Origin of the sequence: Rhodococcus sp. IEGM 1241, from assembly GCF_033142365.1 — a bacterium.
GTDB classification, from domain to species: Bacteria; Actinomycetota; Actinomycetes; order Mycobacteriales; family Mycobacteriaceae; genus Rhodococcus_F; species Rhodococcus_F erythropolis.
Map to the genome: position 1 here is coordinate 1 of NZ_JAWLSE010000001.1, position 57,671 is coordinate 57,671.

At 62.5% G+C, this 57,671-nt stretch carries 51 protein-coding genes (1 of these 51 running past the window's edge); 31 read left to right on the top strand and 20 right to left on the bottom strand.

The annotated features are described in order from the left end of the window. Nucleotides 1–1,574: isopeptide-forming domain-containing fimbrial protein (locus tag R4P70_RS00005; RefSeq protein ID WP_317830155.1), on the top strand; the 1,574-nt coding region annotated here is incomplete at its 5' end. Between the two features lie 79 nt (nucleotides 1,575–1,653). On the opposite strand, the gene R4P70_RS00010 is transcribed toward R4P70_RS00005, so the two are convergent. Then, a complete protein-coding gene (locus R4P70_RS00010; RefSeq protein ID WP_069147418.1) occupies nucleotides 1,654–3,735 on the bottom strand; it encodes a PhoX family protein in 2,082 nt (693 codons plus the stop codon). A gap of 234 nt (nucleotides 3,736–3,969) precedes the next feature. Here R4P70_RS00010 and R4P70_RS00015 point away from each other — a divergent pair, with 234 nt between their 5' ends. The 7 genes from R4P70_RS00015 to R4P70_RS00045 all read left to right on the top strand — a co-directional run bounded on the left by R4P70_RS00015 (nucleotide 3,970) and on the right by R4P70_RS00045 (nucleotide 9,455). After that, nucleotides 3,970–4,206 carry a hypothetical protein gene (locus tag R4P70_RS00015; RefSeq protein ID WP_019746144.1) on the top strand — a complete coding sequence of 79 codons (237 nt, stop codon included), beginning with the start codon at nucleotides 3,970–3,972 and terminating at the stop codon, nucleotides 4,204–4,206. Beyond that, entirely contained in the window at nucleotides 4,203–5,141 is a 939-nt protein-coding gene (locus R4P70_RS00020) for an ABC transporter ATP-binding protein (RefSeq protein WP_019746143.1), read from the top strand. Before R4P70_RS00015 ends, R4P70_RS00020 begins: the two co-directional genes overlap by 4 nt. Beyond that, a complete protein-coding gene (locus R4P70_RS00025) occupies nucleotides 5,138–5,929 on the top strand; it encodes an ABC transporter permease (RefSeq protein WP_070797551.1) in 792 nt (263 codons plus the stop codon). Before R4P70_RS00020 ends, R4P70_RS00025 begins: the two co-directional genes overlap by 4 nt. Before the next feature lie 21 nt (nucleotides 5,930–5,950). Further along, nucleotides 5,951–7,093 (top strand): sensor histidine kinase, encoded by a 1,143-nt coding sequence (locus R4P70_RS00030; protein ID WP_047889971.1) that lies wholly within the window; start codon nucleotides 5,951–5,953, stop codon nucleotides 7,091–7,093. Then, on the top strand, nucleotides 7,090–7,704 hold the full coding sequence (locus tag R4P70_RS00035) for a response regulator transcription factor (protein ID WP_317830156.1): 615 nt from the start codon (nucleotides 7,090–7,092) through the stop codon (nucleotides 7,702–7,704). Before R4P70_RS00030 ends, R4P70_RS00035 begins: the two co-directional genes overlap by 4 nt. Before the next feature lie 153 nt (nucleotides 7,705–7,857). Then, a complete protein-coding gene (locus tag R4P70_RS00040; protein ID WP_021346141.1) occupies nucleotides 7,858–8,265 on the top strand; it encodes a YciI family protein in 408 nt (135 codons plus the stop codon). An 8-nt stretch (nucleotides 8,266–8,273) separates the two neighbouring features. Then, complete coding sequence (locus R4P70_RS00045) at nucleotides 8,274–9,455, top strand: RNA polymerase sigma factor (RefSeq protein WP_317830721.1); 1,182 nt, start codon at nucleotides 8,274–8,276, stop codon at nucleotides 9,453–9,455. On the opposite strand, the gene R4P70_RS00050 is transcribed toward R4P70_RS00045, so the two are convergent. The 4 genes from R4P70_RS00050 to R4P70_RS00070 form a co-directional block, all read right to left on the bottom strand. Beyond that, nucleotides 9,441–10,187 (bottom strand): amino acid ABC transporter ATP-binding protein, encoded by a 747-nt coding sequence (locus tag R4P70_RS00050; RefSeq protein WP_020909781.1) that lies wholly within the window; start codon nucleotides 10,185–10,187, stop codon nucleotides 9,441–9,443. The genes R4P70_RS00045 and R4P70_RS00050 overlap by 15 nt on opposite strands. Before the next feature lie 4 nt (nucleotides 10,188–10,191). Further along, the gene (locus R4P70_RS00055) at nucleotides 10,192–12,009 is read right to left on the bottom strand and encodes an ABC transporter substrate-binding protein/permease (RefSeq protein ID WP_317830157.1); all 1,818 of its coding nucleotides are present in this window, start codon (nucleotides 12,007–12,009) and stop codon (nucleotides 10,192–10,194) included. Between the two features lie 151 nt (nucleotides 12,010–12,160). Next, complete coding sequence (locus R4P70_RS00060; RefSeq protein WP_317830158.1) at nucleotides 12,161–13,075, bottom strand: SMP-30/gluconolactonase/LRE family protein; 915 nt, start codon at nucleotides 13,073–13,075, stop codon at nucleotides 12,161–12,163. 211 nt (nucleotides 13,076–13,286) lie between these two features. After that, entirely contained in the window at nucleotides 13,287–13,937 is a 651-nt protein-coding gene (locus tag R4P70_RS00070; protein ID WP_317830159.1) for a hypothetical protein, read from the bottom strand. Between the two features lie 1,058 nt (nucleotides 13,938–14,995). Between R4P70_RS00070 and R4P70_RS00075 the strand changes: the two genes are divergently transcribed. Genes R4P70_RS00075 through R4P70_RS00085 form a run of 3 tightly spaced genes read left to right on the top strand, consistent with a single transcriptional unit; the run spans nucleotide 14,996 to nucleotide 18,875 of the window. Next, the gene (locus R4P70_RS00075; RefSeq protein WP_007735239.1) at nucleotides 14,996–15,631 is read left to right on the top strand and encodes a TetR/AcrR family transcriptional regulator C-terminal domain-containing protein; all 636 of its coding nucleotides are present in this window, start codon (nucleotides 14,996–14,998) and stop codon (nucleotides 15,629–15,631) included. Between the two features lie 36 nt (nucleotides 15,632–15,667). Further along, a complete protein-coding gene (locus tag R4P70_RS00080; protein ID WP_256065809.1) occupies nucleotides 15,668–17,173 on the top strand; it encodes a class I adenylate-forming enzyme family protein in 1,506 nt (501 codons plus the stop codon). Nucleotides 17,174–17,183: 10 nt separating this feature from the next. Beyond that, the gene (locus R4P70_RS00085) at nucleotides 17,184–18,875 is read left to right on the top strand and encodes an acyl-CoA dehydrogenase family protein (protein WP_256065808.1); all 1,692 of its coding nucleotides are present in this window, start codon (nucleotides 17,184–17,186) and stop codon (nucleotides 18,873–18,875) included. Here R4P70_RS00085 and R4P70_RS00090 read toward each other — a convergent pair. Further along, the gene (locus R4P70_RS00090; RefSeq protein WP_317830160.1) at nucleotides 18,872–19,750 is read right to left on the bottom strand and encodes a LysR family transcriptional regulator; all 879 of its coding nucleotides are present in this window, start codon (nucleotides 19,748–19,750) and stop codon (nucleotides 18,872–18,874) included. The two genes, R4P70_RS00085 and R4P70_RS00090, sit on opposite strands and share 4 nt — an antisense overlap. Nucleotides 19,751–19,896: 146 nt before the next feature. Here R4P70_RS00090 and R4P70_RS00095 point away from each other — a divergent pair, with 146 nt between their 5' ends. Genes R4P70_RS00095 through R4P70_RS00105 form a run of 3 tightly spaced genes read left to right on the top strand, consistent with a single transcriptional unit; the run spans nucleotide 19,897 to nucleotide 24,208 of the window. Then, nucleotides 19,897–21,267: an MFS transporter gene (locus tag R4P70_RS00095; RefSeq protein WP_047889988.1), complete on the top strand. Its 1,371-nt coding sequence runs from the start codon at nucleotides 19,897–19,899 to the stop codon at nucleotides 21,265–21,267. Next, the gene (locus R4P70_RS00100; RefSeq protein WP_317830161.1) at nucleotides 21,267–22,982 is read left to right on the top strand and encodes an acyl-CoA dehydrogenase family protein; all 1,716 of its coding nucleotides are present in this window, start codon (nucleotides 21,267–21,269) and stop codon (nucleotides 22,980–22,982) included. The genes R4P70_RS00095 and R4P70_RS00100 overlap by 1 nt, the downstream gene beginning before the upstream one ends. Next, nucleotides 22,979–24,208 (top strand): CoA transferase, encoded by a 1,230-nt coding sequence (locus R4P70_RS00105; RefSeq protein ID WP_317830162.1) that lies wholly within the window; start codon nucleotides 22,979–22,981, stop codon nucleotides 24,206–24,208. Before R4P70_RS00100 ends, R4P70_RS00105 begins: the two co-directional genes overlap by 4 nt. Here the strand turns inward: R4P70_RS00105 and R4P70_RS00110 are convergent. Beyond that, complete coding sequence (locus R4P70_RS00110; RefSeq protein WP_020971420.1) at nucleotides 24,130–24,924, bottom strand: LLM class F420-dependent oxidoreductase; 795 nt, start codon at nucleotides 24,922–24,924, stop codon at nucleotides 24,130–24,132. The genes R4P70_RS00105 and R4P70_RS00110 overlap by 79 nt on opposite strands. Nucleotides 24,925–25,207: 283 nt before the next feature. Between R4P70_RS00110 and R4P70_RS00115 the strand changes: the two genes are divergently transcribed. Then, entirely contained in the window at nucleotides 25,208–25,816 is a 609-nt protein-coding gene (locus tag R4P70_RS00115; protein WP_020909763.1) for a ClpP family protease, read from the top strand. 4 nt (nucleotides 25,817–25,820) lie between these two features. After that, on the top strand, nucleotides 25,821–26,408 hold the full coding sequence (locus R4P70_RS00120) for an ATP-dependent Clp protease proteolytic subunit (protein WP_003945993.1): 588 nt from the start codon (nucleotides 25,821–25,823) through the stop codon (nucleotides 26,406–26,408). On the opposite strand, the gene R4P70_RS00125 is transcribed toward R4P70_RS00120, so the two are convergent. The 3 genes from R4P70_RS00125 to R4P70_RS00135 are packed head-to-tail and all read right to left on the bottom strand — an operon-like array spanning nucleotide 26,409 to nucleotide 28,154. After that, nucleotides 26,409–26,777: a helix-turn-helix domain-containing protein gene (locus R4P70_RS00125; protein ID WP_003946041.1), complete on the bottom strand. Its 369-nt coding sequence runs from the start codon at nucleotides 26,775–26,777 to the stop codon at nucleotides 26,409–26,411. A 58-nt stretch (nucleotides 26,778–26,835) separates the two neighbouring features. Next, nucleotides 26,836–27,333: a TIGR04338 family metallohydrolase gene (locus R4P70_RS00130; protein WP_019746117.1), complete on the bottom strand. Its 498-nt coding sequence runs from the start codon at nucleotides 27,331–27,333 to the stop codon at nucleotides 26,836–26,838. Beyond that, nucleotides 27,330–28,154 (bottom strand): DUF2786 domain-containing protein, encoded by an 825-nt coding sequence (locus R4P70_RS00135; RefSeq protein WP_021346121.1) that lies wholly within the window; start codon nucleotides 28,152–28,154, stop codon nucleotides 27,330–27,332. Before R4P70_RS00135 ends, R4P70_RS00130 begins: the two co-directional genes overlap by 4 nt. Before the next feature lie 114 nt (nucleotides 28,155–28,268). On the opposite strand from R4P70_RS00135, the gene R4P70_RS00140 reads away from it, so the two are divergent. From R4P70_RS00140 to R4P70_RS00165, 6 genes are all read left to right on the top strand, one after another. Beyond that, nucleotides 28,269–29,342 (top strand): ABC transporter ATP-binding protein, encoded by a 1,074-nt coding sequence (locus tag R4P70_RS00140; protein ID WP_003946073.1) that lies wholly within the window; start codon nucleotides 28,269–28,271, stop codon nucleotides 29,340–29,342. Nucleotides 29,343–29,512: 170 nt separating this feature from the next. Continuing rightward, entirely contained in the window at nucleotides 29,513–30,802 is a 1,290-nt protein-coding gene (locus R4P70_RS00145) for an ABC transporter substrate-binding protein (RefSeq protein ID WP_003946022.1), read from the top strand. A 20-nt stretch (nucleotides 30,803–30,822) separates the two neighbouring features. Further along, nucleotides 30,823–31,998, top strand: a complete 1,176-nt coding sequence (locus tag R4P70_RS00150) for a sugar ABC transporter permease (RefSeq protein WP_317830163.1) — start codon at nucleotides 30,823–30,825, stop codon at nucleotides 31,996–31,998. After that, nucleotides 31,995–32,831: a carbohydrate ABC transporter permease gene (locus tag R4P70_RS00155; RefSeq protein WP_019746113.1), complete on the top strand. Its 837-nt coding sequence runs from the start codon at nucleotides 31,995–31,997 to the stop codon at nucleotides 32,829–32,831. Before R4P70_RS00150 ends, R4P70_RS00155 begins: the two co-directional genes overlap by 4 nt. A 22-nt stretch (nucleotides 32,832–32,853) precedes the next feature. Then, the gene (locus R4P70_RS00160; protein ID WP_019746112.1) at nucleotides 32,854–33,063 is read left to right on the top strand and encodes a hypothetical protein; all 210 of its coding nucleotides are present in this window, start codon (nucleotides 32,854–32,856) and stop codon (nucleotides 33,061–33,063) included. Nucleotides 33,064–33,175: 112 nt separating this feature from the next. Next, the gene (locus R4P70_RS00165; protein WP_317830164.1) at nucleotides 33,176–35,365 is read left to right on the top strand and encodes a transglycosylase domain-containing protein; all 2,190 of its coding nucleotides are present in this window, start codon (nucleotides 33,176–33,178) and stop codon (nucleotides 35,363–35,365) included. Between the two features lie 24 nt (nucleotides 35,366–35,389). Here R4P70_RS00165 and R4P70_RS00170 read toward each other — a convergent pair whose 3' ends face one another. Both R4P70_RS00170 and R4P70_RS00175 read right to left on the bottom strand, forming a co-directional pair. Then, on the bottom strand, nucleotides 35,390–36,688 hold the full coding sequence (locus R4P70_RS00170) for a T3SS (YopN, CesT) and YbjN peptide-binding chaperone 1 (protein ID WP_020909759.1): 1,299 nt from the start codon (nucleotides 36,686–36,688) through the stop codon (nucleotides 35,390–35,392). Nucleotides 36,689–36,883: 195 nt separating this feature from the next. Further along, nucleotides 36,884–37,852: an Lrp/AsnC family transcriptional regulator gene (locus R4P70_RS00175; protein ID WP_070797540.1), complete on the bottom strand. Its 969-nt coding sequence runs from the start codon at nucleotides 37,850–37,852 to the stop codon at nucleotides 36,884–36,886. Nucleotides 37,853–38,086: 234 nt separating this feature from the next. Here R4P70_RS00175 and R4P70_RS00180 point away from each other — a divergent pair, with 234 nt between their 5' ends. The 5 genes from R4P70_RS00180 to R4P70_RS00200 all read left to right on the top strand — a co-directional run bounded on the left by R4P70_RS00180 (nucleotide 38,087) and on the right by R4P70_RS00200 (nucleotide 43,955). Next, nucleotides 38,087–39,406 carry an MFS transporter gene (locus R4P70_RS00180; RefSeq protein ID WP_283307751.1) on the top strand — a complete coding sequence of 440 codons (1,320 nt, stop codon included), beginning with the start codon at nucleotides 38,087–38,089 and terminating at the stop codon, nucleotides 39,404–39,406. Between the two features lie 37 nt (nucleotides 39,407–39,443). Continuing rightward, nucleotides 39,444–40,406, top strand: a complete 963-nt coding sequence (locus R4P70_RS00185; protein WP_317830166.1) for a dihydrodipicolinate synthase family protein — start codon at nucleotides 39,444–39,446, stop codon at nucleotides 40,404–40,406. A gap of 59 nt (nucleotides 40,407–40,465) precedes the next feature. After that, the gene (locus tag R4P70_RS00190; protein ID WP_139148557.1) at nucleotides 40,466–41,935 is read left to right on the top strand and encodes a CoA-acylating methylmalonate-semialdehyde dehydrogenase; all 1,470 of its coding nucleotides are present in this window, start codon (nucleotides 40,466–40,468) and stop codon (nucleotides 41,933–41,935) included. A 70-nt stretch (nucleotides 41,936–42,005) separates the two neighbouring features. Beyond that, a complete protein-coding gene (locus R4P70_RS00195; RefSeq protein ID WP_003946045.1) occupies nucleotides 42,006–42,398 on the top strand; it encodes a tautomerase family protein in 393 nt (130 codons plus the stop codon). Between the two features lie 165 nt (nucleotides 42,399–42,563). Beyond that, on the top strand, nucleotides 42,564–43,955 hold the full coding sequence (locus tag R4P70_RS00200) for an amidase (RefSeq protein WP_317830168.1): 1,392 nt from the start codon (nucleotides 42,564–42,566) through the stop codon (nucleotides 43,953–43,955). Here R4P70_RS00200 and R4P70_RS00205 read toward each other — a convergent pair. Next, on the bottom strand, nucleotides 43,947–44,678 hold the full coding sequence (locus R4P70_RS00205) for an MBL fold metallo-hydrolase (protein ID WP_003946042.1): 732 nt from the start codon (nucleotides 44,676–44,678) through the stop codon (nucleotides 43,947–43,949). The two genes, R4P70_RS00200 and R4P70_RS00205, sit on opposite strands and share 9 nt — an antisense overlap. Nucleotides 44,679–44,775: 97 nt before the next feature. Between R4P70_RS00205 and R4P70_RS00210 the strand changes: the two genes are divergently transcribed. Then, the gene (locus R4P70_RS00210) at nucleotides 44,776–45,321 is read left to right on the top strand and encodes a hypothetical protein (protein ID WP_259117935.1); all 546 of its coding nucleotides are present in this window, start codon (nucleotides 44,776–44,778) and stop codon (nucleotides 45,319–45,321) included. On the opposite strand, the gene R4P70_RS00215 is transcribed toward R4P70_RS00210, so the two are convergent. From R4P70_RS00215 to R4P70_RS00225, 3 genes are read right to left on the bottom strand one after another with little or no spacing between them, the layout of a single operon-like run. After that, entirely contained in the window at nucleotides 45,289–45,948 is a 660-nt protein-coding gene (locus R4P70_RS00215) for an enoyl-CoA hydratase-related protein (RefSeq protein ID WP_046379672.1), read from the bottom strand. The genes R4P70_RS00210 and R4P70_RS00215 overlap by 33 nt on opposite strands. Next, a complete protein-coding gene (locus tag R4P70_RS00220) occupies nucleotides 45,945–46,604 on the bottom strand; it encodes a helix-turn-helix domain-containing protein (RefSeq protein ID WP_259117939.1) in 660 nt (219 codons plus the stop codon). The genes R4P70_RS00215 and R4P70_RS00220 overlap by 4 nt, the downstream gene beginning before the upstream one ends. 43 nt (nucleotides 46,605–46,647) lie before the next feature. Beyond that, a complete protein-coding gene (locus tag R4P70_RS00225) occupies nucleotides 46,648–47,835 on the bottom strand; it encodes a CaiB/BaiF CoA transferase family protein (RefSeq protein WP_020971408.1) in 1,188 nt (395 codons plus the stop codon). Between the two features lie 282 nt (nucleotides 47,836–48,117). Here R4P70_RS00225 and R4P70_RS00230 point away from each other — a divergent pair, with 282 nt between their 5' ends. From R4P70_RS00230 to R4P70_RS00240, 3 genes are all read left to right on the top strand, one after another. Continuing rightward, the gene (locus tag R4P70_RS00230) at nucleotides 48,118–49,233 is read left to right on the top strand and encodes an XdhC family protein (protein ID WP_007735213.1); all 1,116 of its coding nucleotides are present in this window, start codon (nucleotides 48,118–48,120) and stop codon (nucleotides 49,231–49,233) included. Nucleotides 49,234–49,335: 102 nt separating this feature from the next. Further along, nucleotides 49,336–50,979, top strand: coding sequence for a PucR family transcriptional regulator (locus R4P70_RS00235; protein WP_317830170.1), 1,644 nt, complete (start codon nucleotides 49,336–49,338; stop codon nucleotides 50,977–50,979). Between the two features lie 148 nt (nucleotides 50,980–51,127). Next, a complete protein-coding gene (locus R4P70_RS00240) occupies nucleotides 51,128–52,561 on the top strand; it encodes a uracil-xanthine permease family protein (protein WP_020971407.1) in 1,434 nt (477 codons plus the stop codon). A 103-nt stretch (nucleotides 52,562–52,664) separates the two neighbouring features. On the opposite strand, the gene R4P70_RS00245 is transcribed toward R4P70_RS00240, so the two are convergent. The 4 genes from R4P70_RS00245 to upp all read right to left on the bottom strand — a co-directional run. Next, nucleotides 52,665–54,176, bottom strand: coding sequence for a carboxyl transferase domain-containing protein (locus R4P70_RS00245; protein WP_317830171.1), 1,512 nt, complete (start codon nucleotides 54,174–54,176; stop codon nucleotides 52,665–52,667). Then, on the bottom strand, nucleotides 54,173–55,399 hold the full coding sequence (locus tag R4P70_RS00250) for a CaiB/BaiF CoA transferase family protein (RefSeq protein WP_069145274.1): 1,227 nt from the start codon (nucleotides 55,397–55,399) through the stop codon (nucleotides 54,173–54,175). Before R4P70_RS00250 ends, R4P70_RS00245 begins: the two co-directional genes overlap by 4 nt. Nucleotides 55,400–55,688: 289 nt before the next feature. Then, nucleotides 55,689–57,386 (bottom strand): PucR family transcriptional regulator, encoded by a 1,698-nt coding sequence (locus R4P70_RS00255; protein ID WP_003946020.1) that lies wholly within the window; start codon nucleotides 57,384–57,386, stop codon nucleotides 55,689–55,691. A gap of 92 nt (nucleotides 57,387–57,478) precedes the next feature. Continuing rightward, nucleotides 57,479–57,671, bottom strand: partial view of a uracil phosphoribosyltransferase gene (gene upp, locus R4P70_RS00260; protein ID WP_182261712.1) — the end only. It continues 431 nt past the right edge of the window; only the last 193 of its 624 coding nucleotides appear in the window; its start codon lies off the right edge, out of view; its stop codon occupies nucleotides 57,479–57,481.

A 57,671-nucleotide genomic window follows, 5' to 3' on the forward strand; every position in this document is an offset into this window, starting at 1 on the left:
ACAAGGTCACCGGTACTGCGAAGCCGCCGACCGGTCCGGAGATCACTCCTCCGCCGGTGACGACCGAACACCCGGTGAAGGTTCCGGGGTTCACGGTCGCGAAGACTGCGGATCCGGTCTCGGGTACCAATGTTGCTGCTGGTCAGACGATCACGTACACGGTGACCGGTGCGAACACGGGTAACACGACCCTTGATCCGGTGGTGTTGACCGATGATCTGTCGAAGGTTCTCGACAACGCCGCGTTGGTGGACGGTTCGCTCAAGGCAACTGTCGACGGTGTCGACGCGACTGCGCCGACCCTGTCGGGTACGACGTTGAGTTGGACGGGTGCACTCGAAGCTGGTAAGTCGGTTGTTCTGACCTATCAGGTGAAGATCAACGACGGTGTTGCCGGCGGCGTTCTGATCAACAACAAGGTCACCGGTACTGCGAAGCCGCCGACCGGTCCGGAGATCACTCCTCCGCCGGTCACGACCGAACACCCGGTTGATGGCACTCCCGCAATCGAGGTACTGAAGTCCTCTGACCCGTCCACCACGAACCGTGTGGTTGGCGGCCAGGAGATCACGTACACGCTCACGTTCAAGAATGTGGGCACCGCGGATGGTGAGATCAGCTTCTACGACGATCTGACTGATGTTCTCGACGATGCAGTAATGACGAAGAATCCGGCTACTACTTCCACGCTGGTTGTTTCGGGTGTCGTCGACAACGTCTTCACGGTCACCGGAAAGCTGGCCAAGGGTGAGAGCGCGACGGTGACGTACACCGTCAAGGTCAATCCTGAGATCGGAACGTTGTCAGGTCCCGGATTCACTCCGGGCGTCCTGAACAACTACCTGGTGGTTGGTGGCGAGAACCCGCCGGTGGACTGTGTCCCGGGCGACGCTCTCTGCACCGAACACCCGGTGGACCCGCCGGAGACCACCACCACGGTGCCTCCGACGACCACCACCACGACGCCGCCGGTTACGACGGAGCCCTGTGTTCCTCCGACGACGACCACGCGGATGGTTCCGACCACAACGGTTGCGACGACGACGGCTAGCGCGACCACTGCCGGTGACGCTGATGTGACCGGTACGGAGGAATCCACCACCACGGAGGAGACCACCACAGAGGAGACCACGACAGAAGAAGTTGTCGCGGAGGAGATTGTGGATCCGTGTGGCGTGACGACAACGACGCCGCCGACGACAACGCCGCCGGTCACGACAGTTCCGCCGACCACGACGGTTCCGAACACGACGGTGCCGGTTACACCGACGATCATCATTCCCCCGATCGTCGTTGTGCCTCCGATCGTCGTACCGCCGACGGTTCCGGGTCAGCCGGTTCCGAGCACGGTTCCGGGACAGCCGAAGCCGCCGACAGCAAACCCGGGTCAGCCGGGTCAGCCGAAGCCGCCGACGTCTGCTCCTCAGGGTGGAACGATCAACTCGGGTGGTGGCGCTGGTGAGAGTGGCGTGAACACCGGGTTGCTCGCGGCAGGCGGTTTGGTTCTGCTGCTGGCGCTGGGAACGGGTGTTGTTCTCCTGACGCGTAAGCGTCGCGAGGATGGTGACAACTGATTCTCTTGAGAATCTGAGGTAAACGACGTGGGGCAGATCGCAGAGTATGCGATCTGCCCCACAGTCGTTTTCGTGTGTGTTACGAGCCGAGCCGAGATCCGTCCTTCTTCCATGCTGCAACTACCGACGGGCGAGGCTGGGAGGAACCACCGTCGGGCCAATGGGATGCGGGGCTTTCGATGCTGGCGTCGTCGGTCTCGCCGGGGTGCTGGACGCAGACGATGACGCGCTTCTCGTCCACGATGGGGCCGCAGGTTTCGGCGCCGACGGGAACGGTGAGGAACTGCTTTGTCTCACCGCGGTTTTCGCCTTCGAGGACAACGCTGAACAGTCCGTCGTTGGACTTGAGTGCGTTGCCGTCGGTGGAGATCCACAGGTTGCCGTGCGGGTCGAAGGCAAGGTTGTCGGGGCATGAGATTGGGCTGACCTTGCTCTTGTCGAACCCGCCGAAGTAAGTATCGGCTGTGGCCGGATCTCCGCAGACGAGAAGAAGATTCCAGCCGAAGGTAGTGCCGGCGTGGTCGTCGGTGATTTCGAGGACCTGGCCGTTCTTGTTGTTGTTCCTCGGGTTCGCCTCGTCGGCCGCGGCACCACCGTCGACTCCGCGCTTGGTGTTGTTGGTCAGTGCGACGTAAACCTTGCCGCTCTTCGGGTTTGCCTCGAAGTCCTCGGGGCGATCCATCTTCGTTGCCCCGACCTTGTCACCGGCCTGGCGGGTGAAGACGGCGACCTCTTCGGCGCTCATACCGTCTACCAGCGATTCGCCCTTGCCGTCTTCGCCGGTGCGCAGGATGGCTACCCACTCGCCGGTTCCGTCGAACGTGCCGTCCGACGGGAGTTTGCCGGTTCCGTCGATCTCGCCGGCGGAGTTTCCGCTGAGCTTTGCAACGTACAGTGTTCCGGCGTCGAGCAGAGTCATGTTGTGGCGCATGGCTGCCTGACTCTTGCCGTCCTGCATCTTTCGGCTCGAGACGAACTTGTACATGTAGTCGAAGCGCTCGTCGTCACCGCTGTAGGCGACGACGGTGCCGTCCGACGTGATGTAAATGGTGGCGGCTTCGTGCTTGAAACGTCCGAGCGCTGTGTGCTTGATCGGAGTCGACGACGGATCCCAGGGATCGATCTCGACGACGTATCCGAATCGGTTGACCTCGTTGGGTTCTGCGACCAGATCGAACCGCTTGTCGAAGCGTTCCCACTTTCGCTCGGAAGCGGCTCCGGCCAGACCGTAGCGCTTCAGCCGGGCTGCCACCGTGGGATCGGTGACACCCTCGGCGTTCGCGAAGTACTGGTTGAAGTTCTCTTCGCCGGAAAGCACTGTGCCCCAGGGTGTGACGCCGCCAGCGCAATTGTTGAGGGTGCCGAGCACTTTGGTTCCCGTGGGATCGGCACTCGTCTTGAGGAAGTCGCTACCTGCAGCGGGGCCGGTCACGACAAACTCCGTGGTTCCGGTGATGCGGCGGTTGTTCGATCCGATCTCCGGTACCAGCTTGCCGTTGTCGGATTCGCCCTTGACCTGGACGACCGACAGTCCGTGGCTGGCCAGGCCGATCTTGAACTGCTCCTCGGTCGGGTTCTCCGCATCGTAGCCGCGGAACATCGCCGGCTCGGTGGAGTATTCGTGATTGACCACGAGGAGGTAGGTGTTGGGCTGCCCGTCGACCGGGAGCAGTCCGGCGAAGTCGTTGTTGAATCCGAACTGCAGTTCCTGTGCTGCCGCAGTCTGCTTGTCGAAGTCGAATGCCGGGGCTCCGGCGAGAACGGCGTCACCCCAACGGATGACGACGGCCTGATCGTATCCGTCAGGGACCGTGACCTTGTCTTCCTTGTTGGGCGCGACGGCGTCGAAGTTCGTCCCCGCTGGTGTGGTTCCGCCGCTGCTGCCGCTCGTCGAACCGGTTCCCGGTTCCGCACTTGCGGATTCGTCCGAACATGCGACGAGGGCGCTGCCTGCTCCCACCGCGAGGACTGCCATGCCGCTGCCCCGGAGCATGCCGCGACGAGTCAGTGCCGTGCGTGCGATATCGCGGAAGTATTCGCCGCCCGAGGTGTTGGGGACCTCATGAGAGCACGCGTTTCCGCACTTGTACTGGCAGGTGATCGACGCGCGTGCAGACACGCCGTCGTGTTTGACGAACAAGGCCAAAGGCTTGATAGCCACCGTGAACTCCCGAGATTCGATGTACGGACTTCGGGAACCGTAGAAGCTCTAAGCGAGGGTAAAGGAACGTAAAAATGAACGGCAAAACAACGAGGCGACCCTTACCTGCAATTTACGACGCGTCCCCGCGGGGACGTCGCATGACATTTGTCATCGCCGATCCATGACGGTGTCACCGCAGGTGATGACGCTGTGCACTGTTTTCGTCGCGGACTTCCCGCGAGGCTTGGAGGCATGAGAGAACCACATGAGGGAAGCCTCCTGACGGACCTGATGGACATCGGACCCGCACCCACGATGGGCCGCGAACTTGTTGTGATCGTGGTGAACATCGCGATCATCGGAGGAGTGTTCGCGATCATCGGCTCCAATCCGGTGTCCTGGATTCTTGTTGCCGCTCTCGCGGTCTACGCGGGCATTCGATTCACGATCGGACTGCGCAGCTGGAACCGAGAGGAGGCGCAGCGATGAAGGGCGATCCCGTGATCGACGTAGTCGGAATGTCGCGGCGCTACGGCTCCGGCAAGGAGGCGTTCGATGCTGTTCGCAATCTGGATCTGAGTGTTCAGGAAGGTGAGCTGTTCGGCCTCCTCGGAACAAACGGTGCCGGCAAGACATCCACTCTCGAAGTGATTCAGGGCCTTTCACGAGCCAGCGCCGGTACGGTGCGCGTTCTGGGAATGGATCCGGTGCGCAACCGCAAGCAGATTCGACCGTCGCTCGGCATCATGCTCCAGAAGGGTGGGCTTCCCCAAGACCTGACTGCTCGTGAGAGTTTGGCGATGTGGGCCGGAACGTGCTCGAATCCGCTTCCCGTCGACGAGGTGCTCGAGCGCGTGGACATGCGTGACCGTGGCGATACCCGCGTGAAGTTCCTCTCGGGCGGTGAAGCGCGCCGACTGGATTTGGCGTGCGCGATCATCGGCCGGCCACTCGTACTGTTCCTCGACGAACCGACTACTGGTTTGGACCCCGAAAGTCGGCGTAACACTTGGCAATTGATCGCTGACTTGAAAGCGTCGGGCGTCACCATCATGTTGACGACGCACTATCTCGACGAAGCTGAATCCTTGTGCGACCAATTGGCGATCATGCACCGTGGATCGGTCGTGCGCAGCGGAACCGTGGCGGACGTCGTCGCAGATCATCCCGCCCAGATCAAACTGCACCGCCCAGGCCTTCCGCTCCCAGCGCTGGCCGGCGCCGAGGTGCGCGTCGAAAACGATCTGGTGCTGATCACCACTCGCACCGTCCAGGAGACGCTGACGGAACTGCTGCTGTGGGCGCAGCACAATGATGTCTTGCTGACCGGCTTGGATGCCCGAGCGGCGTCCTTGGAGACAGTATTCCTCTCCATTGCAGACCAATTCGATCATCACGCAACTCTCGAAGGAGCGTCGGCATGAACCGCATAGCAACCCTGTCTCGTTCGGAGTTCACGCTCCTGGGACGAAATCGACTGTTGCTCTTCAATGCAATCGTCCTCCCGCTGATCTTTCCCGTGGGAATGCTGTACCTGTCGCGAGACGGCGGGCTGTCGGACAAGTCGGTGTCGGCAGGCCTCGAGGTATTTGCACTGTTCCTTCTGGTCTTCGTGGTCTTCTACAACCTGCTGTCGGTGTACGCGACGCGCCGTGACGAGTTGGTTCTCAAGCGACTACGGACCGGGGAATGCAGCGACGCCGAGATCCTGGCGGGCCCGGCAGTGCCGTCGTGGGTTCTCACCGCACTGTTGACGGTGGTCATCGGAATCGCCGTGATGGTTCTCGGCGGCAGTGCTCCGGTCAATCCGGTGCTGGTCCTGGTCGCGGTGATCGGCGGCGCCGCGCTCTTCACAGCGCTGGCGTTGATCACTTCGGCTGTCACGCGAAATGCAGAGGCGGCGCAGATCACCTGCATGCCGATTCTGATTCTGGCGACGGCAGGTATGTCTTCGATCAGGAATGTCGTGCCGGACAACATTGCTCGCATTCTCGATTTCACTCCGCTGGCCGCAGTAGTCGACCTTCTCAATCTCGGATGGCTGGGGCGGACCACTGGCGAACTGGCTGATCTGGGCGATGCGCCCGGTGCGGCGGCCGGATTTGTCGACACCTTCGGTTCGGCTGGGCAACCGCTGTTGGTCATGCTGGCGTGGATCGTCGGTTCGGTTCTGATCGCGAACGTCCACTTCCGCTGGGAACCGCGTTCGTAGAACTCTGAGAAGGTAGTGGGCATGATCGCGCAGAACTTCGGACGCTGGAATCCGAGACGGACGTGGCGAACCGCGTCGAACGTCGACAAGGTTCGCCTCTACACGCGGCAATCGTTCATCATGGTCGCAGTGGTTTTCGGTGGCTTCGGTGCGGTCACCGAGATCGTTGCGGATCGGTACCTGTCGGGTGTCTTCCTCGGAATCAGTGCCGTTGCGTGCGGCATCGCCGTCTCTCGGATGTCAGATCTGGGCGGAGTCGTGGCCAAGCCCGTCCAGATTCCTCTTGCCGTGATGACGTTGTCCGCGTTCTGCTCGGCGGGAATCGCCTTGGGAAGCAATGGCGAGAACGGCCCGTACTTCTGGCTCGCGGCAATCCTTGTCGTGCCCCTTGCTGGGTTGACGTCGTTGCGCTGGCTGATCGTGGGCTCGGTGGCCGCCGGGGTCGTACTGGGACTGCTTGCGGGTCCGGAAAGCGGCGTGTCCGTCGGAATCGTCGCCGCCTTCATGGGGCTGACCGTTTACATGTCGGTGTGGCTGCTTCGCATGGTCACCGAATTGGACGAGGCTCGCGGAGCTGCCGCTGCCCTGTCCGTCGCCGAGGAGCGGTTGCGATTTTCGCGCGATCTCCATGACGTCGTCGGGCGTGCGCTGTCTGCAATTGCGGTGAAAAGCGAACTTGCAGCCACTCTTTCACGACGCGGCGACGATCGTGCCGCCGCGCAGATGGACGAAGTACGCGAACTTGCGCAAGATTCTCTCGACGAAGCGCGCGAGTTGGTTCGGGGATACCGGTCCATCGCCTTGGCATCGGAGCTGGCCGGTGCGCAGTCTCTGCTCGAGGCCGCCGGAATCTCCACCGCGATACGTGGATCGGCAGATCAACTGCCGGTGGAACTGGCCGAGGCCGCCGCGTGGGTCGTCCGTGAAGGCGTGACCAACATTCTCCGGCACTCCAGTGCCGAGAATTGCAGCATCGAGGTGTCCGCGGACGGCGTCGTGATTGCCAACGACGGCGCACGGATCGCAGAGCCGAACAACGGAACCGGTCTGAACGGATTGCGCGAGCGCGTCGGCGCCGTCGGAGGAACTGTCGAAACCGTCCAGGACGAAGATCGCTTCACCCTCACCGCCCACTTTCCGTCCCGAACGAAGGAGTCTCGGTGACCGAGCCGATCAAGGTACTGCTGGCCGACGACGAGAACCTGATCCGCTCGGCTCTGGCCATGATGTTGTCGCTCGAGGACGACATCGTCGTCGTGGCAGAAGCCGAATCCGGCGAGGATGCCGTGATCGCTGCTGCAAAGCATCAACCTCACGTAACCGTGCTCGACCTTCAGATGGCGGGTATCGACGGCATCGAGACGGCGCAACAGATTGCGCAGACGGTCTCGGGGTGCGTCTCGATCATCGTGACGAGCCACGGGCGTCCTGGGTACTTGAAGAAGGCACTGTCAGCAGGTGTCCGCGGATTTCTACCGAAGACGACGCCTGCGGCGACGCTCGCCGAGGTGGTCCGCAGCGTCCATGCCGGCGGGAGGTACGTCGACCCGTCGTTGGCTGCCGAGGCGATCGGCGCCGGCGACTCACCGCTTACTCCGCGCGAGGCGGACGTACTCGAATACGCGGCCGACGGGGCATCCATCGAGCAGATCGCTTCCCGGGCACACCTGTCTGCGGGTACCACCCGAAACTATTTGTCGTCAGCTGTCACCAAACTAGGTGCAGCCAATCGGCACGAAGCTGCAGTGATCGCTCGTCGGCAGGGGTGGATTTAGGGCCTCCGGCCCCCGTGCGCCTTTCTGGTTGCGGGCACTACCAAAAAGGCGCACAGGGCCGAAAGCCCTGCGATGTCGAGAATCCCCGACTTGCTTCGTCCCTGTAGTGAAGTGCGACCAGAATGGGTGGCACCGACACAGAGGAGATTCACGATGGCCAAGTACTTGCTGCTCAAGCACTACCGCGGTGCTCCGGCTGCAGTCAACGACGTGCCGATGGACCAGTGGACACCGGAAGAGATCACGGCCCACGTGAAGTACATGCAGGACTTCGCGGATCGGCTCGAGAAGGCGGGCGAGTTCGTCGACGGTCAGGCTCTCGCTCCTGAGGGCACCTTTGTCCGGTACGACGGTGAGGGTCGCCCGCCGGTCACCGACGGTCCGTTCGCGGAAACCAAGGACCTCATTGCCGGCTGGATGGTGATCGACGTCGACAACTACGACCGAGCCGTCGAATTGGCCGGGGAGCTCTCGGCCGCGCCCGGCGCAGGCGGGAAGCCGATTCACGAATGGCTCGAACTGCGCCCGTTCCTGACCGAGCCGCCGACCATCACGGACTGACGACTCTCATGGACGACACGCTGCTTCGAAGTCTGACTCCGAGCGTGCTCGGCATCCTCGTCCGCCGCGGAGCAGATTTCGCGTCGGCCGAGGACGCCGTGCAAGACGCTCTGCTCGAGGCGGTGAGGACCTGGCCGGACAACCCGCCGCGGGACCCGAAGGGCTGGCTGGTCACAGTGGCCTGGCGGCGGTTCCTCGACGGGATCCGGTCGGATGCGGCTCGTCGCAAGCGGGAGTTTCTGGTTGACGAGCAGCCAGGCGAGCGGCCGGTCAGCGGGTCGGTGCCGGGCGTGGACGACACACTCCAGCTCTACTTTCTGTGCGCTCACCCGTCGTTGACGCCGTCGTCCGCCGTTGTACTTACGCTGCGCGCTGTCGGCGGGCTGACCACTCGCCAGATTGCGCAGGCCTACTTGGTGCCTGAGGCGACGATGGCTCAGCGCATCAGCCGAGCCAAGCGCACGGTCTCCGGCGTGCGGTTCGAGCAGCCCGGCGATGTCGCCACCGTTCTCCGTGTCCTTTATCTGGTCTTCAACGAGGGGTACTCCGGCGACGTCGACCTGGCTGCCGAGGCCATCAGGCTCACCCGGCAGCTCGCCGCTGCGATCGATCATCCCGAGGTGGCGGGGTTGCTCGCTCTGATGCTGCTTCATCACGCTCGCCGCGCCACGCGCACTGCCGCAGACGGCAGCCTGGTTCCGCTTGCCGAGCAGGACCGCGGACGGTGGGACACCGAGACGATCGCGGAAGGGGTCGTGATCCTTCAGGGAGCCCTCGCTCGCGACCGACTGGGCGAGTTCCAAGCCCAGGCCGCGATTGCCGCACTTCATGCCGACGCTCTCACAGCAGACGAGACCGATTGGGTGCAGATCGTGGAGTGGTACGACGAACTCGCAGCCCTGACCGACAGCCCGATCGTCCGGCTCAACCGAGCGGTGGCCGTCGGCGAGGCGGACGGACCACGCGCCGGCTTGGCAGCTCTTGCAGCGCTGGACGATTCTCTTCCACGCCATGCCGCAGTCGAGGCCTATCTCCGTGAACGCGACGGAGACCTGGAGACGGCGGCGAGGTTGTATGCCGTTGCAGCGCACAAGGCATCCAACCTCGCCGAACGTGACCATCTGATGCTTCAGGCGTCCAGGATCAACGCCCGTCGATCTCTGAAGCGTCCGGGGTCAGAGAACCTGTGACAGGAACGCCTGCAGTCGATCTGTTTCTGGATCGTCGAAAAGCTGTTCCGGAGTACCGGTTTCGACAACGGCGCCGCGGTCCATGAAGAGCACCTTGTCGGAAACGGAACGCGCGAAGCCCATTTCGTGCGTCACGACGACCATGGTCATACCGGACTTCGCGAGATCGGCCATCAACGCCAGAACGCCCTTGACCAGTTCGGGGTCGAGAGCTGACGTCGCCTCGTCGAAGAACATGACCTCGGGCTTCATCGCCAAGGCGCGGGCAATGGCGACGCGCTGCTGCTGACCACCGGAAAGGTTGCCGGGCCGCGAGTCCGCCTTTTCCTTGAGCCCCACCAGATCCAGCTGCTCGAGCGCGAGCGCCCGAGCTTGTTCCTTGGACAACCCCTTGAGCTTGTTCGGCCCGAGCGCGATGTTCTCGGCGACGGTCTTGTGCGGGAACAGGTTGAAGTGCTGGAACACCATGCCGATTCGCTGGCGAAGCTCGTCGGGATTGTCCTTCAAGACGGACTTCCCGTCGAGCAGCACGTCACCCTGCTCAGGCTCGTGCAGACGGTTCAGCACGCGCAGGAGCGTCGACTTGCCCGAACCGGAGGGCCCGATGACGGTGACGGTGTTTCCGGCGTCGACGTGCAGGTTGACGCCGCGAAGCACCTTGTTTGTGCCGAAGGACAGATGCAGGTCCTTGCCGGTGAGCGATACGGACTTCAGTTCAGAGCTGGTGGTCATGTCCTCAGCCCCTTTCCACGACGATGGCCTGCTCGAGCGGATCCAACGTGCCTGAAGTGTCGGCGCGTCCGGTCCGGAGCCGGTTGTCGATGTAGTTGACGAGGTGCGTCAGCGGGATGGTCAGAGCAAGGTAGAACAAGCCTGCCGCAACGAGCGGGGACAGGCTGCCGGTCTGGGCGTTGAGATCACGTCCGACGGCAAAGAGTTCCCGCTGGGTGACGAGGAGACCGAGGAAGTAGATCAGCGACGAGTCCTTGATCAGCGAGATGAACTGGTTCATCAACGCCGGCAAAACGCGTCGTACACCCTGCGGGATGACGACCAGCGACATGGACTTGCGGTAGCTGAAGCCGAGGGCACGGGAAGCCTCGAGCTGCCCGGACTCGACGCTCTGGATACCGGATCTGAAGATCTCACCGATGTACGCCGACGCGAGCAGCGACAGCGCCGCGACACCGAGCCAGTACGGATTGCTGCCGGTGATTCCCTTGACGATCGGTCCGACGCCGAGCCCGATGATCAAGATGATGACGACGGCGGGCAGGCCACGGAAGATGTCGGTGTAGACGCGGGCGGGCCAGCGCAGCCAACGGGTGCCCGAGATACCGGCGACAGCGAGCAGCATGCCGAGGACCGTGCCGATGATGCCAGACGCGAGCGCAAGGATCAGGGTGTTGGGAAGACCGGTCTTGAGGAGATCGGGGAATGCCTTCTTGTACAGATCCCAGTCGAAGAACGTGTCCTTGAGCTGTTCGAGCGTCGACTTCGGTTGGTACGACGCGGTATCGCCACCGTCACCGTTTGCTGCGTTTTCTGCCGCAATGGCTGCGAAGTCGGGCAGTTCCGGAGTGGCCGCGGCCTTGGATCCGGGCTTCCAGCCTTCAGGGAGTTGGCGCGGTACCCAGTCGGCGTACAGCTGAGACCAGGTTCCGTCGTCGATGACTGCGTCGAGGCCGGAGTTGAGGGCGTCGATCAGCGGCTGGTTTTCCTTGTTCACCGCCCAGCCGACGAAGTTGTTGACCGAGAAGGTGTTCTGGATGATCGAGGTCGGGTCACCGGGAGCGATTGCGCCTTCGGCCTGCTGAGACGGAGCTACCCAGGCGTCGATCTGTCCGGATTTGAGGTTCGCGTACGCCGTGGCGTAGTCGGGAAACTTCACGGGATCGAGCTTGAGCGTGTTCACGACGTAGTCGTCCTGCACGGTTCCCTGCACGACGCCGATGCGCTTGGATGCGTCCAGGTCTCCGAAGCCGGTGATCGGGCTGCCGTTAGGCACGACGAGGGAGAAGTATCCGAAGTCGTAGCCGTTGGTGAAGCCGACGGTGTTGCGACGGTCGTCTGTGGTGGTGATGGACGACGAGCCGACGTCGAAGCGTCGACCGGCAACCTGGGCGAGAAGCCCGGCGAACTCGGTGCCGACGAACTCGACCTTCAGGCCCAGCTTGTCCGCGACGGCCTTCAGCAGCTCGTTGTCGTATCCGGTGTACTGATTATCGGAGTTGACGCAGATGCTCGGGGGCGCGTCACCGAGCGTGCCGACCGTGATGACCCCGGGTTTGATCAAGTTCAGCTTCGAGGTGTCGATCCGATCGACCGGGGTGACGGTGGCCGTGGTGTAGCGGTCTTCGGCGCCCGCACCCGCTGCCGCATCCAGATTGGTGGGGGCCGCGGTTGCGGCTCCCACTCCCGGAGGTGCACACAGGTCTGTAGGGGCTGCCGACGAATCCGAGCCACTCGAGCACGATGACAGAGTCAGCGCCAGGAGGGCAGTGAGGAGCAGTGCCACCACCAGGCGGATCTTCGCTGCGACGGAAGAAAACATGCGAGCAGCGTAAACCTAAGGGTAGCCATTTCTCCGTGTAGAACTGTTGACAGTTTTCGGACAAGCGGCCGCTGCGCTGCGGGCATGCCTTCAAATCAGCGTGATTTTAAGTATCGCCAGGTCGGAGAATCCCGTCTCGAAGAGAACGGAGTTACCGAACCGGTGCGAGTTCGACGCCCGCCGGAGGTACCAGGCGGCGCAGTGTCCCGTCGAAGCCGGTGACGTAGAGCGCCCAGCCGTCGCCGTCCCGCCCGATACGCACTGAACTCGGCCCGGTCCACCCACCCGACAGACCCGAAGCGACGACGCAGGACTTCCCGGTCTCGGGATCTACACGATAGATCGCGCCCTCGAGGTGAGCAGCGACGTAGAGCATCCCATCCCGCGACACGGTCAGATCGTCGAGACCGGGTACCGGGCTCGGGACGGTTGCGACAACGGCCCACGCATCAGGGGTATCCACAGGGACTCGAATGATCTGACCTGTGAACAGATCATCGGTGTACACGGCTCGATGATCCGGACTGAGCGCGAGCCCCTCCGAACGTGGCACTGCGGCCCAATTGGGTACGACGGTTCGGGAGTCATGTTGATAGCGCGACACGCCCTTCGACGGGCCGCCCTCCGTTCCGACCCACGTCGTCAGAAGATCGCCGTCGGGAAGTCGGAGCAAGCCGTTGCCCGCGAAGTCGGCGGGTGCGGACAGCTGATCCGTCGTGGTGTCCAGTTGCCACAGCTTGCCGTCCTGTCTGGTGAGGAAGGACAGCCTCGAACCGTCGAGCTGCAAACCGCCAGGAGCAGCAATGCCGTCGAGGACGGTTCGTACCTGTCCTTCGGCGTCGACGTGATAGATCTTCGACTCGCCGGAGAGGTAGAACCCGCCGTTGTCATCGGTCTCGAGGTTTTCGAGCTGTTCCAACCCTTGGGCTACGGTCTCGACCTGCCAATCGCCGCACATCGGCGCGGTTGTCCAGGTGGCCTCCGCCGGTTTCGCCGCGGCAGCGGTCCCGGCTGCGATTGCCGCGACGATCAACAACGCCCGAGTTCGGTTGCGTGATAGCCCCATTGCGCACAACTTACGGCAAATCGGACCAATATCAAACGGTCTGGTCGGTATAGCCGACGCCCAGGGGGTCGCTCCAGGTGGTCCACACGTCTGGCCCGAGTTCGATCTCGGCTGTGGTGAGTAGACACGCGTCGAGTTCTCGGTGCAGTCGAGACGGGTCGATGGATTGGCCGATGAAGGCGAGTTCTTGTCGGCAGTCACCGACAGGCAGTCAGTACCAAGGACCTGGGTAGGCCCCGTTCGGGCTGTGCACCAAGACCGCTCGCTCTTTGCACATATAGAAACCATCCCCGTCGAAGCAATTGACGTACTGATTTGTCACCGGCCCTTTGATTGACAAGATCCAATCCGTGCCGATTAGATCCATCGGTCGCGCGCTCCACCCCTGAGACACTTTGGTGAGCGTTCGAAGGTCGGTGACGGAACTCTCGGTGTCGTTCTTGATGTAAAGATAGTTTCCTGCAACGTAGATTTCGCTGAAGTTCAGACCGGAAACTTCAGAACCAATTTTACGTAGCACGTAGTCATTCTTTTTAATATCGAATATGTTGATAAAGTTGTTCTTATCGACATTGTCCCGACGGTATGTTAATAATAGGTCACCATGTCGCTGCATCCCCTCCGCATAGGGCGATAACGGTCCGATCAACTTCTTCGAAGAAGCGTCGAAGTAGAAGACGTCGTTGTCCGGGTTCTTGTATCCATGCCTCAGGAACCAGCCATAATTGGACTGCCCTTGAAAGTCCTTTCCTTCGGTGGCTCGCTGGAATCCGCTCAGATTCTGAAGCTCCGACCCAGTTGAGGCGTCGTTGATGACTACCTTCAGCCCACTCTCGAAACCTATCTCGCGAACAAAGGCCAACCCGTTGAAGCTCGAGTCGTAGACTGGGCCATCGTTACGCTCCCATGTCGGCTCTAGGGTGTCGAGATCGAAGCCCGTGAAATTGTTACCAACGCGTACGATAAATCCGAAATTGGTCGCAGCAATTTCGTCGATCGAAGTTCCGATCGGTGCTGGCCACGCGTAATTCGCAACTGCACCTGGTGTATCCAGTGCATACGAGACAGTTCTGGTTAGGGGTTTTCGACCTCGGGTCCCGACGCGGGAATGCGGAGGGACAGGATGTAAATGATGCGGAGGCGGTCCGGTGGTCCAGCTACTGTGCAATACGCTTTCACAAGCTCTTCGGACGACGTAACAGATGGTATGGGTAGCGGAAAGAATTTTCCACTCAGAGAGTCGAAGACTACACCGTCCTTGGGTAACTCTTCACTGTTGTTGCACCCCAGGGAGAAGGTTCCAGGACTTCGATTGATCGTGAAAGTGTCATTTGTATGTTCATCTTCTGGAACTTGGACGGATTTTGGGATCGACTTCTCTGGTGGCATCACTGTCGAGGTGCTGTTCTGATTTGAGGAATAGCTGGAAACGGATGGAATCGACGTCGGAGAAGGGTTCGACGCGTCGATGTTGCGAGCTTCGGAGCATCCCGCCGATAACGCCGAAATCAGCAGGAGTGAAAATAGAATCCACGGCTTCGACCGCGCCTGGGACATAGGTTACTCCTCAAAGTCTTACGCAATTGATGCCGGAAGATTGTGTTCAGAAATAGTCTGTGGAGGGTAGCAATCATTTTCAGATAAATGACCGAGGTTGAAGAAATTTCATCTGAACAGACGACAATGGCAGCATTGCTTGGTCAGATGCTGTCGCGTAGCAATCGTCCGGACTCGGTCGACAGTCAGAAGTGTGGAGGAAGGCACCCGTCGTATCGAAGCGCAGCCAGCGCAGTCGAACGTTCCCGATCGCGGGGTTGATGTGAGTGTTTCGCAGCAACTTTGGGTCGTACCGGGAGAAATTGTTTGCCATACAAACAACGCCGAGTTATTGTTTGTCATACAAACAAGTAGGAGTTCGTGATGGTCACCGAGTCAGTTCCCGCAGCGCGCGCGACGCGTGAGTCGGGCAAGCAGACGCGCATGGCACTGTTCAACGCTGCAACCGAGCTCTTCCTCGAACATGGCGACAGCGTGTCCATCGCGCAGATCTGCACCGCCGCCGGCGCCCATCCAAACCAGGTGACCTACTACTACGGCTCAAAAGAGAAGCTCTTCGTCGAGGTGGCGTGTGCAGCCGTTCTGCGCGCAGGCAAGCGTGCCGAGGTCGATGCCGCCGACGCCGACACCGTGGGCGACTACACCGAGAAGCTGGTCGGATCACTCCTCGGCTCGGGCGCTCCCAGTGTCGAACTGTTCGTGGAAGCGATGATGATGACGGGTCGCCGTGGTGAACTCCGCGATCTGATCTCCGAGACGCTTCGCACTCTGCATTCCTCGGGTGAAACAGCCCTCCTCCGTACCTTGATCCGCACCGGCTGGCAGCTGCGCGCGGGCATCGACGTCGAATCCAAGGCCTTCTGGTCTGCGATCTTCGGCCTCGTCATTCAGAAAACTGCCACCGGCGAGAGCTTCGGTTACTCCCTCGAGGAGGCGGTCGCCGTCATCTTCGCCACTCTCCAGATACCCGACGCCGTACTCAACAGCTCGATGGAATGAACTCTCTTCGAGCGTGATTCTCCGACAAGGACTTCGATGAATATCGTTCGCGTATTCGACAGCAACGTCACCAAGACCCCGGACAAACCCTTCCTGATGTTCGACGGTCACGATCACACGTACTCCCAGGTTCAGGACGGAAGTCGACGCGCCGCAGGCTATTTGCAGTCGTTGGGCGTGCAGCCGGGCGACCGCGTCGCGCTGATGTGTTACAACACTCCGGGATTCGTGTACGCGATGCTCGGTGCCTGGCGCTTGGGCGCCGTCGTGGTCCCCATCAACCACAAGATGCAGACTCCGGAAGTTGCCTACGTGCTGGGACATGCGAAGGTGTCGGTGTGCGTCTTCGACGGTGAGTTGGCGCCGGTTGTCGGTCGACTGGAGACAACGGCCAAGCTGATCAGCACGGACTCTGTCGCAGACGGTTTCGACTTCTTCGACGACGCCATCACCCGCCAAGAGGGCGTTGACGGTATCGACATCGACGAGAACGATCCGGCTGAAATCCTCTACACCTCGGGGACTACCGGCTCGCCCAAGGGCTGCGTCCACAGCCACCGCAACGTCGTCGGTGTTGCCGTCACCGCGGCCCTCGCCGTGTCGACGACTCGGGACGAGCGCCTGCTCATGGCCGTCCCGATCTGGCACGCTTCCCCGCTCAACAACTGGTTCATGTCCACGCTCTACATGGGCGGAACCGTCGTGCTGCTGCGCGAGTACCATCCCGTCAAATTCCTGGAAACTGTTCAGGAACAACGTATTACCCTCTGCTTCGGCCCGCCGGTCATCTACACCACTGCACTCAACCTCGTGCCGAACTTTGCCGACTACAACCTCGGTAGCGTTCGTGCGTGGTTGTACGGCGGCGGACCGATCGGCGCGGATGTCGCTCGGCGACTGGTGGAGTCGTACGGCACCACCGAATTCCGGCAGGTCTACGGCATGACCGAGACCGGGCCGGTGGGCACTGTGCTGTACCCCGAGGAGCAGTTGAGCAAGGCGGGCTCGATCGGCCGCGTCGCGCTGGCCGGAGTCGACCTGCGCCTGGTTGCCGATGACGGCACCGACGCGGAGCCCGATCAGATCGGTGAGATCTGGCTGCGTGCCGACACCGTCATGCAGGGGTACCTCGACGACCCCACTGCCACGAAGGCTGCTTTTGCCGACGGAGGTTGGTATCGCACCGGCGATCTGGCGCGCAAGGATGCGGACGGTTACCTCTTCATCGTCGACCGCGCGAAGGACATGATCATCACGGGCGGTGAGAACGTCTACTCCAAGGAGGTCGAGGACGTGATCTCCGGCCACCCGGACGTCGTCGACGTCGCCGTTGTCGGAAAACCCAACGAAGAATGGGGCGAGACCGTCGTCGCGCACGTCGTCTGGCGTGAACCGGATGTCATCAGCGCCGACGACATCAAGGACTACCTCTCGGACAAGTTGGCGCGCTACAAGATTCCGCGTGAAGTGGTGTTCGCGACCATTCTTCCGCGTACACCGACCGGCAAGATCCAGAAGCACCTCATCCGCGCAGCGAGCTGAAAGGCCTGTCATGACTGATATTTCCGAGAAGACCGTCACCCACCCGGCTCCGCATCGCACCCATGCAGTGCTCAACCAGTCGGTACCGCGCACGGACGTCAACGAGTTCCTGCTCGATACGGTCCTGGCCGAAGGGGTCGCGCGCCACGACGCCGATTGGGCCACAAGCGAACTCACCGACGTCGGTGAACTGGTTGGCAGTGCTGGATTCCAGCACGACGCCGAGCTGGCCAACACGGTGATCCCCGAATTGAAGACCTTCGATCGCTGGGGAAACCGCATCGACGAGGTCGAATACCATCCGTCGTATCACCGGATCATCTCTGCCGCCGTAGCGCACGGTGCTCACACCTCTGCCTGGGCTGACCCGAAGCCGGGCGCCAACGTGGCTCGGGCCGCGGCATTCATGCTCTTCTCCCAGGTCGAACCGGGCCACGCGTGCCCGATCTCCATGACGCACGCCGTGATCCCCTCGCTCGAGCTGCAACCCGATGTAGCCGCCATCTGGACCCCGCGTGCCCTTTCTCGGAGCTACACCCCCGAGTTGGATGCTCCCGGAAAGGCATCCGCGATATTCGGAATGTCGATGACGGAAAAGCAGGGCGGCTCCGACGTGCGAGCCAACACGACCATCGCCAAGCCGGCCGGACGTGGCGGCCCGGGTGCGGACTACCTGCTCACCGGACACAAGTGGTTCTGCTCCGCGCCGATGTCCGACGCCTTCCTGGTTCTCGCTCAGGCCGAAGGTGCTGCCGGTGAGGGGCTTTCCTGCTTCCTTCTCCCCCGCATCCTGCCTGACGGCACACGCAACGTCTTCCGCATCCAGCGTCTGAAGAACAAGCTGGGCAACAAGTCCAACGCGTCGTCCGAGATCGAACTCGACGGCACCGTCGGCACCATGATCGGCGAACCGGGTCGTGGCGTGCGGACCATCATCGAAATGGTGTCCCAGACGCGACTCGACTGCATCCTCGGCAGCACGGCAGGTATGCGTCAGTCGGTCGCCGAAGCGGTGTGGCACGCACGGCACCGAAGCGCTTTCGGTGCCGTCCTGGCAGATCAGCCGGCGATGACGTCGGTGCTCGCCGATCTGGCTCTCGAATCCGAAGCCGCGACCATCACCGCACTGCGATTGGCTCGCGCGCAGGACGAGGACGCGGACGAGCAGGAAAAGGCGTTCCGCCGACTCGCGACGGCTGTTGCGAAGTACTGGATCTGCAAGCGCGGCCCGCACCACTCCTACGAGGCACTCGAATGCCTGGGCGGTAACGGTTACACCGAGGACTTCCCGCTTGCCCGTCGCTACCGTGAGCAGCCCGTCATGGCCGTGTGGGAGGGGTCGGGCAACGTCATCGCACTCGATGTCCTGCGCGCGATGACCCGTGAACCCGATTCCGTTGCCGCCTTCGACCACGAGGTCAACCTCGCTCGCGGCAACAACCCGGTCCTCGATCAGCACCTCGATCGGGTACGACGCCAACTCGGTGAGCTCGCCACGATGGCACCCGCCGACGCCCAGCTCCGCGCTCGGACCGTCGTCGAGGCAATGGCGTTGGCGCTGCAGGCTTCGCTCATGGTGCGCCACTCCCCGGCCGCCTCGTCCGATGCGTTCATTGCCGCTCGCCTCGGCGCCGACCGTGGTCACGAGTACGGAACTCTGCCTGTGGGAACAGATTTCGCCGGAATTCTCGCGAGAGCCTAAGGCTGCTCCCTCAGTACCCTGGTGACGGTGTGTACTGCCGGCGTCGGATTGTTCGGTCGCCATGCCATCGCGATTTTCAGCGTGGGCGTGGCCCCGGCGATCGGCAGGTACACGACCCCGTCCATGGACAGATGCGCCGTCGACTCCACGACGACGGCGATCCCGACCCCCGCTCCGACCATGGCCAACAGGCTGTACGGATCGGGGGCTTCGTGCGCGCCGGTGGGCGTGAAACCTGCTGTGGCGCAGACGGACAACGTCGCATCGCGCACCACCGAGCCGTGCTCGGCGGGATACATCACGAATCGCTCGGTTGCCAGGTCTTCCGGTGACACCGAGTCCCGGGTACTGAGGTGATGCCTGGCCGGAACCGCGACCATCAAGGTTTCCTCGCGCACAGTGTGAGTCTCGAATCCGCGCGGAATGGGCAGGCCGACTATGCCCATGTCGAGTGTTCCGCGTCGGAGAGCGTCGAGCACCTCACCCGAGTACATCTGCGGCCGTAGGTCCAGTTCGATTCCCGGATGGGAGTCGGCCAGCGATCGTGTGAGGGCCGACAGCACCGTGTAGCCGCCCGTTCCGCCGAAACCCACCGTGACACGGCCTGTTTCCCCGGTCGACGCCGCTGATGCGATATCCCGTACGACGGCGATCTGCGCTTCGATGATTCGTGCGGGCGTGACCAAGGCTTCGCCGGCTGCGGTCAATTGCACTGATCTGGTGGTCCGGACAAACAGGTCGGTGCCGAGTTCGCGCTCGAGCGCCCGAATGGTCTGGCTGAGCGGCGACTGCCCGATGTGGAGTCGCTCGGCGGCCCGGCCGAAATGAAGTTCGTCGGCGACTGCGAGAAACGCGCGCAGCTGACGCAATTCCATGTCGCTCCTCCCGGGTTTCATTATGTGGTTCTCTCACATAAATGAGTCGAACTAAGTCTTGGACTCTACATGGATTTCGGACGATAGTGATTCACGCCTCACATTGCATCCCTTGGTGATGCCCGACGCGAGAATCAGGGAGAACCGTGGATCAACACCCAGGTCAAGACACCAATCCGCCTGAATACAACACCAAACAGGCGCGCAAGGCCGGAATCACGGCGTTTGTCGGAACGACTATCGAGTGGTTCGACTTCTACATCTACGGAACCGCATCCGCCTTGGTGCTCGGCCCGCTGTTCTTCCCGGATGCGTCGCCGGCGGTGGGAACACTCGCCGCCTTCGCGACTTTTGCCGTGGGATTCGTGGCTCGTCCGGTCGGCGGAGTGGTGTTCGGTCATTTCGGAGACAAGTTCGGTCGCAAGAACGCCGTGATCATCACCCTCGCGCTCATGGGGTTGGGAACTGTCGGTGTCGGCCTCCTCCCTACGTACTCCCAGATCGGGATCTGGGCACCGATACTGCTTGTGGCACTGCGTGTTCTCCAGGGCATTGCCATGGGCGGCGAATGGGGTGGCGCCGTATTGATCGCTACCGAGTTCGCTCCCCCGAAGAAAAAGGTGCTCTACGGTGCGTTTGCGCAGCAGGGTTCACCGGTCGGCAACCTGCTCGCGACGCTGGCCTTCCTCGGCCTGACGTTGATGTCGGATTCCGTGTTCGAGTCGTGGGGTTGGCGTCTGCCGTTCCTCGGATCCGCAGCTTTGGTGATCGTCGCTCTCTACATCCGACTGCACATCTCCGAGACACCCGAGATGAAGAAGGCTGTTGCGGCACAGGAACGTACACGGATGCCGCTGGTTGAAGTGTTGCGTTCGCATCCCGTCGAACTTGCTCTCGGCGTCGGCGCTGTGGTTGCCGGTGTTGCCATCACGTACGTCAAGACAACCTTTGCGCTCTCTTGGGCGACAACGGATCTCGGCTTCGAGCGCAGTGACTTCCTCCTCGTGATCACCGTGGCACTGGTAGCCCAGGCGCTCGTACAGCCTTTCGGCGCTGTGCTGGCCACGCGGATCGATCCGTCGAAAGCGGTCCGTTGGATGCTGCTTCCGGAGATCGTGCTCCTACCACTGATGTTCGTGCTGGTTCAGACGGGCTCCGTGCCCTTGGCGATTCTGGGTATGGTCCTCGCGACGGCGCCTCACGCAATGTATTACGCCGCGTTGGCCGGCATCCTGGCGCAGGTTTTCCCCACCAATGTTCGGTATACCGGCATCTCTCTGTCGTACCAATTGTCGACCGCCGTATTTGCCGGAACGGCCCCGATGGTCAGCCAGTATCTGCTGACGCGAACCAACTCGATCTGGCCGGTCGTCGCTCTTGGGCTCGTGTATGTCGTTCTCTCCCTTGTCTGTATGACGGCATTGTTGCGCAGGAGTGCGCTGCACGCGCAAGGGCTGGAGTCGACGAGCTCCTCGAACATGACCGATGTTTCCACCCTGAAAGGCGTTGACCACTGATGAACTTTGCACACACCGACCCCGCTCTGACAGCGGTAGTGGACAGATGGACCGCCGGGGCGGACCGAGAGACGTTGAACGGATTGCTCGACCGACTGGGCCGAGATGCCGCCGGCCGTTTGTCCGAGCTTGCCGACATTGCAGACAAGAACCCGCCGGTGCTGCAGCAATTCGACAAGGCCGGTGACCGCGTCGACCGGATTTCCTATCACCCGGCCTACCTGGAACTGTGCCGGGCGGCGTACAACGAGTACGGCCTGTCCGCCATGTCGCACCGAAAAGGGTTGCACGGATGGGACTCCGTGCATCCGCCACTCGCGAAGTACCTCGCGTCGTACATCTTCGTGCAGGCAGAGTTCGGGCTGGCCTGTCCGGTGTCGATGACAGATGCTGCTGCGCGGACCCTGCGTATGTTCGGTGATCCGGCCGTGTTCGCGCCCTGGATCGACGCGTTGACGTCGACGGACCCCGAGCAGGCGAAGACGGGTGCGATGTTCATGACCGAGATTCAGGCAGGAACCGACATCGCCTGCACCGAAACACGCGCCGAGCCCGACGGTGACGGATGGGTTCTGACGGGCAAGAAGTGGTTCGCCTCCAACCCGGATGCCGATGTGATCATCACCCTCGCAAGATTCCCGGGCGGACAGGATGGTTCGACGCGTGGAGTTGGAATGTTCATGGTGCCCAAGACCTTGGGATCCGGCGAGCGCAACAACCTCACGATCGATCGTCTCAAGGACAAGCTGGGTACGCGTTCGATGCCGAGCGGCGAGGTGACGCTGAACCGCGCGCACGCACTCCAGGTCGGTGAACTCGATCGAGGGTTCCGCCAGATGGCGGAGATGGTCAACACGTCTCGCCTGTCCAATGCGATGCGTTCGAGCGCTCTCATGCGCCGAGCAGTCCGCGAAGCCGTCGAACATTCGAAGAGTCGAGTCGTGTTCGGTAAGAAGCTCTTCGACCAGCCGCTGATGCGGGCGACGCTTCTTCCCCTTGCACTCGATGCCGAGGCTTCGCTGGCCCTGGTCGCGTACAGCGCACAGTGTCTTCAGGCAGCAGACGGCGGCGACGAACAGGCGCGCGCACTGATCAGGGTACTGACGCCGATCGCCAAACACTTTGTCTGCAAACGCGCGCGGGCGGTCACCGGCGAGGCCATGGAGGTGCGCGGAGGAAACGGCTACATCGAGGATTGGGCCAACGCGCGACTAGTGCGGGATGCCCACTTGGGCTCGATCTGGGAGGGCTCGAGCAATGTCATTGCGCTGGACGTACTTCGGTGCCTGCGCAAGTTCAACTCGCACCGCACGGTCGCGGGAGCTATGACGGACATCCTGTCCACCGTCGGACCGGACTGCGAAGCCGGGGCCGGAGTTCTGTTGCGGCGCTGGGAGGAACTGGTAGAGGAAGGAGATCGTCTGATCTGCGGATCTGACGATGCCGCCCAGGCCGCCAGCGCAAAGTATGCCGACGAGCTCGCTCGTGCCGTCATGGCGACCCTGCTTTTCGATCTTGCGGATCACGGCATCCGACACGGTAATGGGTACCGGTCACTGCTGGTGGCTAATTCCTACCTGGCCGGTCTTGCCGGGAAGGTGCCGTCGGCTGCGCTCGGCAATCTCGACGTGATCACCGACGGCGGTGACGTCGAGCTGGATGATGCACGTGACGTCGTAGCCGAGTTCCTCTCTGTAGCAGGTGGTCATCGGTGAACTCTCCAACAGGCCCCACACCCCTCGCCGGTGTCCGTGTTCTGGATCTGTCGAAGATCCTTGCCGGGCCGTACGCAACCATGTCGCTTGCCGATCTCGGTGCCGACGTCACCAAGATCGAACACCCTGAAGGCGGCGACCCCACGCGTTCGTGGGGGCCTCCCTTCGTCGGGGTAGATGCCGCCTACTACCTCGCGATCAACCGCGGTAAGAAGTCGGTCACGATCGACCTCAAGTCCACCGAAGGACAGGAGATCATCCACCGCATGCTCGAAGAGACCGATGTAGTCGTGGAGAACTTCAAGCCGGGCAGCGGATTACAGAAGATCTTCGACTACCAGGCACTGTCCGAGCGATACCCGCATCTGATCACCCTGCACATCTCTGCCTTCGGTGAAGAAGGACCGCTGCGCGACGAACCGGGGTACGACATGATCGCGCAGGCCGCGGGTGGGCTCATGTCGCTCACCGGTGAACCGGGTGGTGCTCCGATGAAATCCGGGTTTGCTTTGGGAGACTTGGGCGCAGCGCTTTTCGGACTGGTCGGTGTCCTGGCTGCATTGGTCGAGCGAGGCCGGACCGGGCGCGGACAGTACGTGACCACGTCGCTGTACGAGTGCCAACTCGCGATGCACGTGAACTGGGCGACCAGTTACTTTGCCACCGGTGAGCGCCCGACTGCGTTGGGCTCCGGTCATCCGAATCTTGCTCCGTATCAAGCATTTCCTGCCAGCGACGGGTACTTCGTCGTCGCTGTCGGCAACGACGGGATGTGGGCGTCGCTGTGCGAGGCCATCGGAAGGAGTGAACTGGTCACCGATCCGCGTTTCGTCCACAACCGCGACAGGGTGGAGAACCGCGAGAGTCTGGAACGAGAACTCACCAGCGCCTTCACATCGGAAACCGTCGAACACTGGTGCGCTCTTCTCGCCGAACGCGCCGTGCCGGTGTCACCGATCCGCCATCTCGACGAGATCTACTCCGATCCCCACACCGCCGCGCTCGGAATGGTCGGAACCGTCGACCATCCGACGCTCGGACCGTTGAAGCAAGTGGCCTTTCCGGTCAACTTCTCCGGCCAGAGGCCACGTCTGACGTCGGCGCCGCCCGTTCTCGGCGCCGACAACGACGAAGTCCTTGGTACCGCTCAGGCCAGCCCGCTCAACGCAGGCGGTGTGTTGTCGTCGCGCCAAGCGATGGCCTCGGCAAGCGTCGTGAGGTCGTAGTCCGGTCCGCTGACGCCGACGGTGAAGAGCGAGACACCGTCGGCGACCAGGTCAGCAGCATTCTCGAGCCCAGGCCACGGAACCGAGTGCTCTACTTCCAGCGGGTTCCGGCCTACGTCGGCGCAATGGTCGGAGAGGATGCCTGACTTGCGCAGGTGTGTCTCGCGGTCACCGAAGCTGTGCCAGACGTCGGCGTACTCGGCGACCAGGCGCAGGGTCTTCTTCTCGCCGCCACCGCCGATGAGGACCGGGATGTTGCGCGTCGGCGGCGGGTTGCCCTTCGCCAGGCGGCCTGTGATGCGGGGGAGGTATTCGCCCAGCAGTTTCAGCCGTGAACCGGGAGTGCCGAAGTCGTATCCGAACTGGTCGTAGTCCTTCTCGAACCAGCCGGCACCGATACCGAGGATCAGGCGTCCGCCGCTGATGTGGTCGACGGTTCGCGCCATGTCGGCCAGCAGATCCGGATTGCGGTAGCCACCACCGGTGACCAGGGCGCCGATTTCGACGCGTTCGGTCTGCTCGGCCCAGGCGCCGAGCATGGTCCAGCATTCGAAGTGGGCGCCGTCGGGATCGCCGGTCAACGGGTAGAAGTGGTCCCAGTTGAAGACGATGTCCACCCCGGCGTCCTCGGACCGCAAGACGGCGTCGCGTATCAACCCGTAATCGGGTGCGTGCTGGGGTTGGAGTTGAACACCGATGCGTACCGGACGAGTCATGCCACGCTCCTGACGAGAGGAATGGTTGTCTTCTCCCATCATGGCCGGGTGTGCGCGGTACCGCTACCGCCGCCGTCGGTGACGGGTTTGCCCGCACTTGTACCCACCCCTTTTCGAGCGAACGGTACTTTCGGCGCCTTAGATCGACTGAACGTGCCGTTCGCTCAAACAGGGGGGCGGGCAAAAAAGGGGCGGGCAAAAAAGGGGCGGGTAAAAACAGGGGCGATCTGCCCACAGCAGACAGGCGGGGCCCCGGCATCGCTGCGCCGGTAGGAATGGATTCATGACTACTGAAGCGCCCACCGATACCGGCTACCGTGACCTGTTGACAGACAGGCTCTTCCGACAGCGAACGATTCTGCTCACCGGCGAGGTCAACGACGCCATGGCCGAACGTGTGTGTTCGGAACTGGTGCTCCTCGCCACCACGGACCCCAAGCGCGACATCGTGCTGTACATCAATTCACCCGGCGGATCGGTGTTTGCCGGCCTGGCCATCTACGACACGATGAAGCTCATCCCCAACGACGTCGTGACGGTCGCGATGGGCTTCGCGGCCAGCATGGGCCAGGTGCTTCTCTGCTCCGGCACCCACGGCAAGCGAATCAGCCTGGCGCACAGCCGCATCATGATGCACCAACCTTCGGCAGGTATCGGTGGCACTGCGGTGGACATTGCGATCCAGGCCGAGAGCCTCGAGCTGATGAAGCGTCAATCGCAGGAAATCCTCGCCGCCGAAACGGGCCGGACCGTCGAAGAGATCGAGACCGACAGCGATCGGGATCGCTGGTTCACCGCCGAGCAGGCGCGCGAGTACGGAATCGTCGACCGCGTCGTGACGTCCTTCGCCGAGATCGCACCGCAAGCCACCTTCCCCAAGATCGGATTGTGACGTCATGTCCCAGTACACGATTCCCAGTGTCATCGAGCGAACACCAACGGGTGAGCGATCTTTCGACATCTTCAGCAGGCTGCTCAACGAACGCATCGTCTTTCTCGGCACAGAGATCGACGACGGCGTCGCCAACGTCGTGATGGCTCAGATGCTGCATCTGCAAGCCGACAACCCGGATCGCGAAATCGGTTTGTACATCAACTCTCCCGGCGGTTCCACCACGGCGATGCTCGCGATCTACGACACCATGCAGTTCTTGAAACCGACGATTTCGACGTACTGCATGGGTCAAGCGGCTTCGGCTGCTGCAGTGCTTCTGGCCGCAGGCACTCCGGGCCATCGGCATGTTCTTGCCCATTCGCGGGTGCTGCTGCATCAACCGTCGACGCAAGGTAGCGGCACCATCTCGGACCTCGCGCTTCAAGCAGCCGAGATCCTGAGAATCCGGGAGCAGACCGAGGCGATTCTGAGTAAGCACACCGGTCAGAGCGTCGAGCGGCTCCGCAAGGACACCGATCGCGACAGGATCTTCACTGCCGACGACGCTATCTCCTACGGACTGGCTGACACCCTCATCGAAGGGAACTGATCAGGCTGCCATCAGGACGGGACCGGAGATCGGTGCGGGAGAATGTCCGAAGGTGAGGGAGTTGAGCGCAACGATCCTGTTGCCCGCTCGGAACAGCAGGTGCTCGAGCGGCATCCCGAGCGCTTCGCAGATGGCGCGCAGAATTTCCGACGACGGTTCCTTCTTGCCCCGTTCGATCTCGGAGAGGTACTGCTTCGACATCCCGACCTTTGCGGCTACGTCGTCGAGAGTTCGGTCCTGATCGCGTCTGACCTCCCGCAGCACTCGTCCGTAGGCTTCACGAATCAGCGGGGGTTTGCGCACGGCGACAGCCGGATCGGGGAGTTCCGACTCACCCTTGACCAGGACCAGTCTGCGCGGCGCATCCATAGGCCGAGTATTCCAGCCGACCGGTTCGCACACCACCCGGTTCACCGAGGGCTGACATCTAGTCCGTTCGAACACCACCGGCAAGAAACATCGCTCGAAGAACGAAGGTCGCCTCGGGTCCGATGATCTCACCGACCAGGCTCGTATAGCGGTCGACGAACTCGGGCCCGTGGGAGGCCTCGTCGGAAGTGGGGTCGCCGAGGTGGTGCGCAAGTTCGTGCAAGACAACGAATTCGCGTAGCGCCCACCGGCCGTCACGGTCGTCCGGGACGGCGATGACGTCGTTCGAGTAGTGAGCGGCGGCATTGCCGGCGCGGGAGCGTACGGACACCGGAATGGTTGCGCGAGGCCAGGTCGCGAGTACCCAGTTCAGCCCGAGTAGCTGATCGCAGTACGCCTGGACCGACTCCACGGAACCGAATTTGCGCTCGACCGGCAACGTGATGGTGGAACCCATGACCTCGACGCTCCGAAGTCCGCGCTCGTCGGCGCGATCGAACATGGTGCGCACCAACGTCTCTGCCTCGTAGACGGCGCTCCGCTGCGTATCCCTCACGAGTCGAGCTGCCCGCGCACCCCGCCGATCTCCGGCAGGTTTCCCAGACGTGCGGAGCGCGCCGCCCGATCACCCGCTCGTCGAGCATGCGAGGAGTGCCCGGCACTCGCGCGACCACCGCCCCGCCACGTCCCACGTGCCTGGGAGTTGGACGAGTAGTAGTCCTTGAGCTCGATTTCCTTGTTGCGCAGCACGAGTGCGGTTTCCGAAGACGACGTGGCAGATTCTGCGATCGCCGCCTTCTCCGTCTCCTGCTTCGTCTCGGCCAACCGAGCACCGATCCGGGACGCGTACGCCATCTGGAAGTTCAGGCGCGCCGTCACTCCGGCCACCGGCTTGCGGACCTGCGTGTTGACGCGTCGTCGTCCACGAGTTTCGACGACGGTCCGCACGGATGTTTCGCCGCGGTACGCCCCGGAGCGCACGTACGCGTCGGAGTCACGGACCATCTGGAAGAGCAGGCTCGAGTACAGCGCTTCGCACACGTCGATGTCACCGGCGAAGCCGTAGGCGTAGATGACGGCCGACGTCTGCGCGATGTCGCACTGTACGTCGTTGGCAGCGGCGATCGCGATGAACAACTGGGCGTACGTTCGCAGCCCGCGCTTGCCCGGTTCGCCGATGGTGATGAGCCGCTGAGTGGGTGTCGCACGTTTTTCCGAGGACGCGGTGTGCGCCCGCGCGACCGCCAGGTCGATCGCGGAACCGGTGGCCAACCGCTGCGCGGCGGCCATGAAGGCTTCACCTTCGTGCGGATTGTCGGTGGACTCCGCTTGGCGAAGCAGCGCACCGATGCGGGTCAGCATCTTCTCCGAACTCACCGTGAAAGACTACGCTCGCGCGCCGACACGGACGTTTATGCTGCTAGCGCACACGCTCACCCTCAACTTGGATCGTCCGGCACGTTCCTGCCGGTAGAAGGGATCAACCCCGTCATGGCTTCAGTGACTTTCGAGAGCACCACCTGCCTGTTCCCCGGATCGAACACCCCGGCAGTGGACAAGCTCGACCTCGAGATCGAGGACGGCGAGTTCCTCGTCCTCGTCGGACCATCCGGCTGCGGAAAGTCGACCACCCTGCGCATGCTCGCCGGGCTCGAAGACGTCCACAGCGGGCGCATCCTCATCGGCGACCGCGACGTCACCGGTCAGGAACCGAAAGAGCGCGACATCGCGATGGTCTTCCAGAACTACGCGCTGTACCCGCACATGTCGGTGGCCGAGAACATGGGTTTTGCGCTCAAGCTCGCCGGAACCAACAAGACGGAGATCCGCGCCCGCGTCGAAGAGGTCGCGAAGATGCTCGATCTCGAGCCGTACCTCGACCGCAAGCCCAAGGCGCTGTCCGGTGGTCAGCGTCAGCGAGTGGCGATGGGCCGCGCCATCGTCCGCCAGCCGCAGGTCTTCCTCATGGACGAGCCCCTCTCGAACCTCGACGCGAAACTCCGTGTTCAGACACGCACGCAGATCGCTCAGCTGCAACGACGCCTCGCGACGACGATGGTCTACGTGACCCACGACCAGGTCGAGGCCATGACGATGGGTGACCGCGTCGCAGTCCTCGAAAAGGGAATCCTGCAGCAGTGCGCCTCGCCGCGCGAGCTCTACAACAAGCCGAAGAACGTCTTCGTCGCCGGCTTCATGGGTTCACCCGCGATGAACCTGTTCACCCTCCCCGTCGTCGACGGCGGCGTCGCATTCGGTGACGGGATCGTTCCGGTTCCGCGCGAGACGATGAACGGTGTCGTCGAAACCGAGGTTGTTCTGGGTATTCGCCCCGAGCACCTCGAGATCGCCGCCGAAGGCCTGCCGATGGAGGTCGACGTCGTCGAGGAACTCGGTTCCGACGCCTACGTCTACGGACGCACCACGATCGGCGGACGGTTGCAGCAGATCGTTTCGCGTGGTGACTGGCGCAACCCGCCGCAGAAGGGCGAGCGAGTCAACCTGCGCGTCGACCCTGAGAAGGTGCACATTTTTGCCACCACCGACGGGCGTCGCCTGGGTTAGGCGGACCTGTCAAACGACACATGACCGATTCAGGTTCGGCGTAATACCCACAAGTAGGGGTGTCTCGTGCCACAGTAGGGGCCGATGCCGGGAGCCGGCACCCATGGCGCATGCCGTGAGCCGGCTCTCGGTGACCGTCTATTTGTCATACACATACGGGGAGCGAATCCATGGTTCTGAACTCGAAGGCGATGCGCCGCGCTGCAATTGCAGCCACGGCAGCGTCCATGCTGGTACTGGCAGGCTGCTCGTCCGATTCGGACAAGGACAGCGGAACCAGCACCACGGCCGCATCCGGGGGATCGTCCTCGAGCGAAGGCCGCGGACCCATCACGATCGTCGAGGGGCAGGATGCCCTGAACGAGGCGCTCGAAAACATCATCACCGACTGGAATGCGGAGCATCCGGACGAGAAGGTCACGCTCAAGCCGCTGGCCAAGGAAGCCAACGCGCAGGTCGACGACATCACCCAGCGCATGCAGGCCAAGAGCGACGAGTACGACCTCATCGGCGTCGACGTCGTCAACACCGCTCAGTTCGCCGCAAACGGCTGGCTGCTGCCGCTCGAGGGTGACCTCGCGATCGACGAGTCCGGCCTCCTGCCGTCGACCGTCGCGTCGGGCACCTACAACGGCAAGCTCTACGCAGCGCCGAAGAACACCAACGCCGCGTTCCTGTACTACCGCAAGGACCTCGTCGAGAAGGCTCCCACCACGTGGGCCGAGCTCAAGGAAAACTGCCCGAAGGCTGTCGAAGCCGGCATCTCCTGCTACATCGGTCAGTTCAAGAACTACGAGGGCCTGACGGTCAACACCACCGAGATCACCAACGCTTTCGACGGCCCGTGGGTCGGCCCGGACGGACTCACCCCGGCCATCGACGACAAGACGAAGGCAGGCGTTCAGTCGATCGTCGACAACTTCGCCGACAACACCATCCCGCAGGAAGCACTGACCTACTCCGAGGGCGAGTCGCAGACCGCGTTCGGTGACGGCAAGGCACTCTTCATGCGCACGTGGTCCGGCTTCTCGGTCGACGGTGAGAAGACCTCGGTTGCCGGCAAGTACGGCTACACCGTTCTTCCGGGTGTCGACGGACCGGGCGCTTCGACCGTCGGCGGCTACAACGTCGGCATCAGCGCGTACTCCGACGCGCCGGCAACGGCTCGTGACTTCCTCGAGTTCATGCAGACCAAGAAGTCGCAGACGTACTTCACCGAGGTCGGCGGCGCACCCGTCCTCTCGGCTGTCTACGACGACCCGGCAGTGCTCGCTCAGTTCCCGTACTTCGCGACCCTGAAGGAAGCACTCGCTACCGCTCAGCCGCGCCCCGTCACGCCGTACTACACGCAGGTGTCGAAGTCGATCTCCGACAACACCTACGCTGCTATTCGCGGCGAGAAGACCGTCGAGCAGGCTTTGGCGGACACCAAGGCCGGCATCGAAACCGCCGGTAACTGATCTACCAGGAGCAATAAGCAATGGCAGAACCGCAGGATCCTTCCGCGGCTGTGCCTACCAACCCCACGGTCGGGGCCGGTTCAACCGGTCCCGACCGTTCGGGCGTTGGTGGGAGACACCGTGCACCGGAACCGCTAGAAGAGCCGTCGGCATCCGAGGCAGCAGGGACATCCCTGACCAAGGTTCTGCCTGACCTTGCAGCTACTCCACCCCCACCGACCTCGCCCCCGCCTGCGTCGGCCGACAAGCCGAAGAAGCGTCGACGAGTTCCGGTGTGGGCGTTCGTCGCACCGTCGCTGATCGTTCTCGCCGTCATCATTCTGTATCCGCTCGGACGAGCGATCTGGATGTCGATGCACAGCGACGGCAAGAAGCTCGACCCCGAGACCGGCATGTTCGTCACCGGTCAGTTCACGTGGTTCGAGAACTACAAGAACTGGATCACCCAGTCCTGCAACACCGCCAACGGCTCGATTCCCTGCCCGCCCGGCACGCTCGGATCGCAGTTCTGGCAGTCGATCGGAAATACGTTCGGCTTCACCGTCGTCACCGTTCTGCTCGAGACGGTGATCGGTCTGTCGATGGCGCTGATCATGGCCAAGACGTTCCGCGGCCGCGGTTTGCTCCGCGCTTCCGTGCTGATTCCCTGGGCCATCCCCACCGCCGTCACCGCGAAGCTCTGGTTCTTCATCTTCACCAACGACGGCATTGCCAACAAGATCCTCGGCACCAACATCCTGTGGACGGCGGATCCCTGGCCGGCACGATTCGCGATCGTCGTCGCCGACGTCTGGAAGACCGCGCCGTTCATGGCGTTGCTGATTCTCGCGGGTCTGCAGATGATTCCCGCCGACGTCTACGAGGCCGCCAAGGTCGACGGCGCGACGGCCTGGCAGCGATTCCGCATGATCACGCTTCCGCTGGTCAAGCCCGCACTCATGGTGGCGGTGCTCTTCCGCACGATGGACGCGCTGCGCATGTACGACCTGCCCGCGATCATGATGGGATCCAATCCCGCCACCTCCACCATCTCGGTTCTGGTGGTCGATCAGATGCGCGTCGGCGCCAATTCGGCGTCGGCACTGTCCACCATCACGTTCCTCATCATCTTCGCTGTGGCCTTCATCCTGGTCCGATTCCTCGGAGCCAATGCGGTCAGCACGCAGGAAAAGCAGCGGAAGGGGGAGCCGGTATGAACAAGGCACTACGCGGCAAGATCGGCACCTACATCGGCGTCGTACTGATCATCGTGTGGGGACTCGCTCCCTGCTACTGGATGATTGTGACGGCGTTGCGCGACCCGGCGGACACGTTCTCGACGTCGCTGTGGCCCACAAATCTCACGCTGTCCAACTTCACCGCGGCGCTCGATCCCGACGCGAAGGTGAACTTCACCCGGGCACTGATGAACAGCCTCATCATCGCGGGTGCGACCACGCTGATCGCCTTGGTCATCGGCGTGTTCACGGCGTACGCGCTCTCGCGATTCGATTTTCGTGGCAAATACTTCGTCACCGGAATCATCCTCGGCGCGTCCATGTTTCCGGTCGTCGCCCTCGTGACCCCGCTGTTCCAGTTGTTCACCGACATCGGCTGGATCGGCAGCTACAAAGCGCTGATCATCCCGAACATCTCGTTCGTGCTGCCGCTGACGGTCTACACGCTGACGTCGTTCTTCTCCGAACTTCCGTGGGAGCTCGAAGAAGCGGCGCGTATCGACGGCGCCACCCGTGGCCAGGCGTTCCGTCTGATCATGCTGCCGCTCGCCGCGCCGGCACTGTTCACCACCGCGATTTTGGCTTTCATCGCAACGGTCAACGAGTACCTGCTCTCGCTGCAACTCTCTAGTGACAAAACCGCGCCCGTCACGGTGGCGATGGCCAAATTCTCCGGAACCGACCCATTCGTCACGCCGTACACCTCGATCATGGCCGGCGGAACCCTTGTGATGATCCCGCTGGTCATCATGGTTCTCATCTTCCAGCGACGCATCATCGCCGGTCTGACCGCAGGCGGCGTCAAGTCGTGATGCGCGCCTGCGCGCGGTTTCGATGAGGCGGGCTTCGCGCGCCCAGCGCATGGAGCTGATCGCCGGCTTCATCTCGGTCTTCGCCCTCATGGCGTTGATCGGCGCTGTGGTCGCGATCGTCAAGGGCGACCCCGGCGTGATGCCGTCTTTGGTGCTGCTCGGTTGCGTCGTCGCTCTCGGGCTGGCGTTCCGCGGATATCGGAACGCGGTCCGAGCAGAACGTCGCGAGTAGCCAGCCCGGTAGGGTGACATTTCGGTATCGCAGTTGCCGGGAGTTATCTGATCGAGATATCACCCTGGTGGAATGGTGCCGGTAAGTCCGGATCCACGACCGGGAGTGTTGAGTGAGTCCATCGAACAGATCGAGTGCGACGGGTGGCGATCAGTCGTCGGCTCGATCGGGCAAGTCGGCTAATTCCCCACGGTCGAGCAAGTCGGCCAAGCCGGAGAAGAAGCAGCGCTCTAAGTGGCGGTACGTCCGGCGGACAATCTACGTACTCGTACTCCTGATGGTCATCGTGCCTGCGTCGGTTTTTGCTGTCGCGTACAGCCGGACCGATGTCCCGCGCCCCTCGGACATGCAGACCAATCAGGTGTCCACCATCTACATGGCCGACGGCACGACCGTGCTCGGCAAGGTGGTGCCGGCGGAGGGAAACCGCACCGAGGTCGCGTTGTCGGCCATCCCGATTCACGTCCGCGATTCGGTGCTCTCGGCGGAGGATCGCAACTTCTACACCAACCCCGGCTTCTCGATCTCCGGATTTGCTCGCGCTGCCCGAGACAACGTGATGGGCAAGGAAAGCGCCGGCGGTGGCTCGACGATCACTCAGCAATACGTGAAGAACGTCTTGGTCGGTGACAAGCGCAGTATCGACAGGAAGCTGCGTGAGCTTGTCATCTCCGCCAAGATGGCGCGCGAATGGTCCAAGGACGACATTCTTGCCGCGTATCTCAACACCATCTACTTCGGTCGCGGTGCCTACGGCATCGCCGCCGCGTCGAACGCGTACTTCGACAAGCCGGTCAGTGAGCTGAGCGTCGAGGAAGGCGCAGTTCTCGCTTCCGTCATCCAGAGCCCGTCGTTCCTGGACCCCGAGACCAATCTGTCCGCGCTGCAAGCGCGCTGGGACTACGTTCTCAACGGCATGGTGGAACTGGGCAGCCTGACCAAGACGGATCGCGACGCGATGCAGTTCCCGGCTGTCGCCCCCGCCAATCGGCCGACCGATCTGAACCAGGCGCCCGGACCCGAAGGCCACATCAAGACTCAGGTACTCAAGGAACTGGCCGAGGCCGGTATCAGCGACCAGACGCTGAACACCGCTGGTCTGCAAATCACGACAACCATCGACCCGGTTGCGCAGGAAGCTGCGCTTGGCGCCGTCAAGCGGAATCTCGACGGTGAACCGGAAGACCTGCGGACCGCAGTAGTGTCCATCGACCCCAAGACCGGTGGCGTCGACGCCTATTACGGCGGTGACGACGGAGCGGGATTCGACTACGCCCAGGCGCCGCTGCAGACCGGTTCAGCGTTCAAGGTCTTCGGCCTGGTCGCAGCATTGATGGAAGACATTCCGCTGTCCGCACGGTTCGACAGTTCACCGCTCACGATCAACGGTGTGACCATCGGAAACGTCGGCGGCGAAACCTGTGGTCGATGCACCATCGCCGAGGCACTCAAGCGTTCGCTGAACACCAGCTTCTACCGGTTGATGCTCTCGATGGAGAACGGTGCCCAGAAGATCGCTGACGCCGCCCATCTGGCCGGCATCCCCGAACAGATTCCCGGACTCGACTACCCGACGCTCACACAGGAGGGTGGCCCGCCGGAGAACGGAATCGTGCTCGGCCAGTATCAGTCTCGTGTTATCGACATGGCGTCCGCGTATGCGACGCTCGCCAACTCCGGTGTGTACCAGCAGCCGCACTTCATCCAGAAGGTCGTGACGGCCGAAGGTGAAGTCCTGCTCGATCGTCCGGTCTCTCCCGGTGAGCGTCGTCTCGATGCTGCCGTTGCCGACAACATCACGCAGGCAATGCTGCCTATCGCGTCGTACTCGAACGGTCACGCGCTCGCCGGTGGACGCCCGTCTGCTGCCAAGACCGGCACCGCGCAGTTGGGTGACACGGGGCAGAACAAGGATGCGTGGATGGTCGGTTACACGCCGTCGCTGTCCACCGCGGTGTGGATCGGAACTTCCGACGCTCAGGCCATCACCAACTCCTACGGTGGTTTGATCTACGGCTCCGGAGTGCCTGCGGATATTTGGAAGAGCACGATGGACGGCGCGTTGAAGGGTTCCGACTGGGAGAGCTTCCCGTGGCCCGATCCCATCGGCGGGCAGGCCGGCGTTCCCGCCAACTCCGGTGTGACCTCGGGTGACGGGACGGGCACGCCCACGACGGGCGCGGCCGCTCCCCCAGCACCCATCGAGGTGCCCGGCCTGCCGCCGATCGAAGTGCCGCAGCTTCCCCAGTTGCCGCGTCAGATCGAGATCTTGCCTGGCATCGTCATCCCGCTACCGGGCTGAGCCGCAGCGCTCGATTTCCGGCTCTCAGGCCTGATCGTCGAAGAGGCCGAGCTGGGTCGGCGCTGCATCCTTGGCGGGAAGTACAACGACGCGCAGTCCGCGCCTGAGGTTGCGGATCGCGTGCGTCCACGCGCGCTTTTCGCCCGCGCACAGGTCGGTGTCGTCGTCCTTGCGCCGGATGGACTCGGTCAACGCCTCGTGCCAGGCCGTCTCCTGCTCCTGGCTGATCCTCAGGTAGTCGAGAATGGTGTCGCGGTCGTGCTCACAGATCACGGCAACCTCTTCGGCGCTGAGCTCGCCCGTTCCGTCCGCGTCGAGTTCGAGGAGCGCCATGAGCGCCGGAGGAAATTCGTGGCACTCGTGTGATTCGTATTCGGCACCGGGATCTTCGTGCTCGGAGGCCATCCCGTCGTTGAAGGCGGTGTCTCCGGTAGCGCGAATGGGTTGCCCGCCCAGTTCTTCGGCGAGTTCGTCCGATGCTTCGGCCAATTCGGCGAACGAGCGCAGAGCCCGGAGGAGGTGCTCGGCGACGAAGGGTGCGCCGTCCACCCGCACAACGCCCAGCACACTCTGCTCGACGAGAATGAGTTTGATGGTCGGCCACTGCCGATTGAGCTGGGCGAGAACAACAGCAGCGTTATCGACGTTCTCCACCGAATGCACGACCCGCGAGAACACCTCCACGTACTCGTCGTCCTCGAGGACACGAACATAGGTGACCTGCTCACCGCGGACGAGCGGGATGTCGCCGTCGTCGTCACGCTTGGGTGGATGGCCGAGAAGGCGTTCGACGGCCCCGTCGACCAGGATCCGCAGCATGTCACCCGAACCCGAGGGAGCGTGCGACGGCGTCGTGGCGAACGCCGGCGTCGACTCGCGTCCACTGGTGCTGGCACGCAGGAACGACGGGTGCGCAATGCTCCACATCTCGCGGAAGACACGCAACACCTTTGTCACCAGTTCCTCGGGACGAGTGCGGTCGACGTCGATGTAGAAGGACATGGACCCGTTGCCCTCGGGCTCGTGCTCGCACAGATCGGGAGCGCTGAACCCCATGTCGAGCAGCGCTGAATGGTCTTCCGGTTCGAGCATCCGCAGTGGATGCAGAAACCTGTTGGAAGGGACTTCACAGCGCACGGAGGTCTGATTCCACGCGAAGAACTGGATGCACGCGGGTGCGTCTGCCAGTTCGTCCATGCTGTCGTAATGCGACTCCACCACGAGAGTGTCGTCGTCCTCCATCACGGAGATGTAGCGAGCGAGATGAGTCTCGAAAGTAGTCCAGGCACTCAGGATTTCCAGATCGAAAGTATTGTCCGACATCGTCGCTCCTCTGGTCCGGGGGGCGCATGGGGCCCTACCGACGCCTCGCCGAAACCCCTGCTTTTCAAACCCCGCCTACGACGGTAGTCCTGGGGTCCGACAGTGTGACTACGTTCGTGCCTGGCTGAGTCGACAAGCAATATGTGGCCAAGGTTTTCTTAATTGGGTGACACCCATGTGAGTTCCAGCGATCCCCTAGATTTCGGAGTCGGTGGCACGGAGGTCTGGGGCAAGGACACCGCTGCGTTTGAGTGCAGTCACCACGAACGTGGAGACGACCGTCTGAGCCCGCTCGAGTATGGGCGAGCGAGTGATCACCGTATGCAGTTCCTCCTTGGTAGCGACAATCAGATCTGCGACGATCTGATACTCACCGGTGATGGCTGCGGCGTAGCGGATGCCAGGATGCGATAGCAGCGACTCTCCGATGGCGTCGATGTCTCTGGGCGCGGCCTTGATCCACAACATCGCCTCGACCGGTAAACCAAGCTCGGCCGGATCGACAACAGCACGCACGGCGATTGCTCCAGTGCGACGAAGTTCGTCAACTCGACGACGGATGGTTGCTTCGGAGACTCCAGCGGCACGGGCGAGCTTGTCATTGGGCAGCCGTCCGTCACCAGCGAGGACGCGGAGAATCACCCGATCGGTTTCACTGAACGCGACGACGGCATCGTTGGGTGACTGAGGCGGGAGTACGAACTCGCGGAGTTTCGAAACCTGTTCCGGGGTAAGGAAATCTGGATGCCATTCGTATCCGGTGCGGTAGTACTTCACTACCGGCAGAGTCGACATGCCAACCATGCCGGGAGTGCCGGGGAGTTCATCGAACAGCAGCGTCGGCAGCGAGCCGGCCGGAGTCCGTATCTCGGTCACGCAGTCGACGTGCCCGGTCAGCGTGTAGGTAAAGGTGGTGTCGCGCCGACGGGCCAGCGCCGATGCTGCGATCTTCACCGTCTGCGGGGTACAGGTAACGCTGACGATGGCGGCCGGTCCAGGAGTGCTCCACGCCGCGACGACGACGGTGCCCGACTCGAGCAGCGCGGTCCCGCGCCTACTCACCGTGCGCTCGGGTTCGCCGAGAACGTCCGCAATCCGCCGCCAGGACGCCCGACCGTCCACCTGCAGCGCGCACACAATCTTTCGATCAAGGTCATCCAACATTGGCCAACTATATGGCCATTTTCGTCAACTTGTCGAGAAGGGTTGCCGATATTGATCAAATTCAGAACGCTGTTACTCACGCCACAGCATCGGCCCGGTGCTGATCGTGACTTCAGAGAGAGAACCCACCATGTGCAGCTTGTCCCGATTTCGTCTGGATGGACCTGTCGAGGATTCGGTCACAGCATCTGACTTGACCGCCGCCGATGTCATCTTCGCCGAAGGGGGTACTCGATGACCGTCCAGAAAAGTGGAGCAATGACGACGGTGCCCGACCCCCCCAAACTGACGGCGTTGCAAAAACGTGTTTTGGCCGGAGGTGCGGTCGGACAGTTCATCGAGTACTACGACTTCATGCTCTACGGCCTGTCCGCCGTAGTGCTTTCGAAGTTGTTCTTCCCCGGCGAAAGCGCGGTGGCCGGCCTCCTCGGCGTTTTCGCGACGTTCGGTGTGGCCTTCCTCGTACGGCCTCTCGGCGGCATCTTCTTTGGCTCTCTCGGCGACAAGATCGGCCGTCGTAAGGTCCTGTTCATCACGTTGATGTCGATCGGGCTGGCCACAACTACGATCGGGTTGCTACCAAGCCATGAGCAAATCGGCTGGCTTGCACCCGCACTTCTGGTGCTGTGTCGCCTGGTCCAGGGGTTCTCCGCGGGTGGGGAATCAGTGGGAGCTCCGACCTTCGTTTTCGAACATGCCCCTGTCGATCGGCGAGGATTGTGGATCAACATCACGCTGGCCGCCACGGCTCTGCCGTCGGTTTTTGCAGGCGGACTGATCCTTGTCATCAGCCAAACGATGAACGACGACGCCTTCACGTCCTGGGGATGGCGCATTCCCTTCCTTCTTGCTCTGCCGGCTGCATTCTTCGGATTGTGGATCCGTTCGCGAACCGAGGAAAGCGACGCCTTCAAGAAGGCTCACGCGAAGGAAGAGCCCGGGTACCGGCCTGTGCGAGAAGCGTTTCGTCGAAACAAGCTCGAGATGTTCCAGGTCGTGTTCGTGATGGGCCTGGTGGCGATGGGGTTTTACACACTGTCCGGGTATTTCGTCGCCTACGTGCAGACGACCGGCAACCTGGGCCGCGAGCAATCTCTGCTCATCAACGGCGCGGCGATGCTGTTCTACTCGATCCTGCTGCCGATCGCAGGAATCATCGGGGACCGCGTCGGGCGTAGGCCCATGCTCATTGCCGGCACTGTCGCCCTCACTACATTGACTGTTCCCTCATTCCTCCTGGTTACCAGCGGAACCATTGCTATGGCGATCGCCGGTGAGCTGCTGTTTGTAGTGCCGCTGTGCATCTACGGCGGTGGTTGCTACGCATTTTTCGTTGAGATTTTCGATACCAAGACGCGGTTCACCTCTGCTGCCATCAGCTACAACACGGCCTTCGCCGCCTTCGGCGGCACTGCCCCGTTGGTGGGCACAGCGCTGGTCTCGGCCACTGATGTCGCAGTTGCACCCGGTTACTACATCACCGCGGCGGCTGTCTTGGTTCTGGTGCTTCTCATCGCTACGCGGGTTCCGGAAACCCGTGGACGCATCGACTGAAATACATTCCCTCGCAGATTCTTTCAGAAAGGTCGCTATGTTCACTCCCAATACCGTCACCGCTCTCGAGCTCTGGTCGGCTTTGCCGACGCCCTTCCATTCCAGTGGAGAAATCGACGAGCCGGGACTCCGTTTAAACATCGAACGCTGCATCTCGGTCGGACTGAACGGCGTTTACTGCAACGGCTTGATGGGTGAGTCCTGGAGTCTCACAGTCGACGAACGCCAGCGCGTTCTCGAGGTCGTCATCGAAGCGTGTGCCGGTCGTCTCGACGTCTCGCCGGTGACCTCGACTGACGATCTCGCCGAAACCATTGCACTGACTGAGCACGCTCAAGAAGCAGGTGCCACATACGCAGTGTTGGTTCCCCCGCGATCAATCACGGTCGACGCCGACCTTCTTGCTTTCCTCACTGCGGTGATCGACCGGGTCGACATTCCCTACGTCATCTTCAACCCCGGCACACCTGACGGGCTCGGCTGTGCACTGTCCACATCCACATTCGCTGCTCTCTGCACCAACCCTCGGGTCCGAATCCTCAAAACCACCGCCAATCCCGACCTGAACTTGGCAATGCGGCAGATTGCCCGCGGAACCCATGTGCAGGTTTCCGATCCCCTCGAGGAACACTTTTTCGACAACGTGCTCGAACACGGGCAGCAACTACTCTATTGCGACCCCGAGGGGTACCTCTATCAAACCGAGAAGTGGAAGCCGATCAGGGCGTACGCCAATCTGATCGCGCAAGGCGAATTCGAGGATGCACGAAGAATTTTCGACTCCCTCGATCCACTACGCAAGCTCTATCGTAAGTGGATCATCGGTCCGCTCGAAGTTGGGATCATGCCCAATGCTGCCCTCAAGCGCTGGTGCGAATTCGTTGGCATGGCAGGTGGGCCTGTTCGACCTCCGCTCGTGGAACTGACCAACTCCGCTGCCGCCGAGTTCGATCAGGAGCTGCGCAAGGTTTTCAGCGCTGTCCAGCCCGTCGCCAACTAAGCCAAACCCAACAAACCAGATAGGACATTTCGAAAGTGGTACCCACAGTAGGACATTGGATCGACGGTCAAGAAATCGAATCCACTGGTGAAAGCGCCGCCGACATCTTCGACCCGGCCACCGGTCGAGTCACTGGACGTGTGGCGCTGGCGTCGCCCGAACGGGTCGTGCAGGCTGTCGATGCCGCGACCGCAGCGTTCCCCGGCTGGCGTGACACGTCCCTCGCTCGGCGCACACAGGTACTGTTCGCGTTCCGAGAACTGCTGAACGCACGTAAGGAAGAACTCGCCGAGATCATCACTTCCGAACACGGCAAGGTTCTTTCCGACGCCCTCGGCGAGATCAGCCGTGGCCAGGAAGTCGTCGAATTCGCTTGCGGCATAGCGCACCTACTCAAGGGTGGCATGACCGAGAACGCATCAACCAAGGTCGACGTGCACTCGGTTCGCCAACCATTGGGCCCCGTCGCCATCATCTCCCCCTTCAACTTTCCCGCGATGGTCCCAATGTGGTTCTTCCCCATTGCGATCGCCGCCGGCAACACCGTAATCCTCAAACCGTCCGAGAAGGACCCGACTACCGCGAACTGGTTGGCCGAACTGTGGGCCGAGGCCGGACTGCCGGCAGGGGTGTTCAACGTGCTCCATGGTGACAAGGTTGCCGTCGACGGTCTACTGAGCAACCCCGGCATCAAGGCCGTCAGCTTTGTCGGGTCCACTCCGATCGCGCAGTACGTGTATGCCACCGGTACCGCTCACGGTAAGCGAGTACAGGCGTTGGGCGGCGCTAAGAACCACATGATCGTCCTACCCGACGCGGACCTGGACTTAGCTGCCGACGCCGCTGTCAACGCCGGATTCGGGTCCGCAGGTGAACGTTGCATGGCGATCAGTGCATTGGTGGTGGTCGGCGAGATCGCCGACGAACTCGTAGCGAAGATCAAGGGTCGCACCGACACGTTGAAGATCGGCGATGGCACCAAGGATTCCGACATGGGTCCTTTGGTGACGAAGGCGCACCGCGACAAAGTCGCCTCCTACATCGACGCCGGCGAAAAGGACGGTGCGACCATCGTGGTCGACGGCCGCACAGTGCAAGCCGACGGCGGTGCTGACGGCTTCTGGCTCGGCCCGACTCTGATCGACAACGTCACGACCGACATGTCGGTTTATGTCGACGAAATCTTCGGGCCCGTCCTGTCGGTTGTTCGTGTCAAGACCTACGACGAGGCTCTGGCTTTGGTGAATTCCAGCCAATTCGGCAACGGCACAGCGATCTTCACCAACGACGGTGGCGCTGCGCGGCGGTTCCAGAACGAGGTCGAGGTCGGCATGGTCGGCATCAATGTTCCCGTCCCGGTTCCAATGTCCTACTACAGTTTTGGCGGCTGGAAGAATTCGTTGTTCGGGGACACACACGCTCATGGTGCCGAAGGTGTCCACTTCTTCACCCGAGGCAAGGTCGTCACCACCCGTTGGCTCGACCCCAGCCACGGCGGCATCAATCTCGGCTTCCCCCGGAACGACTGAGCACAATTCGTACCCGGCGGCGGGTCGACGTTATACGACCCGCCGCCGCCAGACCAAGGAGCTCGATCCCATGCCACTCGTACGTATCGATCTTGTCGAAGGTAGACGCACCCCCAGCCAACTTCGCGTACTGGCCGACGCCGTTCATCAGGTGATGCTCGACCACTTCGCAGCGCCGGACCGCGACCGCTACCAGATCATCACCGAACACCAACCGCACCAGATCATCGTCGAAGACACAGGACTGGGCTTTGACCGCACCGACGACGTCGTGATCATCCAAATTTTGCAACAAGGCCGCAGCGAGCTACAGAAGACCAACGTGTACCGGGCGCTGGCGAATGGGCTCGAGTCCGCCGCCGGCTTGCGGCCGGACGACCTCATCGTCTCGGTCAGCGGTAACTCGCGGGCTGACTGGTCCTTTGGTCACGGGGTCGCACAGTTCCTTGACGGTCCCCTCTAGGTGAACCCGTGATCGAGTGCCACTTTCGCAGTTCTGGAATATGGGCTGTTGTGGCAAAACCTCACATCGCCGGAGCCGTCGGTATGTGCATTGTGGTCGTTTCTCGGGTTGCTCGCGGTCCTTACGCTCGGCAGAGGAGTCCGGCGAGGAGAGGAGAGGCATGCGATGAGTCGTGAGAGCTGGGTGGGCCGTGATGCCCGATCCATCGCCGAAGCCGTGCGGTCGGGTCAGGCGTCGGCGCGGACCGTCGTCGAAGAACATCTCGCACGGATCGACGAACGCAACGGCGAACTCAACGCACTGGTCACCGTGTGCGCCGAGGACGCGCGTGCGGCCGCAGACAGCCTGGACGAACGTCGCCTTCTCGGCGAGACACTCGGCCCCCTTGCCGGGGTTCCGTTCACGGTCAAGGACCTGATCGCCACAGCCGGCGTGCGTACCACCGCCGGTTCTCGCACTCTCGCGGACAACATACCGGCCGTCGACGCCCCGGCCGTCGCCGCGTTCAAGGCTGCCGGCGCAATCCTGATCGGCAAGACCAACACGCCGGAATTCGGCGCGTGCGGCCTGACGCGCAACGAACTGTTTGGAACCACGGCCAGCCCGGTGCGACCGGACGGCGTCGTCCGGTCCCCCGGCGGATCGAGTGGCGGTGAGTCCGCGTCGGTTGCTGCCGGAATGAGCGTGCTCGGACTCGGTACGGATTTTGGTGGCTCGGTGCGTTGGCCCGCCCACTGCACCGGCCTCACTTCGGTTCGCCCGACGCTCGGCCGTATCGACCCGGAAGGGCAATACCCCGGCGTGCTTTCGGATGGACGGGTACTCGCCAATCCGGCGACGATGCACGGCACGATCCAGACCATCGGCCCACTGGCCCGCAACCTCGGTGATGCGACGCTTGCGCTGCGCGTCCTGTCGAAGCCGCATTTCTCGTGGACCGAGCCGGAGTCGGTCGACGTCGAACACCTCGACATCCGCTGGGCACCCGGCGAAGGGACCATGCCTGTCGACGAAGAAATCCTGGCGGCGGTTCGCTCGGCGGCGAACAGTCTGGATGCGAGCGAGTACGACGGTCTGGCTCTGCCGCGGGCTAACGTACTGTTCGGCGCGTTGCGATCGGTCGAGACTCACGCGGACATCCACTCTCTCGCAGCAGGTTCAGTGCACTCTTTCGACGCGGACATCACCGCCATGCTTGCGGCAGGCCATGATCGGAGTTCCGCCGAGGTGGAAGCGCTGTGGGCGGATCGCGCGGTGTTGATCACCGACTTCCTCGACGAGATGGGCGACGTCCTGATTCTGCCGGTTGCGTCGGTGCTCGCTCCGCCGCTCGGTGTGGAGAGCTTCGAGGTGGGCGGTCGCAAACTCACGTGGATGGACGCGCTCGCGAGTTGCCGGGCGATCAGTGTGCTCGGCCTTCCGTCGGTCGTGGTTCCGGTAGGACTCTCCCGCAACGGTTTACCGATCGGAGTGCAGGTGGTGGCGCGGCCGTTCCACGAGCATGTTGCGCTGTCCGTGGCGGCGCGAATCACGTCGAATGCGCAAGCTCTAGTCTGACTTCCATCTTTCGGTTTCGGCTGCGAAACGTGTTGCGTACGAGTCGGCCAGGTCGTGAAGCGTGGTGACGCAGTCGCCGTAGTACGTCGGTGCATGCATGGTAGCCAGAATCCGCGGCTCGAGGTCGGCCAGGGCGCGGATCGTGGGTTCAAGATCCGGGGTGAGGCAGGTGGCGTGGCCCAAGTCCTCGGCTTCCAAAGCGGGACCGACGATTTCGTGCTCGGTAGTCGCGGGGTGGTGCCCGAACGCTGTGAAGAGGTCTCCGCAGAACAGCGTGGACGTCGTCTCCTCGAACATCAGGCCCGCGTCCCAACCGTGCGGGACGTGTGGGGTGTCGATGTGCCGGACTCGGCGGCTGCCGGTTTCGAGTACGTCGCCGTCCTGCAAGGGAAGTGGCGCCCGATCGGCCAGATCGTTGACCTGAACGAAGCACCCCATCGCGCCGTGCGCCACTTGTGCTTCGGGGGCCGCCGCAAGCCAGGAGTTCATGGACCCGCACTCGTCGGCCTCGACGTGACCGAACGTGATCCATTTCAGACGGTCGATGTCGATCAGCGTGGAGAGTGCGTCGGAAGCCGAGGTGAACAACGCTCGCTGCCCGGTGTGGAAGAGCAAGGGTTCCTCGCCGTCGACGAGAAATTGGTTCATCGTGAGGTTCGCTTCGTCCACGAAGGTCGACAGTCGGTAGATGTCCGGCGCGATTTCGGTGATCGTGGTGGTCATCGCTGTGCTCCGATCAGGGCTGTTGTGCACGTCAATCTGTCTTCTCCAGCCTTCTCGCCGCCTCGCGCCTGCACAAGGCTCTGGAATAGTGGAGGACGTGTTCGTACTACTGCTGACAGGCCCGCCGGGCGCGGGGAAGAGTTCCGTGCTGACCGCGCTTCACGATCGACTCGGCGAGGTCGGGGTGAGCAACGCGATGATCGAGGTGGACGAACTCGAGCGGTGCTACCCGCCGTTGGGAACCGAACGGGCAATCGCACATGTCGGGATGCTGTGCGCGTCGTACCGGGAAGCGGGGTACGAACTCCTGTTCCTCACGGCGACCGTCGAAGACGACGACTACGGGCGTGCCCTGCTGGCCGCGACCGGCGCCGAGGGGCACCTGCTGGCGCGCCTCGAGGCCGATCCGGATACGTTGCGCACCAGAATCATCGAACGTGAACCGGCCGGCTGGGCCGGGTTGGACGATCTGGTGGAAGCGTCACAACTGCTGGCCGGTTCGATGCCGACGCTCAGTGGGGTCGACGTGGTTCTGAGCACAGAAGGCCGCGATCCCGAAAGTGTTGCCGATGATCTGGAAGCGGCTCTGCGAGAACGCAGTCCAGCGCTCCTAGCTGTCGGTGTTCAGAGCGGTGACCACTGAAGCGAACATCGTCGATTTGATTGCCCCCAGTGTGCCCGCATTCTTCGGGCCGATCGGCGCAACCATTTCGATGGCCTTGGCGGTCAAAGCATCGACGGATGCGGTGAAGTCCACCAAACCGGCTGCGAATGCGTCACTTCCGCCGTATCGCCGCCCCGTGGTCATGGCGACGATTGCCGACGCCGGGCTGAGCTTGGCCTGGATGAGAGCTGCCATTCCTTCGGTGAAGGGGATGTTGATGTCCACCTCCGGGAAGCAGTAGTAGCCGCGATCATCGCGCATGACGCGGTAATCGTGCGCGATGCCGAGCATGGCGCCGGCTCCGAAGGCGTGGCCGTTGATCGCCGCGACGGTGGGCATGGGGAACGTCAGCATCCGGGCGAACAGCGACTGGACTTGCTGCACATACCACTTCGCCTTGTCGCCGTTCGCGCCCAGCCAGTCGAGGTCGAGTCCGTTGGAGTAGAACTTGCCCGTCGCCGTGGTGACCAGGGCATGTGCGCCTTCGCTTAAAGCCTGGTCGAGTAGCTTGTCGACGGAATCGAGCCAATCCGGCGAGAATCGATTCTCGTCCTCACCGAGATCGAGAACGGCGATCTTGTCTTCGAAGCGCAGAGTTGCGGTCATGATTGGCCTTTCCTGTTGCGGGGCTTGGGCAGTGGTGGGTCGAGATGCAGAACCGCTCGAACGGCGGCATCCAACCGCGCGCGTGCTGCGGCGTCGGGGACTCGCCAACCGTCGGCGCGTTTGGCGGGATGAATGAGCAGTCCGGTAGGCAGGCCGACAACACAGGCCTCGATTGCTTCGACGGCTCGGCTGTCCTTGCGGCCCCAGAGCGCGGTCGACAACCGGATGAACAACTCGACCAGAGACCGGTCGAGTTGTGTGAGTTTCTCGGCGATGTCGGCGGGGACGTCAGTGCCGAGCAGTTCGTCGCGCTGAATCGTCAGCAGCAGCAACGCGGATTGTGGGTAGTCGAGCGCGAAGACGGCCGGAACTTCGGCGGCTGCGACGACGGCGGAAACCGCGGAGGTCGGCGATGGGTCCGCGAGAGCGTCGTCCACTCTCGATTGCTGAAGCGCGAGAAATCGTTGCGCGGCACGCAGCCACGCGCTACCGACCAGTCCACTGCGAGAGCCGAATGCGTGATAGATCGCCCCGTTGGATACACCGGTGGCGTCGGAGACCGCCCTGACCGTGACAGCGCTCGGCCCGGCAGTGGCGGCAAGTTTTTCGGCAGCGTCGAGCAGCGTGTCGAGATCGTGGACGCGTGGCCGAGGCATGAACGCACAGTAACAGAGCGTCTGCTCTGTTACTAGTGTGCGGTCAGATCACCGAATTTGCGCGAAGATCCTCGATCTCCTCCGGGCGCAGGCCGAAGTCGGTGAGTACGCCGTCGGCGTCACCGCCGAGAGTCATGGGTGGCGCATTCCTGACGGGAAGGGTCTTGCCGTCCACCCAGAACGGTCCGCGGACAACGGGAATCGATGTTCCGTCGGCGCTCTGGGTCTGCTCGACCATCTGCAATGCCTCGACCTGCGGGTCGGAGAACACCTGATCGATCGAATGAATCGGGCCGCAGGGGATTCCGGCACCGCGGATCTCGGCGATCCACTGTGCCGCGCCCTTCGTGGTCAGTAGGTCCTCGAGTTCTTTGGTCAGTTGGTCTCGGTGCGCCAAACGTTCTTTACCCGTGGCATATTCGGCACGGAAGGCGAGATCGGGGTCGCCGATAACCGAGCACAGCGCGATCCAGTGCTTGTCCGAGCCGGTGGCAATGTTGATCGGGAAGTCGGCAGTGTCGAAAGCGCCGTACGGCGTGATCGTCGGGTGCGTATTGCCGTTCGGCGTCGACACCCGCCCGGTGCTCAGGTAGTCCTGCGCCTGGAAGGTCATGATCGAGATCGCGGATTCCAGCAACGAGGTCTGCACGCGGTGCCCACGACCGTCGCGTCCGCGCGAAGCCAACGCCGCCGTGATACCCAGCGCCGCGTAGATGCCCGAGACCGTGTCGATGATGGGGATACCGACCCGCATCGGGGTCTGTTCCCCGGCGCCGGTGACCGACATCAACCCGGACATGCCCTGGGCCACCTGATCGAGTCCGGGCGCGAACTGGTCCGGGCCCACCGGGCCGAAACCACTGATGCTCATCACGACGAGACCCGGATTCTCCTGCTCGAGCGAATCGGGATCGAGCCCCATGTCGGCCAGCACTCCCGGACGGAAGTTCTCGACCAGCACATCCGCGTCGAGGGCCAGGCTGCGAAGCAGTTTCCGCCCGCGGTCACTGCGCATGTCGATGGCGATCGACCTCTTGCCGCGGTTCACGGAAGCGAAGTAGAGGCTTCGATCGCCGTCGAACGGCGGCCACTGACGCGAACTGTCGCCGGAGCCACGGGTTTCGACCTTGACCACGTCGGCGCCGAAGTCCGAGAGCAGCGACGTGCACAGAGGGCCCGCGAGAGCGCGGGTGAGGTCGAGAACTTTGATACCGCTGAGCAATTGGTCCATGGGAGAAACCTCGGTTCTGTGGTGTGCAACGTCGCCCACTCGATCCGTCGCACCATCTGCGTGAATTACCGCTGCAGTGATCGTCGGAGAGGGGAAGAATGAAGGTCAGGCCTGCTTTCGGCTGGGCTCGGTGACAACACTGGTCGAGAGCGCACGGTGATGCGACGGCGACATTGCACAACTGCAGGGCCCGGATTTAGGCGCATTGTGTGACAGGCAGGATTGCGGTGGGCCGATACCGTGAACTCTCTACGGACGGCGATGCAAGCGGGAGGCGAGGCGATGCGCGACATTTCCACTCAGCTGGCGCAGTGGCACGCCCGCGGCGAGGATTTTGCACTGGCGACGGTTGTCCGTACCTGGCGATCCTCACCGCGCATGCCTGGTGCTTCGATGGCCGTCTCACGCTCCGGGGAGGTAGTCGGCAGCGTCTCGGGCGGGTGTATCGAGAGTGCACTGTACGAGATCGCCCAGGAGGTTCTCGCCGACGGCACCAGTCGCGTCGAGGTCTTCAGCGTCTCCGACGACGACGCCATAGGAGTAGGTCTGACCTGCGGCGGAACCATCGAAGTGTTCGTCCAGGCCGTCGGAGCCGATTTCGTCGAGTTCGGTCAGGTCTGTGAACGGATCGAAGCCGATACGCCCGTCGTCGTGGTCACCGAAGTGCGTCCGGGAGCGCCGGCGCGGCACCTCGTCGTCGAGCACGGCCGACGAAGCGGGGATCTGGACGCCACGGAGGACGAGGTCTCCATCCTGTTGCGCACGATGGACACCGGTGAGTCCGTAGCCTTTGTCGCGCCGGCGGGAACCCTCATCGATTCGCAGCACGACCTGCTGGTCGAGATCTTCGCGCCACTACCGCGGATGTACGTGTTCGGGGCCATCGACTTCGCGGCATCGATGTGTACGTTGGGCGCCTTTGCGGGTTACCGAGTGACCGTCGTGGACGCACGGCCGGTCTTCGCGACACGAGCGCGCTTCCCCGACGCCCACGATCTGGTCGTCATGTGGCCACACAAGTTCCTCGAAACCGCACCGATCGACAACAAAACCGTCCTGGCCGTGCTCACGCACGACGAGAAGTTCGACATCCCCTTGCTCGAGATCGCGCTGCGTTCGCCGGCTGCGTACGTCGGCGCGATGGGAAGTCGTGCGACGCATGAGCGTCGGGTGGCGCTGTTGAAGGAGCGAGGCGTTACCGACGCCGAGTTGGGGCGTCTGCACTCACCGATCGGGTTGGATCTCGGCGCCAGGACGCCGGAGGAGACTGCAGTGTCGATCCTCGCCGAGATGACCAAGACCCTGCGCAATGCCTCCGGTTTGGAACTGCGGGATCTGCAGGGGCCGATCCACCCGCCACCTCAGGAGAATCCGACCGCCCTGCATCGAACGGCCTGAGTTGACTGCGCTGAATTCGGACATCTTGTGTTCGGTGGGGATAGGATCGTTTCTTTCGTGAACCATCTTCCGTGATCCGAATGAAATCGAGGTGCCTGCCAAGTGGCAAACCCGGCCGTACCGGCATCCGAGGTGAATGCTGTTCTCTCCGAACTTCTTCGAACCCCGCTCCTTCCTGGTGTTCGAAAGGTCGCCAGCGGCTGCGAAGACCCGACGGTAGCCCGGGTGGGATTCATGGCGGTTCCGGACATCGGCCCGTGGCTGCGACACGGACAGTTGCTGATCACCACGCCGGAAACCCTCGCCCGGGTCACCGAAACCTTCAAAGCATTTGTCGGACGGTTGTCGACGCGCGGAGTTGCAGCGCTCGCCGTCCAATTCGGCGCAGACGGGGACACTCTCGCGCCGGAACTGGTCGACGCGGCCGAAAGCGCCGGCTTCCCGCTCCTGGTTTTTCACGGTGCGTGCGATCACCCTGCGGCGAGAGACCGTGAGCAGACGGAGTCGGCCCAGATCGACGCCATGTTTGGGGCCGAGCGCTTGCGACGGCTGCTGGTCGACGTCGTGATGGGCGGCGGCGGCCTCCCACAATTGACCGAGGTCATCGCACGGGAGATGAAGGGCGCCGCCCTGATCACCACCTCGGACGGACGCGAGATCTGCCGCGCCGGGGATGCGGCGGAGCGCAAGCATCTGTCTGCCTGTCCCGCCGTCGATTCCACCGGTCGTCTGCGGACCGACACCGTCGAGGGCGGGTTGGGTCTGCACGAGTTCGACGGTCAATTCATCGCGGTGTCCGCGATTTCCGCCAATCACATCGACCACGGGCGTCTCGCGTTGTTCACCGGTGAGCGCGTGATGACGAGTTACGACCAGTACCTGGTCGAGCGAGCGGCGTCGGTGTGCGCGTTGGTCATCACCCGTGAGCAGGCCGTGGCGTCGGTGGAAGAACGCCATCGCGCCAACTTCGTTCACGACCTGCTCCTCGGCCGGGCCGGGGACCACGATCACGTTGTCTCCCACGCCAAGACGTTCGGTTGGGACTTCGACCGCCCGCTGGTGATCGTCTCGATCGAGCCGGACCCGATCGACGAACCGGCCTCTGCGGCGCCCGCTCGGCTGCCCGTCGTCGATCGCCAGGCGATGGCGTTCTCCGGGGCGATCGCCCACCGCGATCTCGGTGCGGCGGTGACCGCGCTGACGGGCGAGACGGTGATCGTCATGGGCGTCGGCACCGACACGATGGCATTGGTGCGGGACCTCGTCACGGTCGTTCGCGGTGAAGGTGGCGGCGGGAGAAGGCCGTTCAGTGTCGGGGTGTCCCGGCCGACAGCGGCGATCGACGCCGTCCCCGCGCTCTACAGTCAGGCGCGCACCGCACTGACCGTCGGACGCCGGATCTCCGGTCCGTGGACCGTGACTCAGTTCGACGATCTCGGTGTGTACAGACTGCTCAGTCTGGTCGAGGACGAAAACGAGCTGGAGACGTTCGCGCGGGAGACACTGCGGGAACTGACGGAGGAAACTGCCGAAGCGCAGGACATGCGCAAGACATTGGAAGTCTTGCTCGCGACCAACATCAACATCGCCGAGACAGCGCGCAAGCTCCACTTCCATTACAACACACTGCGTTACAGGGTCGTTAAGCTGGAGAAAATGCTTGGACCCTTCACGGCGCAACCCGAGCTACGGCTGGATCTGTCTCTAGCACTGAAGATAACCGCGATGCGCGGCATCAATCACTAATATTGCCAATCCGAGTCCGTGGGTTCTGGCAGATTGTCATCACGTCGATACCCCTGCGCTGTAATAGCGTTTCACTCCAGTCACGGTGTTTTGTGAGCTGGAGCACACTCAGCGTTCGGACACCTTCCTCTGCACGAAAGGTCCCATCATGCCGATTTGGACGTTGCACGGAGATGGAAAGAACATCAGACCGGGTGAAGTGGTCGCTCCCGGCGAGCGGCTCAGCTGGGGAAGAACCATCGGGCTGGGCAGCCAGCACGTGGTGTCGATGTTCGGCGCGACGTTCGTCTTCCCGATCATCATGGGGCTCAATCCTCAACTTGCCGTGATGATGTCGGGCTTTTGTACGCTCTTCTTCCTGCTGGTGGTCAAGGGACGCATTCCCAGCTACCTCGGTACGTCGGCGGCCTTTGTCGGTGGTATCGCCGCCATTCGTGCCCAAGGCGGAACATCCGCAGAGGTGACCGGCGCGATCCTGGTGTCCGGACTGGTCCTGGCAGCCATCGGTATCGCGATCCACTTCCTCGGTGGCCGGGTCGTATTCAAGGTTCTTCCCCCGGTGGTGACCGGCGCAGTGGTGATGCTGATCGGATTCAACCTGGCACCCGTCGTCGCGGGGCTGTACTGGCCGCAGGACCAGTGGGTGGCTCTGATCGTCATGGTGGCCCTGATCGTCATGAGTATCGCGCTACGCGGCTTCATGGCGCGCATCGCCATCTTCCTCGCTCTGATCTTCGGCTACGTCCTCTCCTGGATCCTCGACCGGGTCTCGGGCACGATCACCTCGTACGACGCAGGCACCGGTCAGATCACCGAGCACTTCCGCGTCAACTGGGATTCGGTGCAGTCGGCGTCGTGGTTCGGCCTGCCCCCGTTCTCGGACGAGGCCAACGGAATCGTCGGCATCCACGCTCCGTCGTTCAGCCTGACGTTCATCATCCTGGTCCTTCCCGGTGTCATCGCGTTGATCGCGGAGAATGCCGGCCACGTCAAGGCAGTCGCAGAGATGACCGGCGACGATCTCGACCCGTACATGGGACGCGCGCTCGCCGGTGACGGTTTCGCCACCGCCATCGCCAGCAGCGTCGGCGGTTCGCCCACCACGACGTACGCCGAGAACATCGGTGTCATGGCAGCGACCCGTGTGTACTCCACCGCCGCCTACGCGGTCGCGGGCATCGTCGCGATGATGCTCGGCTTCTCCCCCAAGTTCGGTGCCGTCATCTCGGCGACACCCGGCGGTGTTCTCGGCGGAATCACCGTGGTGCTCTACGGCATGATCGGTCTGCTCGGCGCCAAGATCTGGAAGGAGAACGGTGTCGACTTCGGCAATCCGCTCAACCTCATGCCGATCGCGGCCGGGCTCATCATCGGTATCGGCGACACGGCTCTGAAGTTCAGTGACACGTTCTCGCTCAGCGGCATCGCGCTCGGCACCATCGTCGTGATCGGGATGTACCACCTGTGCCAGTTCATCGGTTCGAAGAACCCGGAGCTGAATGCGAAGAATCCGGAACCGAACAAGCCGGATTCGAAGGCTCCCGGCGGCGAACGGGAAGAACCCGCCCCGCAGCTCACGTGACACTTGGCTGAGTGTGCTCGATCGACGAAGGCCGGACATCCTCCTTGGAGGATGTCCGGCCTTTCGCGGTGTGTGCGTGTTCTGTGTTCTGTGTGCTGATCGATCAGACGGCGGTGCTGGCTTCGACCAGGCCGATATGGTCGATGCGTTCGGTGCGTGTGATGAGCCGTTCAGTCGCATCGGTAGCACTGAGCACGCTCAGCTCGTAGTGCAGTACCGCTCCGACGCGAGTGCAGAAGGCGGCGGATTCGTCCGCGGCATCGGGAAATTCGGGGATGACCCGATCGACGATGCCGCCCGTGAGCAGATCGAAGGACCGTATCCCTTGACCGGCCGCCATCTCCGGAGCGTGCGTGATGTCGTGGAACATGATCGCGCTCGCCCCCTCGGGAGGTAAGGGCGAGAGCCAACCGTGGCGGGCCGCCAGCACTCGATCGGCCGGAATCAGTGCCAGGGCGCCGCCGCCGGTGCCCTGCCCGAGCAGGAGGGAAATGGTGGGGACCTCGAGTGAAATCATGTCGGCTATACACCGAGCGATTTCGCCTGCCAATCCACCTTCTTCGGCTTCCTTCGACAGGGCGGCGCCTGCCGTGTCGATGATCGTCACCAACGGCAGGTCGAGCTCTGCGGCAAGCCGCATCCCTCGCCGAGCTTCCCGCAGAGCGCCGGGGCCGAGTGGGGAGTGAGCAGTCTGCCCGCGTCGGTCCTGTCCGAGAAGGACGCAGGGCATGTCGCCGAAGCGAACGAGCGCGAGCATGATGCCGGGATCGTTCTCTCCTTGGCCGGTTCCGTTGAGCGGGAGCATGTCCGAGGCAGAATTGAGCAACACTTCCCGGATCCCCGGTCGATCTTCGCGTCGGGATGCGACGACGGATTCCCACGCCGACGTATCGGGTGGGCAATCGTACGAGCACGGGTCACTCGGCAACGAGTACCCACGACGTCTCGAGGTGATGATGCGCAATGCGCGGTCGACGATTTCGGCGAGCTGGTCTGGCGGCCTCACCGCATCGATGAGTCCGTGCTCGTGAAGGTTCTCCGCTGTCTGGACACCGGCGGGGAAAGGTGAGTTGTACAAAGCCTCGAACACCCGGGGGCCGAGGAATCCCACGAGGGCTCCTGGCTCCGCGATCGTCACGTGACCGAGTGACCCCCAGGACGCGAATACGCCTCCGGTGGTGGGGTTTCGGAGGTAGACGATGTAGGGCAGGTGCGCTTCTTTGTGCTTGATGAGCGCCGCGGTGATCTTGACCATCTGCAGAAAAGCCGTTGTCCCCTCCTGCATACGCGTTCCTCCGGAGGTGGGAAGCGCAAGAAGGGGCAGCTGCTCTTGCGTCGCTCGACGGATGGCGACGACGAGGCGTTCGCCCGCCGCCACGCCGATCGATCCGCCGAGAAAACCGAACTCGCAGACGATGATTGCCACACGGCGGCCTCGGACGGAGGCGCTTCCCGTCAGGACGGACTCGTCGAGCCCGGTCTTCTCCTGCGCCCGCAGAAGTGCTTCGGCGTAATCGGAGTCGGTCGCGACGGGGATCGGAGGGGTATCCCAGGACTTCCAGGTGCCGGCATCGATCACCAGGTCGAGCAAGTCGCGAGCCGTCAGGCGGTTCATCGGGTGAATCCTTGTAGCCACGACATGACTTCGTCAGTGTCTTCACCGAGTACCGGCGGTGCGGTGTGCCGGGTCTCCGTCACTTCGGTTCCGTCCGGATCGAAGAATCGCAGCGGCGGCCCGGGCAGAGTGATGTTTCCGAGCGTGCTGTGGTCGACGTCGACGAGCAATCCCTGTGATCGGGTCTGCTCCCATTCGTACACTTCGGAGATCGTCCGAACCCGTCCTGCCGGTACGCCGATGCGGTCGAGTTCGGTCAGAAGCTCGTCACGCGAATACGGTTTGAAGGTACGTTCGATCAATTCGACTACCTGGAAATGATTCTCGACGCGTTCGGCGTTTGTTGCCATACCGGGGGCATCGGGATCGAGTTCGAACCCTTCGCAGAATCTTCTCCACAGGCTTTCGCTGCCGACCGAGATCTGCACTGCGCCATCGCCGGTACGAAAGAGCCCGTACGGTGCGATCGAGGGATGGTGGTTGCCTTGCGCTGTGCCTACCTCGCCGGCGACGGTCCACTTCGTTCCTTGAAACGCGTGAACACCGACCACGCTGGCCAAGAGAGACGTTCGAACGACACGGCCTCTGCCCGTCTGTTCGCGTTCCTTCAAAGCCGCGACGACACCGAACGCCCCGTACATCCCGGCGAGAAGATCGGCGATCGGAACTCCGACTCGTTGAACGTCGTCCGGATTCGAGCCGGTCAGCGACATGAGTCCGGCTTCCCCCTGGGCGATCTGGTCGTAGCCGGCGCGACCACCTTCCGGGCCGTCGTGGCCGAAACCGCTGATGGACAGGACGATCAGTCGAGGATTGAGTTCGGCCAGCCGCTCGGTGGAGAATCCGAGTCGATCGAGAACTCCGGTGCGGAAGTTCTCCATGAGAACGTCGGCGCGGCAGACAAGATCTTCGAGGGTTGCGCGCCCGCTGTCGGATTTGAGGTCGAGCGTGATCGACTTCTTGTTCCGGTTCGTGGAGAGGAAGTACGTCGATTCCCGTTGCGTGTTCGGTGGTTCCAGCGGTGGCTCCACAAAAGGCGGCCCCCACCCACGGGTGTCGTCGCCACCGTGAGGTGATTCGACCTTGATCACGTCGGCACCCAGATCGCCGAGCATCATTGCCGCGTGAGGACCCGCGAGTGCGCGCGTGAGGTCGACGACAATCACGTCGTGTAACGGACCACTACGAGCACTTGTGTTGTGAGGCTTCGAAGTCGAGTTCATGTCGCACCGCCGTGTTCTGGTGTAATTGGCTGAGCCAGTTGGTGGTTGAGGCCTCCGTAGTTCGGTCGACTCCGGTCCGCTGGACCGAGAAATCGGCCAGGGCCACTGAAGGAGGTATGTGCGGCCCGTCATTCGAACCGTAAGCGCGCACCGGTCAACGGCACATGGGTAACCTTGCCGATGGCGGGTATCAGTGGTGGGTAAGAAGTGACGAACGCTCAACGCATGGCGCGATTGCGGTTGTGTCGAACCGTAATCAGGGCGCTCTGTCAGCCTATTTGGTGCATCTTCATGACATTTCGTGCATCTTCATGACCTGCAGGGCGAGTGAGACGTTCAATCGAAGGACGGGGTCGTCGGTGAACGATCCGACGACGCTCTCCAGCTTTCCGATTCTGTATCGCAAAGTGTTGTAGTGCATATGCAGTGCCCGGGACGCCTCGGCGACATTGCAATTGCAGTCGAGCAACGTCTGGAGTGTCAGACGCAAATCTGCGGCTTCGGCGTTGTCCGCCGACAGTGACTTCAGAACGTCATCGGTGAACGAACGCAGTTCGCTCTTGTCCGTCTGGAGCGAGAGGAGGCGGTGTACGCCGAGTTCGTCGAAGTGCGCGATCTGCCCTGGTCCGTTGATACGTCGGCCGACGACCACGGCCGTACAGGCTTGGTCGTAGGCAGCAGGTAGATCGGCCAGGGAGTAGATCACCCGGCTCACTCCCGTGCTGAAGGAGCGGCGGCCGCTGGTGCGATCTCCGGCAACCTTGCGCACCAACCCTTCGATGTCCCGAACCGCACGGTCGGTGCTGGTGGGGAAAAGCGTGACCACCTCGTGTCGAAACCCGACGGAGGGTGCCGTCCGCTCGTGGGTGCGTACCACTTGTTGCCAGCCGTCGCTGAGTCGATCTTGGTCCGTGCGCGTGGAATTCGCGTGCTGGGATTCCGGGTGATCGACGTCGAGTTCTGCAACCACTACGGCGAGTGGACGAGTGACATCCCACCCCAACTGGGTGAAGTGCGCGCTCACTTCCGCCGGCGAGCCGGCTTCACCTATCAGTGCGTCGCGGAGGAAGTCGCCGCGGAATTTGGATTCCACTGCCGCAACTGCCAGCTGCTTGGTGACGGCCAGCGCAGCAACGGTGGCCGCTCGCTCCAGTGCTTGAACGACAACTGCGCCGAGTTCGTGGGTGCCGGCGTACGCGACCATTCGGCCGTGGTCGGTGCCGCCGGCCACCACCCGGGTGAGCGCCAACTGACCAGGAAATCCTTTGGGCGCGTTCTGTAAACCGACAGCGACCCGTTCGGTCAGGAACCGACCGGTGCTTTCGAACAACGGAAGCGCGTTCAGCGCGGCTGAATCTCCGGCCTCCGTCAACACTCTTCCGTCCGGCGAGCAGATGAGAACGCTGACGTCGAAAAGCGCGGCGAATTCCGCGGCAATCTGGGGTAGATCGCCACCTTCCAAGACGATCGACGTCAACGAGCGGTGAAGACGATCGGCAATGTCGAGTGCCGCAGACTGCTTCGCCACCAACTTGGTGAAGACCTCCGAGATCACCTCGTCGAATCCTGCGGTGACGGGAAGAACCAACAACGGCAGCCCTCGCTGCTCTGCCATGTGCAGCATGGCTTCCGGCAGTTCGTCGAGATAGCGGCCCGTTTTCACGGCAAGTGCCGCGACTCCTCGGCGTGCGAGACCGTCGACGAGGTCGCTGAGATCTGTATCGTCGAGAAGCTCTCCGGTTCGCCCGTAACGCAGCGGGAACCCGGTTGTCACCAACAGTTCGTTCGGCTTCACCCAAGCGAGGATGTCCGGTACTTCCATCACGTTCACCGATTGAACGAGGTGGCGCAAGCCCCCGTGCCCGGCAAGGACTTCGGCTCCACGCAGACTGGGCAGCTCGAGGACATCCCGAACCGTCAGTCTGTAGTCGCCACCTTCTGGCAAATGTTGAAGCTCTTCGCTCGAATATTTGGCAGATCTATCCATGTCGCGAGACTACGCTCGATCACGCGACGAACATTGTCAACAGTTGACGAAAATAGCCTCTCGAAATGAGTGGTTCTCCGTATGTCTGCCAACTACCGTGGGCCGAATTGGCGATCGCCCGCGTCTCCGAGTCCAGGTATCAGGAAAGCATTTTCGTTCAGGCCGTCGTCGATGCTCGCAGTGAGGAGCCTGACTGGATGTCCGGAGTTCCTCAGTGCTTCGATCCCCTCCGGAGCCACGACGACACATATTGCAGTCACATCGGTGGCTCCGCGTGCAATGAGC

Coding starts and splice junctions, on each gene's coding strand:
- R4P70_RS00015 (WP_019746144.1), top strand. CDS start 3,970: ATGAGAGAACCACATGAGGGAAGCCTCCTGACGGACCTGATGGACATC.
- R4P70_RS00020 (WP_019746143.1), top strand. CDS start 4,203: ATGAAGGGCGATCCCGTGATCGACGTAGTCGGAATGTCGCGGCGCTAC.
- R4P70_RS00025 (WP_070797551.1), top strand. CDS start 5,138: ATGAACCGCATAGCAACCCTGTCTCGTTCGGAGTTCACGCTCCTGGGA.
- R4P70_RS00030 (WP_047889971.1), top strand. CDS start 5,951: ATGATCGCGCAGAACTTCGGACGCTGGAATCCGAGACGGACGTGGCGA.
- R4P70_RS00040 (WP_021346141.1), top strand. CDS start 7,858: ATGGCCAAGTACTTGCTGCTCAAGCACTACCGCGGTGCTCCGGCTGCA.
- R4P70_RS00045 (WP_317830721.1), top strand. CDS start 8,274: ATGGACGACACGCTGCTTCGAAGTCTGACTCCGAGCGTGCTCGGCATC.
- R4P70_RS00050 (WP_020909781.1), bottom strand. CDS start 10,187: ATGACCACCAGCTCTGAACTGAAGTCCGTATCGCTCACCGGCAAGGAC.
- R4P70_RS00055 (WP_317830157.1), bottom strand. CDS start 12,009: ATGTTTTCTTCCGTCGCAGCGAAGATCCGCCTGGTGGTGGCACTGCTC.
- R4P70_RS00060 (WP_317830158.1), bottom strand. CDS start 13,075: ATGGGGCTATCACGCAACCGAACTCGGGCGTTGTTGATCGTCGCGGCA.
- R4P70_RS00075 (WP_007735239.1), top strand. CDS start 14,996: ATGGTCACCGAGTCAGTTCCCGCAGCGCGCGCGACGCGTGAGTCGGGC.
- R4P70_RS00080 (WP_256065809.1), top strand. CDS start 15,668: ATGAATATCGTTCGCGTATTCGACAGCAACGTCACCAAGACCCCGGAC.
- R4P70_RS00085 (WP_256065808.1), top strand. CDS start 17,184: ATGACTGATATTTCCGAGAAGACCGTCACCCACCCGGCTCCGCATCGC.
- R4P70_RS00090 (WP_317830160.1), bottom strand. CDS start 19,750: ATGGAATTGCGTCAGCTGCGCGCGTTTCTCGCAGTCGCCGACGAACTT.
- R4P70_RS00100 (WP_317830161.1), top strand. CDS start 21,267: ATGAACTTTGCACACACCGACCCCGCTCTGACAGCGGTAGTGGACAGA.
- R4P70_RS00110 (WP_020971420.1), bottom strand. CDS start 24,924: ATGACTCGTCCGGTACGCATCGGTGTTCAACTCCAACCCCAGCACGCA.
- R4P70_RS00115 (WP_020909763.1), top strand. CDS start 25,208: ATGACTACTGAAGCGCCCACCGATACCGGCTACCGTGACCTGTTGACA.
- R4P70_RS00120 (WP_003945993.1), top strand. CDS start 25,821: ATGTCCCAGTACACGATTCCCAGTGTCATCGAGCGAACACCAACGGGT.
- R4P70_RS00125 (WP_003946041.1), bottom strand. CDS start 26,777: ATGGATGCGCCGCGCAGACTGGTCCTGGTCAAGGGTGAGTCGGAACTC.
- R4P70_RS00140 (WP_003946073.1), top strand. CDS start 28,269: ATGGCTTCAGTGACTTTCGAGAGCACCACCTGCCTGTTCCCCGGATCG.
- R4P70_RS00145 (WP_003946022.1), top strand. CDS start 29,513: ATGGTTCTGAACTCGAAGGCGATGCGCCGCGCTGCAATTGCAGCCACG.
- R4P70_RS00150 (WP_317830163.1), top strand. CDS start 30,823: ATGGCAGAACCGCAGGATCCTTCCGCGGCTGTGCCTACCAACCCCACG.
- R4P70_RS00155 (WP_019746113.1), top strand. CDS start 31,995: ATGAACAAGGCACTACGCGGCAAGATCGGCACCTACATCGGCGTCGTA.
- R4P70_RS00160 (WP_019746112.1), top strand. CDS start 32,854: ATGAGGCGGGCTTCGCGCGCCCAGCGCATGGAGCTGATCGCCGGCTTC.
- R4P70_RS00170 (WP_020909759.1), bottom strand. CDS start 36,688: ATGTCGGACAATACTTTCGATCTGGAAATCCTGAGTGCCTGGACTACT.
- R4P70_RS00175 (WP_070797540.1), bottom strand. CDS start 37,852: ATGTTGGATGACCTTGATCGAAAGATTGTGTGCGCGCTGCAGGTGGAC.
- R4P70_RS00180 (WP_283307751.1), top strand. CDS start 38,087: ATGACCGTCCAGAAAAGTGGAGCAATGACGACGGTGCCCGACCCCCCC.
- R4P70_RS00185 (WP_317830166.1), top strand. CDS start 39,444: ATGTTCACTCCCAATACCGTCACCGCTCTCGAGCTCTGGTCGGCTTTG.
- R4P70_RS00195 (WP_003946045.1), top strand. CDS start 42,006: ATGCCACTCGTACGTATCGATCTTGTCGAAGGTAGACGCACCCCCAGC.
- R4P70_RS00200 (WP_317830168.1), top strand. CDS start 42,564: ATGAGTCGTGAGAGCTGGGTGGGCCGTGATGCCCGATCCATCGCCGAA.
- R4P70_RS00205 (WP_003946042.1), bottom strand. CDS start 44,678: ATGACCACCACGATCACCGAAATCGCGCCGGACATCTACCGACTGTCG.
- R4P70_RS00215 (WP_046379672.1), bottom strand. CDS start 45,948: ATGACCGCAACTCTGCGCTTCGAAGACAAGATCGCCGTTCTCGATCTC.
- R4P70_RS00220 (WP_259117939.1), bottom strand. CDS start 46,604: ATGCCTCGGCCACGCGTCCACGATCTCGACACGCTGCTCGACGCTGCC.
- R4P70_RS00225 (WP_020971408.1), bottom strand. CDS start 47,835: ATGGACCAATTGCTCAGCGGTATCAAAGTTCTCGACCTCACCCGCGCT.
- R4P70_RS00230 (WP_007735213.1), top strand. CDS start 48,118: ATGCGCGACATTTCCACTCAGCTGGCGCAGTGGCACGCCCGCGGCGAG.
- R4P70_RS00240 (WP_020971407.1), top strand. CDS start 51,128: ATGCCGATTTGGACGTTGCACGGAGATGGAAAGAACATCAGACCGGGT.
- R4P70_RS00245 (WP_317830171.1), bottom strand. CDS start 54,176: ATGAACCGCCTGACGGCTCGCGACTTGCTCGACCTGGTGATCGATGCC.
- R4P70_RS00250 (WP_069145274.1), bottom strand. CDS start 55,399: ATGAACTCGACTTCGAAGCCTCACAACACAAGTGCTCGTAGTGGTCCG.
- R4P70_RS00255 (WP_003946020.1), bottom strand. CDS start 57,386: ATGGATAGATCTGCCAAATATTCGAGCGAAGAGCTTCAACATTTGCCA.